Below are 55,769 nucleotides of genomic sequence, written 5' to 3'. Positions count from 1 at the left end.
GAGGCGGGTGGCGCCGGCCCGGGCGAGGTCCTCGGCGGCGGCGTCGACACCCACGCCGACCGGGGTGGTGTAGCCGGCCCAGGCGATCACGGCCGTTCCCCCGTCGGTGGCCTGCCGCAGGGCCCGGGCCATGCCGGCCGGGGTGCCGTACGGGTCGGTGGCGCGGTCGAAGGTCATCAGGTCGATGTCCGAGCCGGGAACGATCACGGCGGTGCGGGCGGCGGTGGTGAGGTCGCCGAACACCTCGGCGACCTGGCCGCGGCCGCGCGGGTCGAAGGCGAGGATCCGCCGGTCGCCGTCCAGCAGGCTGCGGTAGCGCTCGGCGCGGGCGCGGGCGGCCTGCTGGTCCTGCGGGGTGAGGGCCGGGTCGGTGGTCCGGGCGAGTTCCCGGGTGCGTTCGGCGGCGAGGGCCAGGGCGTTGGCGCGGTACCGGAGAGGGACCGGGGCGCCGTCCAGGTTGCCGACCACCAGGGGGTGCCGGACGGCCAGGCCGTCCTGCTGAGTGGGCGTCAACCCAGCGAAGAAGGCCGCGACTTCGGCCGGTGTGCTGGTGGCCGGGTCGGGCGGGTGGAGGCCGAGCGCGGTGTCGGCGGTCCAGGCGGCGCTGCCGGGGGGTGGACCGGTGACGGCGGTCTGGGTGTCGGCGGCCCAGCCGCCCGCGCCGAGCACGGCCGCCAGCGCCACCGCGGTCGCGGCGATCGCCCGCCTGGTCCGGAACTTGCGCATGTCCCTGATCTCCTCTGCCCGTTGGGCCGGCGACCGGATGCGGTTGCCGACGGGGAGGAAGGTAGGAACGCGACGGCCCCGCGGACGTCACACCGCGGGGCCAACTCCCGGGTGCTACCCGGGTATGAGGGGGATATCCCCCTTATCCGCCGGGGGTCACCAGCCCCGACTCGTACGCCAGCACCACGGCCTGGGCGCGGTCGCGCAGGTCGAGCTTGCCGAGGATGCGCCCGATGTGGGTCTTGACGGTCTGTTCGGCGAGCACCAGCTGGGCGGCGATCTCCTGGTTGGACAGGCCGCGGGCGATCAGCTCCAGCACCTCGGTCTCGCGCGGGGTCAGGCCGTTGAGCCGCAGCTTGGGGTCGCGGCGCCTGGCGGGCCGGTTGCGGGCGAAGTCCGCGATCAGCCGGCGGGTGACGGAGGGGGCGAGCAGCGCCTCGCCGGCCGCGACCACCCGCACCGCGGCGATCAGGTCGGCGGGCGGGGCGTCCTTGAGGAGGAAGCCGCTGGCCCCGGCGCGCAGCGCCTCGTACACGTAGTCGTCCACGTCGAAGGTGGTCAGCATCAGCACCTTGGGGCGGTGCGCGCCCGGGACGGCAGGGTCGAGCAGCTTCCGGGCGGCCTCCAGGCCGTCCATGACGGGCATCCGCACGTCCATCAGCACCACGTCCGGGTGGGTGCGGCCGGTGACCTCCAGGGCCTGGGCGCCGTCCGCCGCGTCCCCCACCACGTCGATGTCGCTCTGGGCGTTGAGCAGCGCGGCGAAGCCGGCCCGCACCATGGCCTGGTCGTCGACGATGATCACGCGGATGGTCATGCGGGATTCTCCAGAGGAAGGTCGAGGGGCAGGACGGCGGCCACCTTGAAGCCGCCGTCCGGCAGCGGGCCGGTGTCCAGCCTGCCATCGACCAGCCGGACGCGTTCCCGCATTCCGACCAGACCGTGCCCGGTGCCCTCGACCGAGGCCTCCAGCGAGTCGGTGCGCTGCGGCGGGGCCGCGTTGACCACGGTGAGCCGCAGCTCAGGGCCGTCCGCCGACAGCGACACCCAGGCCCGCGCGCCGGGGGCGTGCCGGACCACGTTGGCCAGCGCCTCCTGGACGATCCGGTACGCGGAGAGGCCGACGGCCTGCGGCACCCGTTCGGCCAGTCCCTCGTCCACGGTCAGTTCGGCGGGCACGCCGGCCCGCCCCACCGTCTCGACGAGCTGGGCGAGTTGGCCGACCCCCGGCTGCGGGGCGGTTTCCCCGGCGGACTCCTCGCTGCGCAGCACGCCGAGCAGCCGGCGCATCTCGGCCAGCGACTCGCGCGCGGTGCCGGCGATCGCGGTGAACTCCTCGACGGCGTCGGCCGGGACGCCCTCGATCCGGTACGGCGCGCTGGCGGCCTGCACCGCGATCACCGACATGTGGTGGGCCACCACGTCGTGCAACTCCCGGGCGATCCGGGCGCGTTCCTCCAGCAGGGTGCGGCGCTCGCGCTCCACCTCGCTGATCTGCTCCTGCTCGGCGAGCAGCCGGCGGACCTCGGCGCGTTCCCGCAGGGCTCCGCCGAGCACCAGGACGGCGCCGGTCAGGGCGATCGCGAGGACGGCGTTGTCGCCGGTGTAGTGGGAACCCGTTCCGGCGATCGACAGCGCGATCCCGGTACCGGCGGTGACCAGCCAGACCGCGACCAGGGTGCGCCTCGGCTCGCGGAGGGAGAGCGGCACCATCAGGAACAGGTAGCCGACCAGGCTGGTGGGGATCCACGGCCAGGGGCCGCCGCCCCCGCTCCCGCTGGTCAGGACCAGCAGGGAGGCCAGCAGGTCGGTGGTGCCGATCATCCACCAGGCGGCCAGCGGCCGGCTCACGGCGAGCAGCAGCGGCGCGGTCTGCGCGACGGCCAGGGCGCCGGCGACCCCTCCGTTGAGCCCGTAGTCGTTGGCCATCACGTTGATCCCGCTGGGCAGCAGCGAGGCGATCGCGGCCACCGCGAGGACGTACGGGAGGTGGCGGACCCACGGGCGGGGGGACTGGGCCAGCAGCGGGGTGTGGTCGGAGGACGGCCGGGCGAGCGTGCCGAGCAGGGCCCGCAGCGCGCCGACGGTGCCGGACCCGGCGGTCGACTTGATCATCCGGCCAGACTAGGGGCGCGGTGGTGGCCCGGCGTCCGACCGGGGACCGGAATCCGGCGTAGTACTCGGGTACGACCGGCGGGCTCAGGGCCGCCAGTGGCCGGCCAGGGCGGGGCCGAGCTGGTCGAAGTACCGCTCGATGACCGCGACCATGCCCTCGGGGCCGGCCGGTTCCTGCTCGGCGGTCCAGGACAGGTGGGCGGCGCGCAGCAGACTGCCGAAGACGGCGGCGAGCACGACCGGGCGCAGGTCCCGGGCCGGGTCCAGCCCCTCGCGCTCGGCGAGCACCTGGACGACCAGCCGTTCCTGTTCGGTGACCCGGCGCAGGTGGGCGGCGAGCAGCGCGGGCGTCTCCTCGATGATCCGCAGCAGTTCGAGGGCGCTGCTGATCGAGCCGGGCCCGGAGGTCCGGGCGTTCCCGAGGTCGCGCCAGGCCTTGACGATCGAGGCGCGCAGAGCCTGGAGCGGGGTCTCCTCGGCCGGGCGGTGGCGCAGGCAGTGGATGAAGTAGTCCTCGGCGTCGGCCATCACGGCGAGGGCGACCTCGTCCTTGTTGGCGAAGTACCGGAAGAAGGTGCGCTGGGAGACGTCGACGGCGGAGGCGATCTCGTCGACGGTCGTCCGGGCGAAGCCCTGACCGAGGAAGAGCGCGTGGGCGGCCTGTACCAGGGCGTCCCGGGTCTGCTGCTTCTTGCGCTCCCGCAGGCCGGGTGCCCGGCCGAGGTCCTCCGGGGTGCCGACGGGGTGGGCGGTGCGAGCGGCCATGGCGGGGGCCTTCCGGGGCGCTGGTTCGGGGTGGGAGGTCAACCTTAGCCGCCTGACAAATGTCAGTGCAGGTCAGAAGTCATTGTTTGCCGAATGTCAGCGACTGACATAATCTGCCGGAGTGGCGCTCGTCGGCCGGGCACTCGTGGGGACGGGTGGGTCGTCGCAGCGCCACCGTCGTGTCCCGGTCTCTGCCACGCCCACGGAGGGCCCAGATGAGTCAGTCCGTCGTCAAGAACTCCGAGGCGGACGCACCGCCGCCACCGAATCCGTCGTCCGGGGGGCTCAAGGGCCACCCCTGGCTGACCCTGCTGACCGTCGCGGTCGGCGTCATGATGGTCGCCCTGGACGGCACCATCGTCGCCATCGCCAACCCGGTGATCCAGGAGAAGCTGGAGGCCGCGCCCTCGGAGATCCAGTGGGTCACCAGCGGCTACCTGCTGGCGCTCGCCGTCTTCCTGATCACCGCGGGCAAGATCGGCGACCGCTTCGGCCACAAGAGCACCTTCCTGGTCGGCGCGGTCGGCTTCGCCGCCACCTCGGCCGCGATCGGTTTCGCCGGCAACATCCGGACCGTGATCGCCTTCCGGGTGCTCCAGGGGCTGTTCGGCGCGCTGCTCCAGCCGGCCGCGCTCGGCCTGCTGCGCGGGGCCTTCCCGGCCGAGCGGCTCAACATGGCGATCGGCATCTGGGGCGGCGTGATCGGCGCCTCCACCGCGGCCGGTCCGATCGTCGGAGGCCTGCTGGTCGAGCACGTCAGCTGGGAGTCGGTGTTCTTCATCAACATCCCGGTCGGCCTGATCGCGCTCGCCCTCGGCCTGTGGATCCTGCGCGACGTGCGGGCCGAGAACGCCGCCAGGTCCTTCGACCTGCCGGGCATCGGACTGCTCTCGGTCGGGATGTTCGCCCTGGTCTTCGGCATCATCAAGGCCCCCGAGTGGGGCTGGGGCGACGGGCGGACGCTGCTGTTCCTGGGCGGCGCCGTGGTGCTGATGGTGCTCTTCGCGCTCTGGCAGGGCCGGGCGGAGGAGCCGCTGATCCCGCTCAGCCTGTTCCGCTCGGTGCCGCTGTCGGCGGGCGTGCTGCTGATGGTGCTGATGGCCTTCGCGTTCTTCGGTGCGATCTTCTTCGTGACCTTCTACCTGCAGAACGTGCACGGCATGAAGCCGGTCGACGCCGGCGTCCACCTGCTGCCGATGACCGGCATGATGATCGTCGGCTCGCCGCTGGCCGGCATCGCGATCGGCAAGCTCGGCCCGCGCGTCCCGATCATGGTGGGGATGCTGCTCACCACCGGCGCCATGGTCGGCATGTCCACCCTGGACACCGGCTCCGGCACCGGCGTGATGTCGCTCTGGTTCGTCCTGATGGGCCTCGGCATCAGCCCGGTCATCGTCGGCGCCACCGAGGTCATCGTCGGCAACGCCCCGCTGGAGCTGTCCGGCGTGGCCGGCGGACTCCAGCAGGCGGCGATGCAGGTCGGCGGGAGCCTGGGCACCGCCGTGCTGGGCGCCCTGATGGCCGCCAAGGTCGGCGACGTGCTGCCCGGCAACTGGGCGAAGGCCGGCCTGCCGCCGGTCGCCGACCCGCAGCAGGCCGAACTCCTCAAGCAGGGCGCCCAGCTCGGCATCGCCCCGCCCGCCCAGCCCGGCATGCCGCAGCAGGCGGTGGACGCGATGGCCGGCGCCGTGCACCACTCCTTCGTCAGCGGCATGTCGCTGGCCTTCGTGGTGGCCGCCGTGGTGGCCTTCGCCGCCGCCCTCCTCGCCCTGCTGACCCGCCGCGGCAGCACCGACGCGGGCCCGGCCGTGCACATCTGACCCGCCTCGGCGGAGGAAACCGAACGGGCCGGACCCCACGAGGGGGTCCGGCCCGTTCAGGCACCAGCGGGTGATCAGGCGTCGCCGCCGGCGGCACCCGGGTCGGCCGCGGCCACGTCCAGCAGCTGGTAGCGGTCGATCGCGTCCTTCAGCACCGAGCGCTCCACCTTGCCCTGCTTGGCGAGCTCGGTGAGCACCGCCAGCACGACCGACTGGGCGTCGATGTGGAAGAAGCGACGGGCCGCGCCACGGGTGTCGGCGAAGCCGAAGCCGTCGGCGCCCAGCGACTGGTACTGGCCCGGCACCCAGCGGGCGATCTGGTCCGGAACGGCGCGCATCCAGTCGGACACCGCGACGATCGGGCCCTCGGCGCCCTGGAGCTTCTGGGTGACGTACGGCACGCGCTGCTGCTCCTCCGGGTGCAGCAGGTTGAACTCCTCGGCCTCCACCGCGTCGCGGCGCAGCTCGTTCCAGGAGGTCGCGGACCAGACGTCGGCCTTGACGTTCCACTCCTCGGCGAGGATGCGCTGGGCCTCCAGGGCCCACGGCACCGCAACGCCGGAGGCGAGGATCTGGGCCGGGATCTGGCCGGCGGTGCCCGGCGCGTACTTGTGCAGACCCTTGAGGATGCCCTCGACGTCCACGTTCTCCGGCTCGGCCGGCATCTTGATCGGCTCGTTGTAGACGGTGAGGTAGTAGAACACGTCCTCGCCGTGCGGGTGCTCGGCGCTGGAGCCGTACATCCGGCGCAGACCGTCCTGGACGATGTGCGCGATCTCGAAGCCGTACGCCGGGTCGTACGCGACGACGCCGGGGTTGGTCGAGGCCAGCAGGTGCGAGTGGCCGTCGGCGTGCTGCAGGCCTTCACCGGTCAGGGTGGTGCGGCCGGCGGTGGCACCGAGCACGAAGCCGCGGGCCAGCTGGTCGGCCATCTGCCAGAACTGGTCGCCGGTGCGCTGGAACCCGAACATCGAGTAGAAGACGTACACCGGGATCAGCGGCTCGCCGTGGGTCGCGTAGGACGAACCGGCGGCGATCAGCGAGGCGGTGCAGCCGGCCTCGGAGATGCCGTCGTGCAGCATCTGGCCGGTCGGCGACTCCTTGTAGGCCAGCAGCAGGTCACGGTCGACCGACTCGTAGGTCTGGCCCATCGGGTTGTAGATCTTCGCCGACGGGAACAGCGAGTCCATGCCGAAGGTGCGGTACTCGTCCGGAGCGATCGGCACGAAGCGGTTGCCGATGCCCTTGTCCCGCATGAGGTCCTTGAGCAGCCGGACGAACGCCATGGTGGTGGCGATGGTCTGGTTGCCGGAACCCTTCTTGACCGCCTTGTACGCGTCGTCGCCGGGCAGCACCAGCGGGCGCGGACGTACCTTGCGGGTGGGCACGAAGCCGCCGAGGCCCTGGCGGCGGTCGTGCATGTACTGGATCTCCTCCGAGTCGCGACCCGGGTGGTAGTAGGGCGGGTAGCCCTCGTCCAGCTGCTTGTCGGTGATCGGCAGGTGCAGCCGGTCGCGGAAGCGCTTCAGGTCGTCGACCGTCAGCTTCTTCATCTGGTGGGTGGCGTTGCGGCCCTCGAAGTTGGGGCCCAGCGTCCAGCCCTTGACCGTCTGGGCCAGGATGACCGTCGGCTGGCCCTTGTGCTCACGGGCCGCCTTGAACGCCGCGTAGATCTTCTTGTGGTCGTGGCCGCCGCGACCCAGGTGCTGGATCTGCTGGTCGGTCATGTTCTCGACCATGGCGCGCAGGCGCAGGTCGCCGCCGAAGAAGTGCTCGCGGATGTAGTCGCCGGTCTCGGTGGCGTAGGTCTGGAACTGGCCGTCCGGCGTGGTGTTCATCTTGTTCACCAGGACGCCGTCGCGGTCCTGCGCGAGCAGCGGGTCCCAGCTGCGGTCCCAGATGAGCTTGATCACGTTCCAGCCGGCGCCCCGGAACTGGGACTCCAGCTCCTGGATGATCTTGCCGTTGCCGCGGACCGGGCCGTCGAGGCGCTGCAGGTTGCAGTTGACCACGAAGGTCAGGTTGTCCAGGCCCTCGCGGGCGGCCAGCGACAGCTGGCCGAGCGACTCGGGCTCGTCCATCTCGCCGTCGCCGAGGAAGGCGTAGACGTGCGAGTCCGAGGTGTCCTTGATGCCCCGGTGCTCCAGGTAGCGGTTCATCCGGGCCTGGTAGATCGCGCCGAGCGGGCCGAGGCCCATCGAGACGGTCGGGAACTCCCAGAAGTCCGGCATCAGCCGCGGGTGCGGGTAGCTGGACAGGCCGTACGGGGCCTTCGACTTCTCCTGGCGGAACGCGTCGAGCTGCTGCTCGGTGAGTCGGTCCAGCAGGAAGGCGCGGGCGTAGATGCCGGGGGAGGCGTGGCCCTGGAAGAAGACCTGGTCGCCGGACTCGCCCTCGGCGTCCTTGCCGCGGAAGAAGTAGTTGAAGCCCACGTCGTACAGCGACGCGGAGGAGGCGAAGGTGGCGATGTGGCCACCGACGCCGATGCCCGGGCGCTGCGCCCGGGAGACCATCACGGCCGCGTTCCAGCGGGTCGCGTTGAGGATCTTGCGCTCGATCTCCTCGTTGCCGGGGAAGAACGGCTCGTCCTTGGTCGCGATGGTGTTGACGTAGTCCGTGCTGCGCATCTCGGGCACGGCGACACGCTTCTCGCGGGCGCGCTCGATCAGCCGCAGCATCAGGTAACGGGCACGCTCACGCCCCCGCTCGTCGATGGCCGCATCGAGCGACTCCAGCCATTCCGCGGTCTCCTCGGGATCGAAGTCCGGGACCTGACTCGGAAGGCCGCCAATGATGATCGGGTTGCGATCGGATCCGGAAGCCACGCTGTTCCTTCACTGTCGGTCGAAACTAGAGGTGTGTCGCGCCGCCTCCATCGTGCTACCGCGCTCGGAGATCCGTCATCTCTACCGATCGGTAACCGTTCCGCCTGGTGGGCGGAGCGGCTTGGCGGCGTGCGGCGCGGGCGTCTTCGTCCGCTCCGAACACCCCCGGGTGTTACGAAAAGAGGTGGTCCGACCTGGTGTCCCGTCCACCCGATGGCGGGTGGCCGGGGTGAGGGCCAACAGGAGACTCTACGCCCGCGCACGCGCGGACCCCGAATGCCGTTCGCATCTCGGGCACGCGTACGGCCTGTGGGCCGGGACCACCCGAAGCATCCTTGTCGCATGCAGAGAAGGGCAAATCGATGTGATTCCCGACACGTCGACCGGCGTGTCCCGCTGTGACACGTCAACCTTTGGAGGGGATCGGCGGTCGGGTACTTGCGCGAACCGCCGCGCCCGTGTGGACTACGGCCACAGCCTCGGCATGGACGCCGAGCCGAATACTGGAGGTTATTCCCGTGAGCGCGACCGCGGACCCCGCGGACAAGTCCAACCCGGCGACCCGTCTGAACTTCGAGGAAGGTCAGATCGTTCAGGAGCTGGGTTACGACGACGACACTGACCAGGATCTCCGCGAGGGCATCGAGGAGATCACCGGGACGGATCTCGTCGACGAGGACTACGACGACGTCGCGGACGCCGTCCTGCTGTGGCACCGCGACGACGACGGGGACCTCACCGACGCCCTCGTCGACGCCCTGGAATACCTGGCCGAGGGCGGTCTGATCTGGCTGCTGACGCCCAAGACCGGTCGGGACGGCCACATCGAGGCCTCCGACATCGCGGACGCGGCGAAGACCGCGGGTCTCTCGCAGACCAGCTCGATCGCGATCGCCAAGGACTGGGCGGCCACCCGCCTGGCGACCAAGTCCACGGCGAAGCAGCCCAAGCAGCGCTGAGCGGGTCCCTGAGTCCCGTGCCGGGCCCCGTCGGAGATCTTCTCCGGCGGGGCCCGGCGCATTTCCCGGGCCGGGCCCCGGGGGCGCCTTTCCGAGGTGGCGCGGTGCGGGGCCGGGTGCTTCCCGGGCCCGTTCGTGTGTTCGCTCAGGGCGGAAGGGGCGGGCGGCCGGCGGAGCTCGTCATCCGTTCGGCCCAACGCGGGTGAACGGATGCGAGGATGGCGGCGGCCGTGCCCGCCGCGCGGCCCGGTCGCGTCAGAAAGGTCCCGCTCATGGCCATCGAGGTCGGCACCCCGGCTCCGGACTTCGAGCTCCGCACCCAGCACGGTGAAACCGTCCGGCTGGCCGACTTCCGCGGCCGCAAGCACGTCGTCCTGGTCTTCTACCCCTTCGCCTTCACGGGCGTGTGCACCGGCGAGCTGGGCGCGATCCAGCGCGAGCTGGCCGGGCTGCAGAACGACGACGTCCAGGTGCTCGGCGTCTCCTGCGACTCGCAGTTCGGCCAGCGCGTGTTCGCCGACCGGGAGGGCCTGGAGTTCCCGCTGCTGGCCGACTTCTGGCCGCACGGCGAGGTCGCCCGCGCGTACGGCGTCCTGGACGAGGAGAAGGGCTGCCCGCTGCGCGGCACCTTCGTGATCGACAGGGCCGGCACGGTGCGCTGGAGCGTCGTGAACGGCCTGCCGGACGCCCGGGACGAGCAGGAGTACCTGATGGTCCTGGCCGGTCTCTGAGGCCCGTCCGGCCCGTCCGCCCGCCTCCCGCGGGGCCTGCCCGCTCGCCCGCCCGCACGGCGGCGCGACGCGTCCGCGTCGCCCGTTCGGCCGTGCGTGCGGGAACCCGGTACTACGCTCGGGCCGTTGGCGGGTGGGGCGTACGTCCGTTTTCGGCGGGCGGCGCCCTCGAACCGCACCACCGGGGGCACCGGCCGGTGCCTCCCGATTCTTGGAGGACACGTGGGAGTCAGCCTCAGCAAGGGCGGAAACGTCTCGCTCACCAAGGAGGCCCCCGGGCTCCAGGCCGTCGTGGTCGGCCTGGGCTGGGACGTCCGGACCACCACCGGGACGGACTTCGACCTGGACGCCAGCGCGCTGCTCTGCAACGAGCAGGGCAAGGTCGGTTCGGACGGCAACTTCGTCTTCTTCAACAACCTGAAGAGCCCGGACGGCTCCGTGGAGCACACCGGTGACAACCGGACGGGCGAGGGCGAGGGCGACGACGAGGCGATCAAGGTCAACCTGGCCGGCGTCCCGGCGGACGTGCAGAAGATCGTCTTCCCGGTGTCGATCTACGACGCCGAGAGCCGGGGCCAGAACTTCGGCCAGGTGCGCAACGCGTTCATCCGGGTGGTGAACCAGGAGAACAACGCGGAGCTGGCGCGCTACGACCTCTCCGAGGACGCCTCCACCGAGACCGCGATGGTCTTCGGCGAGCTGTACCGCAACGGCGCCGAGTGGAAGTTCCGCGCCATCGGCCAGGGTTACGCCTCGGGCCTGCGCGGCATCGCCCAGGACTTCGGCGTCAACGTCTGAGTCCTCCTGCGGCGCAAGGGGTTTCGCGCCGGATCCCCCGGGGCGGCCCCGGACCTTTCGCGGTCCGGGGCCGCCTCGGCTTCGTCGGGGTCCGCCGCGCTGCGAGGATGTGAGTTCAGGAAGTTCAGCCGGCCGAACCGGGCCGGCCGGGGCGGCGGGGGACTACACCTGTAAGGCGCCCCGGGAGAAGCAAGGGAGGAAGAACACCATGGTGGTCACGCTCGCCAAGGGCGGGAACGTCTCGCTCACCAAGGCCGCGCCGAACCTGACGCAGGTCCAGATCGGTCTCGGCTGGTCCGCCCGTTCGACCACGGGCGCACCGTTCGACCTCGACGCGAGCGCCCTGATCTGTGGTGGCGGACGGGTGCTCGGCGACGAGTACTTCGTCTTCTACAACAACCTCAAGAGCCCCGAGGGCTCGGTGGAGCACCAGGGCGACAACCTCGTGGGCGGCGACGAGACGGGTGACGACGAGCTGGTCCTGGTCAACCTGGAGCTGGTCCCGGCCCAGGCGGACAAGGTGGTCTTCGCGGTCTCGATCTACGACGCCGAGGCCCGGCTGCAGAACTTCGGACAGGTCCGCAACGCCTACATCCGGGTCGTCAACTCCGTCGACGGCCAGGAGATCGCGCGCTACGACCTGTCCGAGGACGCGTCCAGCGAGACCGCGATGATCTTCGGCGAGCTGTACCGGTACGCGGGTGAGTGGAAGTTCCGCGCAGTCGGCCAGGGCTATGCCTCCGGCCTGCGCGGGATCGCGCTCGACTTCGGCGTCAACGTACAGTGAGGGCGTAAACGGACTTATCGCACCCGATCAACGATCAACAAATGATCACGATCATGAGAACAGAGGGCAGTGCGGGGGTGACCTGACCGGGCCCGGCCCGGTCGGGCGTCTCGGGACCAGGCCGCCCCCGACACGGCCAGAACCCGAAAGGTAGCCAACTCCCGTGTTCCTCCGCACATTCGGCTGGTCATTCGCGATCACCGCAGTAGGCCTGATCGCGGCCGGACTGCTCTGGGGGGCCCAAGGCTTCGGCATCGTGCTGATCCTCTCCATCCTGGAGATCTCCCTGTCCTTCGACAACGCGGTGGTCAACGCCACGGTGTTGAAGCGGATGAACCCGTACTGGCAGAAGATCTTCCTGACGGTCGGTGTGCTGATCGCCGTCTTCGGGATGCGGCTGGTCTTCCCGCTGCTGGTCGTGGGCCTCACCGCGAAGCTCAACCCGGCGACGGTCATCGACCTCGCCCTGCACTCGGACAAGACCCACGAGGGCCTGACCTACGGCCAGTACCTGGAGGCGGCCAACCCGGCCATCGCGGCCTTCGGCGGCGTCTTCCTGCTCATGATCTTCCTGGACTTCGTGTTCGACGAGAAGGAGCACAACTGGCTGGGCTGGCTGGAGCGCCCGCTGGAGAAGGTCGGCAAGCTGGACGCCCTCTCCAGCGTCGTCGCCCTGGTCGCGCTGGTGCTCGCCTCGCGCTTCTTCGCGGCGGAGCACGCCGAAACCGTTCTGCTGGCCGGTGTGCTCGGCCTGATCACCTACCTCGCGGTCGGCGGCCTCTCCTCGATCTTCGAATCGGGCCTGGAGGAGGAGGCCGAGCGCGAGGAGGAGGCCGAGAGGTCCGGCAAGTCCATCGTCCAGGTGGCCGGCAAGGCCGCGTTCTTCCTCTTCCTCTACCTGGAAGTGCTGGACGCCTCGTTCTCCTTCGACGGCGTCGTCGGCGCCTTCGCGATCTCCAGCGACATCTTCCAGATCACCCTGGGCCTCGGCATCGGCGCGATGTACATCCGCTCGCTGACCGTCTTCCTGGTCCGCAAGGGCACCCTGGACGACTACGTCTACCTGGAGCACGGCGCCCACTACGCGATCGGCGCGCTGGCGGTGATCCTGCTGGTCGGGATCAAGTACCACATCCCGGAGATCGTCACCGGTCTGATCGGCGTCGCCTTCATCGGGCTGGCCCTGGCCTCCTCGATGCTGCGCAACCGGCGCGGGACCGCGGCGGACGAGAAGGAGCTGGTCGGCAGCGGACAGTAGTTCGCGAAGGTCTCGACAGAGCGCGACGGCCGCCTCCGGGGATCCCGGGGGCGGCCGTCGCGCTCGTTCCTGCGGTGCCGGGTCAGCCCAGCTGCTGCTCGATCGCGCGCAGCTTGCGCTCCAGCGAGTCCAGCTTCGGCATCGACAGGGTGTCGTCGTCGGCCGTCAGGTCGATCGTCGAGCGGCGGGAGGAGGAGCTGCCGGTCAGGCCGCTGCTGCTCATGGAGGTGCTCGTCGAGCCCGTCGAGGAGGGGAAGGAGTAGGACGAACCGACGGCGGCGCGGGGCCGGCCGGCGTCCAGGGCGGTCGGCTCAAGCGGGCTCGCCGAGGCGGACGAGCTGCGCGTGGTCATCGGGGCGAACGGGTCCTGCGCGGTCGAGGTGGCCTGGTCGCTCCCGGCGGCTAGGGCAGGCTCCGTAGCGCTCGGGCCGTCTCCGGCCGCCGTGAGCGCGGGCACCTGACGCCCGCCGCGGGCCCGGGCGAGCATGCCGCCCTGGCGGGAGATGGCCTTCAGCTCGGCCCGCTCGCGGCGGTCGGCGGAACGGGCGCGCACCTTGGCGTCCAGCTTCGCCTGGCGCTCCTCGCGCACCTCCTCCACCGCCTCGTCCAGGCTGCGGACGTTCTCCAGCAGCATCAGCGACCAGGCCGCGTAGGTCTCGCGCGGGGCGCGCAGCCAGCGGACAATGCGGATCTGCGGCAGCGGACGCGGTACCAGGCCCTGCTCGCGCAGGGCGGCCTTGCGGGTCTGCTTCAGCGCCCGGTCGAAGAGGATCGCGGCCGAGATCGACATGCCGGAGAAGAACTGCGGGGCGCCGGCGTGGCCCAGGCCGCGCGGGGCGTGCACCCAGTTGAACCAGGCCGAGGCGATCGCGAACACCCAGACCAGCAGGCGGGAACCGAGCGCGGCGTCACCGTGGCTGGCCTCGCGGACGGCGAGCACCGAGCAGAACATCGCGGCGCCGTCGAGCCCGAACGGGACGAGGTACTCCCAGCCGTTGGACAGGCCGAGGTTCTCGATGCCGAAGCCCACCAGGCCGTGGAACGACAGCGCGGCCGCGACGCCGGCGCAGCAGAACAGCAGGGTGTACGAGGAGATGCCGTAGATCATCTCCTTGCGGCGGCGGCGCTCCTCGCTGCGCTCCCAGGAGTCGGTGGACTCGTCCTTCTTCGAGCTCTTGAATCGCAGCGTCGCCAACAGGACGGCGACGAACAGCAGGGCTGCGCCGCCGATGACGGTCCAGACCAGCTGTATGGAGGTCAGGTTCATTGCGGGTCGGGCCTCGGGTTTCCGCAGGGGACAGGTTCACAGCGCGACACAGGCGGTCAGGACCCGCCGAGCGGGTACTGCCTGACGGTTCGTTCGTCGCCGCACGGCGTGCCCACCGCGCCCGCGCAGGGGCGGACGGGACACCTGTGCGGCTAGACGATATCGCGTCCGAAGGGGCGGCATGCTACGGGAGGGCGGCTTCCTCGGGCCAATCGACCCACCGGTTCGCGTCACGGATGGGCGTGAACGGCCGGACGGGGTAGGGAAAGGGCAAGTCCGGGTATCCGTCGCCCGGGTCGATGCCCGATCATGGACCGGCGGATCGCCGTGCGGCGGATCGGCCGGATCGTCGGTACGTCAGATCGTCTTTCTGACGGTGGCAGGGGGGAGAGGACTGGATGGTCTCGATCTGGGAGTACCTGCGCGGGGACAGGAGCTACACCTTCGACGACCCGGGCGCCCAGCACAAGGTCACGCTCACCAAGTCGGCGCCGCAGCACGCGCTCACCGGCTCGGCGGCCACCACCGGCTACCTCTACGTCAACCTGCACTGGACCATGCGCTCGGGCGCGTCCCGGCCGAGCACCCGGGAGACCGTCAAGCGCTTCTTCAGCCCGCGGATCCTGAGCCCGCTGGAGCCGGACTCGCCGGGCGGCAACGAGCAGTTGAACGTCGACCTCGATCTGGCCTGCATGTACGAACTCTCCGACGGCACCCGGGGTGTGGTGCAGCCGCTCGGCGAACTCTTCGGCGACCTGCGGGAGCCGCCGTACATCAAGCTCAGCGGCGACGACCAGTACGGGGCGCCGTCCGGCGAGACGATGTACGTCAACCTGGAGAAGAAGGAGAAGTTCAAGCGGCTGCTGATCTTCGTCTACATCTACGACGGCACCCCGGCCTTCGAACAGACCCACGCGGTGATAACGATCGTCCCGCAGAGCGGGCCGCGGATCGAGATCAAGCTGGACGAGCGGGCCCGGGCGGCGCGCTCCTGCGCGGTGGTGCTGATCGAGAACGCCGGGGACAACCAGCTGATGGTGCGCCGTGAGGTGCGGTACGTCAACGGGTTCCAGGCGGACATCGACCGGCTGTACGGCTTCGGGATGCAGTGGCAGCGCGGGTACAAGGGGCAGCAGCCGGGGCGCGGGGACTGAGGTCCGGCGGGGCCGCGGTCGTGCTGCGGCGGCCCCGCCGGGGTGGCTGTTCCGGCGGGGCGGCTGCCGTGTCCGGATGGCTGTTCCGGCGGGGTGGCCGTCCTGCCGAGGGTGGCTCAGTGGGGCTGGAACTGCGGCCCCTGCGGGGGCAGTGCGAACTCCTCGGCTGCCGGTCCCGGTGCCGGGGGCTGCGGTGGGACGGGCGGCTGCTGGCCGGTGCCGGGCTGCTGCTGCGGGTAGCCGTAGCTGCCGGGGTGCTGCTGCGGGGGGACGGCCTGGGGCGGCTGGGGATAGCCGTAGCCGGTGCCCGGCTGGGGCTGCGGCGGGTACGGCTGGGTGGGCTGGGGGTAGCCGTAGCCGGTCGCGGGCTGCGGCTGCGGGTAGCCGTACCCCGTGCCGGGTTGCGGCTGGGGGTAGCCGTAGCCGCCGGGCCGACCGCCGGGGTGGGTCGTCGGTGGTGCGGGCGGGGCCGGTGGGACGTTCGGGGGCACGGCGGGCGGGGCCACCGGCGGGGGCGTCACGGTCGGCGGGGCCGTGGGCGGCGGGGGAGTGGTCGGCGGTGCGGCGGGCGGCGGGGTCGCCGGGCCGTTCGCGGCGGCGGCAGCGTGGGCGTTCGCCGGGGAACTGGTGGGCTGTGCCGGGGGCCGGGGGTGGGGGACGGCCGGGCTCAGGGTGAAGGTGCCGGGCTCGGGCCGCGCCTCCGGCCGGGCCTCGGAACGCGGGTCGGGCTGCGGGGTGGCGCGCGGGTCGACGGCACCGGTGGGGTTGGCGGTGGAAACCGGCGCCGGCGCCGGGGCCGCCGCGGCCTCCTCCGCCTCGTCGTCGACGGTGATGCCGAAGTCGGTGGCCAGGCCGATCAGGCCGGAGGTGTAGCCCTGGCCGATCGCCCGGAGCTTCCAGCTGCCGTTGCGCCGGTAGAGCTCGGCCGCGACGAGGGCGGTGACGCTCTCGGCGTCCTCGATCGCGAACTCGGCGAGCGGCGCCGCGCCCTCACCGAGCGTGGCGTCGAACAGCAGCAGCCGCAGTCCGGGGACGGCGCGGAAAGGGCCGCCCTCGGAGGAGCCGGCCAGCACCACCCGGTCCACCTCGACGGGCAGCTTGGCGAGTTCGACCTCGACCGTGTCGGTGATCTCGGCGCCGCCGGAGGTGTGCTGCTTGGGCAGGTGGCGCACCAGCCCGGAGGGGTGCCGCGGCTGGTTGTAGAAGACGAAGTCGGCGTCCGAACGGACCTTGCCGTTGGCGCCGAGCAGCAGCGCGGACGCGTCCACGTCCGGCGCACCGGGCGTGGCGCTCCAGCGCAGCACGGCGCGGACCGCCGCCGCCGGCAGTGCGATGTTGGCGCCCTTGGCCATCACGTGCGTCATAGCGGACCATCCTGCCTGTTCGCCACCGCTTCGGACAACGTGACCGGGAGCGCCCGGGCGGGGGCGGACTTTGCCAAGACTTGCGTTTGGCCGCGGTTTGCCGGGGAGGTCCCGCGATCGTCGGATGATCCTCCCCGTTGACGTCGAGGGCGCCGGATGTTCCGGGAGTTCAGTGCCCCGGCGCCGGGAACGGCCGGAATCCGTCCGTACGATGGTCGTTCGAACAGGCCCCCGTAGGGTCGGCGGAGGGGAGTCCGTCGACGGTGTGTCCAGGTGAGACCGCGGGCCGGAGGCCGTCCACCCCCGAGGAGAGCACCTTGCGCCATTTCGGCCACCTCGCCGACGACGTCCGCACCCGACTGTTCCTGGAGCAGCCGCGGACGTTCACCGCGCAGAGCGAGCCCGCGGTGCTCGCCACCGCCCTCGGCGGTACCCTCTACAGCCCCGCCACCAGGCCCGCACTGGCCGCCGACATCCGCAAACAGGCTGCTCGGGGCGTGGTTTCGATGGTGCTCTGCCTGGAGGACGCGATCGCCGACCACGAGGTGGACGCGGGCGAGCGGAACCTGGTCGGGCAGATCACCGACCTGGTCAATGATTTCACCGATTGTGCACAAGATCATCCACTTCTCTTCATCAGGGTTCGCACCGCCGAGCAGATCCTCGACCTGGCCGAACGGCTCGGCCCGGCCGTCGGGCTGCTGAGCGGCTTCGTGCTGCCCAAGTTCACGGCCGAGGGCGGCGGCGCCTACCTGGCCGCCCTCGCCGCAGCCGAGGCCGCCACCGGGCGGCGACTCTTCGCCATGCCCGTCCTGGAATCGCCCGAACTCGCCCACCTGGAGACCAGGCGCGAGCAGCTCTTCGGCATCGCCGAGCTGCTCGCCGCCCACCGCGACCGGGTGCTCGCCGTCCGGCTCGGCGTCACCGACCTGTGCTCCGCCTACGGGCTGCGGCGCTCGCCCGACCTCACCGCGTACGACGTGGCGCTGGTCGCGGCGGCGATCGGGGACGTGGTCAACGTGCTCGGCCGGGCGGACGGCACCGGGTACACCGTGACCGGGCCGGTCTGGGAGTACTTCCCGGTGCAGGAGCGGATGTTCAAGCCGCAGCTGCGCCGCACCCCGTTCGCGGAGAGCGCGGGAACGGCCCGGGCCTCCGGGGAGGAGGTCCGCCGCCGGATCATCGAGCACGACCTGGACGGGCTCATCCGTGAGGTCGAACTCGACCGCACCAACGGCCTGCTGGGCAAGACCTGCATCCACCCGAGCCACGTCCCGGCGGTGCACGCGCTCTCCGTGGTCACGCACGAGGAGTATTGCGACGCCCGCGACATCCTCCGGCAGGAGCAGGGCGGCGGCGGGGTGCTGCGCTCGGCGTATACGAACAAGATGAACGAGGCCCGGCCGCACCGCGCCTGGGCGGAGCGGGTGCTGCTGCGGGCGGAGGTCTTCGGGGTGGCCCGCGAGGACGTGAGCTTCGCGGAGCTGCTGTCGGCCTGCCTGTGCGGCTGAGCCCTGACCCGGCGCGCGTCCGTCCGGCCGACGGCATCGGACCGGCACCGGTGAACGAGTGCCGGTGAACGAGCAGTGGCGAACAAGCGCCATCGAACGAGCAGTTGTGAACGAACAGCAGCGAACGAGCACCATCGTACGAGCACCATCGAAGGCAGGACTGGTCATGACGGCAGCGGAACGACAGGGCGCGCGGCGCGGAGTACGGCGCGGAGAGTGGACCGGACGCTGGGTCGCCGAGCGGGCCGGGGTGGCGCTGACCGGATCGGAGCGCCTGCCCGACCTCGTCGGCCTCGCCCTGCGGTCCGGCAACCCCAAGCGTGCCCACCTGCTGGTCTCCAGCGTGCTCGGCAAGCACGTCCCGCAGCGGCCCGCCGTGGTGCACGGCGCCGGGCTCGAACTCGGCCGCCGGGTCAGCGAACTGCTCGGCGACGAGGCCGGGCGGGCCGTCGTGCTCGGCTATGCGGAGACGGCCACCGGCCTCGGCCACAGCGTCGCCGACGGCCTCGACGCGCCCTACCTGCACTCCACCCGCCGCCCCGTCCCCGGGATCCCCCCGCTCGGAGGCTTCGAGGAGGAGCACTCGCACGCCACCGAGCACCTGCTGCTCCCGGCCGATCCCGAACTCCTCGCTGGGGGAGGCCCGTTGGTGCTGGTGGACGACGAGCTGTCGACCGGCCGGACGGTCCTCAACACCATCCGCGCGCTGCACGGCCGCCACCCGCGCGACCGCTACGTGGTGGTCGCCCTGGTCGACCTGCGCCCGGCCGAGGACCGGCACCGGCTCGCCGCGGCCGCCGCCGAACTCGGTGCCCGACTGGACGTGGTGGCCACCGCGAGCGGCGGCGTCGACCTGCCCGAGGACATCGTGGCGCGGGCCGAGCGGCTGATCGCCGCGGTGCCCCCGGCTGCCCCGCCCCCGGCCGTCGACCCCGCCCCGCTGGTCCGGGTCGAGCTCGACTGGCCCGCCGGGCTGCCGGACGGCGGCCGGCACGGCTTCACCGCCCGCGACCGCGAGCGACTGGATGCCGCACTGCCGGCGTTGGCACGGCAGTTGGCGTCCGCCGTGGCAGGCACCTCGGTTCCGGTCGGCACCTCGGTTCCGGTCGGCGCGGAGGCTCCGTCCGGCTCTTGGGCTCCGGTCGGTGCGGAGGCCCCGCCCGGCTCTGAGGCCCCGTCCGGGCCTGAGGCTTCGTCCGGCGCGCCGCAGCGGGTGCTGGTACTCGGCTTCGAGGAGCTGATGTACGCGCCGCTGCGGCTCGCCGAGTCGCTCGCCCAGCGGCTCGGCGGCGACCGCGTCCGGTACTCCACCACCACCCGCTCGCCCGTCCTCGCCGTGGACGACCCCGGCTACGCCATCCGCACCCGGCTGGCCTTCCCCGCCCACGACGACCCGCAGGACGGCGGTTCGCGCGAGCGCTACGTCTACAACGTCGCCCCGGGCGCCGACGGGGCCCGCCGCTTCGACGCCGTGGTGCTGGTGGTGGACGACGTGGCCGACACCCCGGCCCTGCACCAGGGGGAGTACGCGCTGCTGCGCCAGCTGCGGCAGGTCACGGACCGGGTGGTCCTCGCGGTACTGCCCTCGCATCGGCCGGCCCTGCCCGACCCGTCGCCCGCCCCGCTGCCCACGCCGTTGTACGGACCGGCGTTCTCCTCGTACCGCCCCGAGGAGGTGGCCTGGCTGCTCAAGGACCTCTCCGGCGTCCGGCTGGAGGCCCCGACCGAGGAGCGGGAGGAGGCCGTCCAGAACGGCGGCGCCCACTACGCCGAGTCGCTGCCGGTCGAGTACCGGCCCAGCCCCGAGTACCAGGAGCTGTTCCACCAGGCGCTGCGCGGCTCCGCCCGCCGGATCGCGCTCGCCGTCGGCACCGTCGCCGAGACGCTGCTGCGCGAGCGCGGGCCCGGACTGGTGCTGGCCTCGCTGGCCCGGGCCGGGACGCCGGTCGGCATCCTGGTCCGCCGCTGGCTGGCCTTCGCCCACCGCCTGGACGTACCGCACTACGCGGTGTCGATCGTCCGCGGCCGGGGCGTCGACCGGGTCGCCCTGCGCTACCTGGCGGCCCACCACCGGGCGGCGGACGTGGTGTTCGTGGACGGCTGGACCGGCAAGGGCGCGATCACCCGTGAGCTCGCCGACGCGCTGGCCGGCACCGGCTTCGACCCGGATCTCGCGGTACTCGCCGACCCCGGCCGCTGCGTGCGCACGTACGGCACCCGGGACGACTTCCTGATCCCCTCCGCCTGCCTCAACTCCACGGTGTCCGGTCTGGTTTCGCGCACCGTGCTGCGCGCCGGGCTGATCGGTCCGGACGACTTCCACGGCGCCAAGCACTATGCCGAACTGGCAGGCGGCGACGTGTCGGAGGCCTTCCTGTCCACGGTGGCCGCGTGCTTCGACGAGGTGCGCGCAGAGGCGGTCGAGGGCGCCGGGCGCCTGGCCGCCGATCCGGACCGCGCCCCCGACTGGGCCGGCTGGGCCGCCGTCGAGCGGATCAGCGCCGAGTACGGGATCGACGACGTCAACCTGGTGAAGCCCGGCGTCGGCGAGACCACCCGGGTGCTGCTGCGGCGCGTCCCCTGGCGGGTGCTGGCCCGGCGCGGCGCCGGCGCCGACCTCGACCACGTGCGACTGCTCGCCGCGCAGCGCGGCGTGCCGGTCGAGGAGGTGGACGGGCTGCCGTACAGCTGCGTGGGCCTCATCCACCCCCGCTACAGTCGGGGCGCGACGGGGGCCAGCGGGCTGGCCGTGCGGGGGAGGGAGTCCTGATGAGCGGTGCGCTGGTGGCCAGCGATCTCGACCGTACGCTGATCTACTCCGAGCGGGCGCTGGCGCTGGCCGGGCCCGACCGGGAGGCGCCGCGGCTGCTCTGCGTCGAGGTGCTGGACGGGCGGCCGCTGTCCTACCTGACCGAGCGGGCGGCCGTGCTGCTGGCCGAACTGGGCCGCACGGCCGGCTTCGTGCCCGCCACCACCAGGACCGTCGAGCAGTACCGGCGGGTCAACCTGCCCGGCCCGCGGCCGACTTACGCGATCTGCGCGAACGGCGGGCAGCTGCTGGTGGACGGCGAGCCGGACCGGGACTGGCGCCGCGAGATCACCGGCCGGATCGCGGCCGGCTCGGCGCCGACGGAGGAGGTGGCGCGGCAGCTCGCGCTCCGCGCCGACCCGGAGTGGACCCGCAAGCGGCGGGTCGCCGACGAGCTGTTCGTCTACTTGGTCGTCGAACGGGACCGGCTGCCCGACGGCTGGCTGGCCGAACTGACCGGCTGGTGCGCCGAACGCGGCTGGCGGGTCTCGCTGCAGGGCCGCAAGGTGTACGCCGTGCCGCAGCCGCTGTGCAAGAGCGCGGCGCTGGCCGAGGTGGTCCGCCGCAGCGGCGCGGGCACCGTGCTGGCGGCGGGGGACTCGCTGCTGGACGCCGACCTGCTGCTCGCCGCCGACGCCGGCTGGCGGCCCGGGCACGGCGAACTGGCCGACAGCGGGTGGACGGCCCCCGGCGTCACCGCCCTCGCGGAGGTGGGGGTGGCGGCGGGGGAGGAGATCGTCCGTCGGTTCCTCTCGGCGGCTGCGGCCGGTCAGGGCGTCGGGCCCGTGCGGTCCTAGCCGCGGCACTCGCGGGCGCGGCAGCCGCCCGGTCGGCCGGCCGCAGCGCCCGCCCCGGCCGCAGCGCCCGCGACCCGGTCGGTCAGCCGCAGCACCCGCCGCCGCAGCAGCCGCCCCCGCTCGCGGCCTGCTGCGGCGCGCCGCCGCTCGCCGCCCCGGTGACGGCGACGGTGGACAGCAGCTTCACGGTGTCCTGGTGGCCCTGCGGGCAGGCGGCGGGGTCGTTGGCCTGCGCCATCGGGCGGCTGAGCTCGAAGGTGGCGCCGCAGGAGCGGCAGCGGAAGTCGTAGCGTGGCATACCGGCAGGGTACCGACCGCGCTCAGCGGTGCTGCCCCAGATCTCCCCGGATCAGGTCGATCACCCGCGCCGCCGTCTCCCGCACCGCCGCCAGCTCGGTCAGGAAGTACCAGTAGTCGGGGTGCCGGCCGGCGGCCTGGAGGGTCGCCATCGCCCGGTCCAGGCGGGCCACCGCCTCGTCCAGCGGGGCGGCGTGCCGCGGGTCCGGCGCGCTGCGGCCCGCCATCGCCAGGCGCTGGGCGTCCCGTACGGCGAAGCGGGCCCGCTCCACCTCCCGGTTCGGATCGTGCTGCACCTCGTTCAGCTGCCGCAGCCGGTCGTTCACCGCCTGCACCGAGCCGTCCGCGGTGTCCAGCAGCGCCCGGACCGTACCGATCGCGGCCGTGGCGTCCGCCCAGCGCTGCTCGTCCCGGGCCCGGGCGGCCTCGGCGAGCTTGCGCTCCGCGGCCCGGCCGGCCTCGGCGACCTGCTCCGGCACCGGCTGGAGGTCCTGCCAGCAGGCGGTGCTGAACCGGCGGCGCAGCTCGCTCAGCGCCGGGTCGACCGTCGCCGCCCTGGTCTCCAGCGCCTGGATCCTGGTCCGCAGGCTGGACACCCGCCGGTCCAGCTCGCGGGCCCGCTCGGGCAGCTGGGCGGCGTCCGCGGAGATCGCCTCCGCGCGCCGCTTCACGTCCTCGGCCCGCTGCAGCGTGGCGGCCACGCCGTGCCGCGCCGCCCCCTCGTTCAGCCGCCCCAACTCGGGCGCCAGCTCGGCCAGCCGGGCCGCCAGGTCGTCGGCCCGCAGCCCGGCGCCGCGCACCTCGTCCAGCGTGGTGGTGGCCTGCAGCAGCGCGCGCTTGGCCTGCTCGACGGCCGGGGCGACCCGCATCAGCTGCCGCTCGGCGTGCTGGACGCTGGGCTGGAGGCGGCGCAGGAAGTCGTTCAGCTCGGCGCGGGCGGAGTGCAGCTGGCCCTTCACGTCCTCCAGCAGGCGCCGCGCCTGGGAGGCGGAACCGGCGTCCAGCGCCTCGTTGTCCAGGTCGTGGGCGTCGAGGGCGGCCAGGTAGTTCACCGTGACCTGCTCGACCCGACCGGAGATCGCCGACAGCTCGCCCAGCACCCGCTGAGCCCCCCCGCCCTCCTCGACGGCCCGGACGGTCTCCACCGCGAGCTGCACCTCGCGCTGCGTCTCCTCCAGCTCGTAGAAAGCCTCCTGCGCCGCGGCCCGGGCCTCCTTGGCCTCCGCCCGCACGCCCTCCCCGGCCCCGCGCCGGCCCCACCAGCCGCCACTGCCCGCCGACGCCAGCCCCACGGCCCCCAGCGCACCCGCCAGCACCACCGGCAACACCAGCGCGTCGCCCAGCGCACTCCCCGCCCGACGCCGCCCCCGCCGCCCGCTCCCGCCGGCCACCGCCACTGCGCGCTCCCTGCTCCGACCCGCTGATCCGCGCCCATTCTCCCCGATCCGCCCCACCCAGCGGCACCCCGGGGCCCGCCCCACACCACACCACCTCTCCGGACCAGGTACCCTAAGCTCTCGTCGTGCGCCCACCGGGCCACGACCGGGGGCGCGTAGCTCAGTGGTAGAGCGCTGCTCTTACAAAGCAGATGTCGGCGGTTCGAAACCGTCCGCGCCCACCAGCACATAAGGCCCGCAGCGATCATGCTGCGGGCCTTTTGACTGCACTGATTGACGGCAACCGCTGATGTCAGTCGGTCTTGCGGCGCCTCTTGAGCAAGCGGTCCATGTGCCCGAGGGCTTCGCGCCGCGTCTCTGGGAGTGCCCCAGAATCTCCATCACCACCCGCGGCGCGACGCCGGCCGCGAACAGGATCGTCGCGCAGCCGTGCCGCGTGTCGTGGAGGCGGATGCGCGGCAGACCGGCGTCGGCCCCGATCCGCTCGAAGGACCGGCTGAGGTTCCGGGGCTCGATCGGCCGACCGGTCCGCGTGGTGAACACGTACCCGGTCTCCTCCCACTCCCGGCCGGCGTCCTCCCGCTGCTTCGTCCCACGTGAGCGCCGAAGCCCAGGTCAGCCGGACCGCCACCACCGGCGACGGCACCGCCTACGCCCGTCAGTGGACCGCTGTCGGCGGTATGTCCGCAGCCGGGCCCCAGACCAGCCACATCTACCTCGTCCAGCGCGGAAACCTGCTGACCGTCCTGCAGTTCCCCGAGCTCGCCGAGAACGGCGCCAAGTAGGCCACCAAGGACGACCAGTCGGCGCTCACCGCTCTCGCCGACCAGATGAACTCCGCGAGCGCCACGAAGTAGCTCGCAGCACGTCGAAGACCTTTCCTCCACTCGTCAGGACCACGTCGCCATGTCCCGTATCACCCGTGCCGCCCTCCGCTCGACCGCCGTCGTCGTGGCCGGTTGTGCCGCCTCCTCGCTCTTCATCGCCATGCCCGCCGCGCACGCCGCTTCGAGCGCCGGAGGCACGATCTCCCGCGGCGAAGTGCTGGCCCGCGCGCAGAGCTGGGTCGACGAGGGCGTGCCCTACAACCAGTCGGGCTACAAGACCGACGCCAACGGCACGTACCGCGAGGACTGTTCCGGGTTCATATCCGTGGCCTGGCACCTGACCGACAGCCTGGTCACCCAGACCCTGCCCAGCGTCTCCACCTCGATCAGCTTCTCCGACCTGCAGCCCGGTGACGCGCTCGACTACACCGCCGAGCACACCTTCCTGTTCGCGAACTGGACCAACAAGTCGAGCGGCGACTTCACCTACTACGCGGAGAGCAACTCCCACAACCCGACCCACGGGCCGACCGCCGCCAACATCACTGCGCTACAACAACATCGCCGACGACGCGTCCCCCGCCGTCGCCTCGGTGACCGGCCTCTCCGCCGGCACCATCGTCAGCGGCCAGATCAACCTGACCGCGTCGGTGTCGGAGAGCGCCGGCACGCCGACCGGAGCCGACTTCTCCATCGACGGCAACCCGGTCGCCTCCGCCACGGGCTCCGGCCCCAGCTACTCGGCGCCGTTCGAGACCAGGAAGCTGGGCGACGGCCCGCACACCCTGACGGTGAGCGCGAAGAACGCCGCCGGCGCCGCGGGTGCCGCATCCGCACCGATCACCTTCTTCGTTGCGAACCGGGGTGCGGCGACCACGACCACCGGTGATTTCAACGGTGACGGCAAGGATGACATCGCTGTGCTGTACAACAGTGGTCAGGACAGCTCGGGTAAGCACCTGGTGACGCTGTACACGTTCCTGAGCAACGGTGCGGTGTTCAACGCGCCGGTCAGCGCGTGGGACAACAACGACAAGGTCAACGGCAGCTGGACCTGGGACAAGGCGAAGCTGGTCGCGGGCAAGTTCAGCGGCAGCGGCAAGTCCGACCTCGCCGTGATGTACAACGCCGGCCAGGACGCGTCCGGGAAGAACATGCTGACGATGTACAAGTTCGCCGGCAACGGCTCGACCCTCAACGCGCCGGTCGACGCCTGGGACAACAACGACAAGGTCAACGGCAGCTGGGACTGGTTCCGCGCCGACCTCGCCTGACCCCAACCGGTACGAGCAGCCCCTGAGCCCACTCGCTCAGGGGCTGCTTCGTGCGGCTTCCCGGAGGGCGGGCATCGAGGGGTGAACGCACGTAACGCACCCCGGGCGCAGGCGCAGGGGCTGGTGGTCCGGGAGCCCGGGGAGGCGGCCGGGTACGGACCCCGGGCGGTCCTGGTGTCGCTGACGGCGGCCGGGCACCAGCTGGTCGAACAGTCGGTGGACGTGGTGCTCGGCCGGGAGGCCAGGCTGGTCGGCGGGTTGTCGCAGGCGGAGCGGGAGACCCTGGTCGGTCTGCTGGACAAGCTGCTGGCCGACGTGCGCCGGCAGATGGCGGGGCAGGAGGGGGCGGGTGAGGATCGGGGGGACCGTACGGACCCCTGAGGGCGGTGGGCGCGGATGACGGAGTCGATGGGGGCGAGCCGGGCGGAGCTGTCGGCGCGGCTGAACTGGCTGCGGGCGGCCGTGCTGGGCGCCAATGACGGCGTGGTGTCGACGGCCGGGATCGTGACCGGGGTGGCGGGTGCGGCAGGGTCCCGTACGGCCCTGCTCGCGGCGGGGGTGGCGGGGCTGCTGGCGGGGGCGATGTCGATGGCGGCCGGGGAGTACGTCTCGGTCAGCACCCAACGGGACACCGAGCGGGCCGCGTTGGAGAAGGAGCGGCGCGAGCTGACCGAGGACCCGGAGCGCGAGCTCGACGAACTCACCGACTACTACCGGGACAGCGGGCTCACCGTCGGTCTCGCCAGGGAGGTGGCGGCGGCCTTGACCGAGCGGGACGCGCTGGCGGCGCACGGGAGACCGAACTGGGCATCGACCCCGGGGCGTTGACCAACCCCTGGGAGGCGGCGCTGGCCAGCGCCGCCTCGTTCACGCTGGGCGCGCTGGTGCCGCTGCTGGCGGTGATGCTGCCGCCGGAGTCGTGGCGGCTGGGGGTCACGGTGGTCGCGGTGGTGCTCGCGCTGGCCCTCTCCGGCTGGACCAGCGCCCGGCTGGGCGGGGCCGGGCCGGGGCGGGCGGTGGCGCGCAACGTCGCGGGCGGGCTGCTGGCGATGGCGGTGACGTACAGCGGCGGCGTGCTGCTGGAGTACGTCACCAGGTGAGGTCCGCGGGACGGATGCGGTCTGGACGGCCGCACGGGACGGATGCGCACGGGACGGATGCACGCGGGACGGCCGCACGCGGGACGGCCGCACGCGGGACGGAAGCGGTCGGGGCGGCCGCATGCGGGACGGATGCGCTCGGGAGGCGGGCGCCCACGCCCTGTGTTTGTGTGGCTGCACACCGCTTGGGAGAGGTGAAGTGCCGTGACCATGCCCCCGTTCGGATCGAGCGACCCGTTCTCCGACCTGCTCAGCCGGTTCTTCGGGATGAGTCCGCCGGCCTCCCCGCCCGCCGTGCAGCGGGTGCCGATCGGGCGGTTGCTCAGCGAGTCCTCCCAGGAGTTGCTGGCGCTCGCCGCGCGGCGCGCGTCCGAGGACGGGAGCAGTGACCTCGACACCGCGCACCTGGCCTGGGCGGCCACCCGGGTGGAGCCCTCGCGGCGAATGCTGGAGCGGGCGGGCATCGACCCGGACCGCTTGTCCGACGACCTGGAGAACGCGCTGCCGTTCGGGAGCCCGTCCTCGCTGGACGGCCGGCCCGCGCTCACCCCCTCGGCCAAGCGTGCGCTGCTCGCGGCGCACGCCCGTTCACAGGCGGCCGGCGCCTCGTACATCGGCCCGGAGCACATCCTCGGCGCGCTGCTGGAGCAGGAACGTTCCGGCGCGGGAACGGCGCTGCGCAACGCCGCGCCCTCGCAGGAGACGCTGAAGTCGGTGCTGGAGGAGCGCGGCACCGGCGGTGAGCGCGGCGGTGCGGGCGCGCGGCCGAGCGAGACGCCGACGCTGGACGAGTACGGGCAGGACCTCACCGAGGCCGCGCGCTCGGGCCGACTGGACCCGGTGGTCGGACGGGCCGAGGAGATCGAGCAGACCGTCGAGATCCTCTCCCGTCGGACCAAGAACAACCCGGTGCTGATCGGCGAGCCTGGCGTCGGCAAGACCGCGATCGTCGAGGGCCTGGCGCAGCGGATCGTCTCCGGGGACGTCCCGCAGAGCCTCAAGGACAAGCGGGTGGTCGCCCTCGACCTGACCGCGCTGGTGGCCGGCTCCAAGTACCGGGGCGAGTTCGAGGAGCGGCTGAAGAGCGTGATCGACGAGGTCACGGCGGCCGAGAAGAGCGTGATCCTCTTCCTGGACGAGCTGCACACCGTGGTGGGTGCGGGCGGTGGCGGCGAGGGCTCGATGGACGCCGGCAACATCCTCAAACCCGCCCTGGCGCGCGGCGAGTTGAGCGTGGTCGGCGCCACCACGCTGGACGAGTACCGCAAGCACGTGGAGAAGGACGCAGCGCTGGAGCGCCGCTTCCAGCCGGTGCTGGTGCCGGAGCCGAGCGTCGAGGAGACGATCGAGATCCTCCAGGGGCTCCGCGACGCCTACGAGGCGCACCACCAGGTGCGGTTCAGCGACGAGGCCCTGGACGCGGCGGCGACGCTCTCCGACCGGTACGTCAGCGACCGCTTCCTGCCCGACAAGGCGATCGACCTGCTGGACCAGGCCGGTGCCCGGGTTCGGCTGCGCAGCCTGACCGGCTCCACGGCGGCGACCTCGGTGCAGGACCGGATCACCAAGCTGAAGCGGGAGTTGGACGAGGCCGTGGCGGACGAGGAGTTCGTCCGGGCCGCCAACCTGAAGACCGAGCTGCGGCAGACCGAGGACGAGCTGGCGGCGATCGCCGAGTCCCGCGAGGAGGTCGTCGACGTCACGGCCGACGACATCGCGCAGGTGCTGTCCTCCCGGACGGGCATCCCGGTCGCGGAGCTGAACGCGACCGAGAAGGAACGGCTGCTCAAGCTGGAGGAGCACCTGCACGAGAAGGTGATCGGCCAGGACGAGGCGGTCACCGCCGTCGCCCAGGCGGTGCGCCGCGGCCGGGCCGGGATGGGCGACCCGGAGCGGCCGACCGGCTCCTTCCTCTTCCTCGGGCCGACCGGCGTCGGCAAGACCGAGCTGGCCAAGGCGCTGGCCGCGCTGCTGTTCGGCGACCCGGACCGGATGATCCGCTTCGACATGAGCGAGTTCCAGGAGAAGCACACCGTCTCCCGGCTGGTCGGCTCACCGCCCGGGTACGTCGGCTACGAGGAGGCCGGGCAGCTGACCGAGGCGGTGCGCCGCAAGCCGTACAGCGTGTTGCTCTTCGACGAGGTGGAGAAGGCGCACCCGGACGTCTTCAACCTGCTGCTCCAGGTGTTGGACGACGGGCGGCTGACCGACTCCCAGGGGCGTACGGTCGACTTCCGCAACACCGTGGTGATCATGACCAGCAACATCGGGTCGCAGCGGATCCTGGACCACTCCGGGGACGTCGACCAGATCCGGGACGACCTGATGCGGGACCTGCGCCGGCAGTTCCGGCCGGAGTTCCTCAACCGGATCGACGAGGTGATCGTCTTCCACGCGCTCACCCGCAAGGACCTGGTCTCCGTGGTCGACCTGCTGCTGGAGCGCAGCCGGCGGCGGCTGCGGGCGCAGGGCGTGCAGCTGGACGTCACCGAGGCGGCCAAGGAGTACCTGGTCAACCGCGGTTACCAGCCGGAGTTCGGGGCCCGGCCGCTGCGCCGGACGATCCAGTCCGAGCTGGACAACCGGATCTCCAACCTGCTGCTGGACGGCACCGTGCGGGAGGGGGACACGTTGATCGCGGACGTCAGTGACGGGGAGCTGGCGGTGACGCTGGCGCGGCCGGAGCCGTCGGCGACCTCCGAGCAGGCGCAGGAGCGGGCGCAGGCGGAGGAGCGGGCTCAGGCCGCCGGCGCCGGGGCTGAGGGCTGAGCCCTCCCGTGCTGTCCTCCGGTTCGGGCGTACTCCAGCGGGAGTACGCCCGAACGCCACTGGCGGAGGACGTGCGGCGGTGGGGCGCGGGTCTAGCCTTCCGGGCATGATGCCGCCCACGTCACAGCCCCCGGAGCCGTCGCCGGGCGGGCCACCAGAGCCGCCCGAGCCGCCCGAGCCGCCCGAGCCGTGGCGCCCGCCGTGGGTGCGCGCCGCCAGGGCGGGCCTGCCGGTGGGGCTGGCGGCGGTGGTCGCGCTGGTCCAGGTGGTCGGCTCGGGCTTCGCCGCGCGGCACCAGGGCGAACGGGTCCCGCTGGACGCCTTCGGCTACCTGCTGCTGCTGATCGGCCCGGCCCTGCTGGTGCTGCGCGGGCGCTGGCCGGTCGCGGTGGTGGCGGGGACGTCGGTGGTCACCGCCGTGTACCTGGCCGCCGGGTACCCGGACGGACCGGTGTTCGCGCTGGGTGATCGCCTGTTGCTCGGCGATCGGCCGCGGGCACCGCCGGGCGGCCTGGGCGGGGGTCGGCGGGGTGTACCTGGTGCCCGTGCTGGTCACCTTCGTCCTGCCGGACGGCTGGCAGCGCGCGCCACGGTCGAAGCTCGTCTGGCAGGAGGAACTCGGTCTGCTGGCCTGGCTGTTGCTGGTGCTGGCGATCGCCGAGGTGATCCGATGAGTGCTACTGGCCGGGGGAGCGCCGGTGGCCGTCCTCGGAGCCACCGACGGTCCGTCGGTCCTGCTGACGGCGGGCGGGGCGCTGGCGGTGCTGGCCGGCACGGTGGTGCTCGGCCCCGTCGCCGCGGCCCTGGCGGTCCGCACGCTGGGCGCGCCGCTGCCCGGACTGCGCGGGGTCTCCGGCGTACTGGCCCAGCGCAACGCGGCCCGCAACCCCCGCCGGACGGCGGCCACGGCGAGCGCGCTGATGATCGGCGTCGCGGTGGTCACCCTGTTCACCGTCTTCGGTGCGTCGGTCAAGGCGACGCTGGACGACACGGTGAGCAAGTCCTTCGCGGGTGATCTGGCCGTCACCACCGCCTCGTTCGGAGCGGGCGGCAGCGGGATCAGCCCCAAGGCGGCGGACGCCCTTGCGGCCCTGCCCGAGGTGCGGCAGACGGTGGGGCTCGGCCGGGGCGTCGCCCGGATCGACGGGCACGGCCGCACGCTGGACGTCACCGACCCGGCCCGGCTGTCCGGGATCGTCGACCTCGGCCGGATCGACGGCTCGCTGGCCTCGCTCGGCACGGACGGTCTCGCGGTCTCCCGTAGCGAGGCACGGCAGAACGGCTGGAAGCTGGGACAGACCGTCACCGTGGGCTTCACCGACGGCGTCGGCGGGCCGTTCACCATCCGCGCGCTGTACGAGGGCGGCGGTCTGGCCGGGGACTACCTGATAACCAGGCAGGCCTGGGCCCCGCACCGGGTGCAGGACGCGGACACCATGGTCGCGGTCGGGCTGCGCGGCGGCGTCCCGCTGGGCGTCGGCAAGGCGGCGGTGACCAAGGCGCTGGTCCCCTTCGGCAGTCCCCAGGTGCAGGCCCGGGCCGAGTACGCGAAGAGCGCGGCCTCCGGCGTCGACATGATGCTCTCGGTGGTCTACGCCCTGCTGGCACTCGCGGTGCTGATCGCGCTGCTGGGCATCGCCAACACGCTGACGCTGGCGGTGCACGAGCGGACCAGGGAACTCGGGCTGCTGCGAGCGGTCGGCCAGACCAGGGCGCAGCTGCGTGGGATGGTCCGCTGGGAGTCGGTGCTGGTGGCGGCCTTCGGGACGGTCGGCGGGCTGGGGCTCGGCGCCTTCCTCGGCTGGGCGCTGGTGAAGGCCTCGGACAGCGCCGGGACGGGATCGTTCGCGATACCGCCCGAGCAACTGGCCGTGGTCCTGCTGGCCGGACTGCTGGCGGGCGCGGTGGCCGGGCTCCGCCCGGCGGGCCGGGCGGCGCGGCTGGACGTCCTGCGGGCGATCGCGGCGGACTAGGAGGAGGGGGAGGTGGGCCGGGACAGGAGGGTCCGAGGGACTCGGAGGATCCGGAGGACTCGTCGGACGAGGCGGAGGAAGAAGAAGAGTAAGGAGAGACCTGGAGCCCCCGAAGCCCCTTCGTTCAGGACCTCACGGCCTGCGGGAACACCTCCCGCAGGAGCGGGTCCGGCAGACCGCGCTTGCGCCACTCGCGCGGGTAGCCGAGCGAGACCTCTTCGAACGGGACGCCGTCGTAGCTGGTCTTGCGCGGGATGTGCAGGTGGCCGTAGATCATCGCGGCGGTGTTGAAGCGGCGGTGCCAGTCGGCGGTCAGCTCGGTGCCGCACCACTGGGCGAACTCGGGGTACCAGAGGACCTCGGTGGGGTGGCGGACCAGCGGGTAGTGGTTGACCAGGACCAGCGGGACGTCCGGGTCGCAGGCCGCGAGCCGCTGCTCGGTCAGCCGGACGCGCTCGCGGCACCAGGAGTCGAGGTCCGGGAACGGGTCCGGGTGGAGCATCCGCTCGTCCGCGCACACGATCCCGCTCTCGTAGGCGACCGCCAGAGACTCCTCCTTGGTGGTCGTGCCCGGTGCACGGAAGGAGTAGTCGTACAGGAGGAAGAGCGGTGCGATCCGGACCGGTCCGCCGGCGCCCTGCCAGAGCGGGTACGGGTCCTCGGGAGTGACGACGCCGAGGGCGCGGCACAGCTCCACCAGGTGGTCGTACCGGGCCACGCCGCGGAGCTGGACCGGGTCCTCGGGGTGGGTCCACAGCTCGTGGTTGCCGGGCGCCCACACCACGCGGGCGAAGCGTTGGGCGAGCAGGCCGAGCGCCCACTCGATGCTGGTGGTGAGCTCGGCGACGTCCCCGGCGACGAGCAGCCAGTCGTCCGGATGGGTGGGCTGGAGCTTCTCCACCAGGTCGCGGTTCTCCTGGTAGGAGATGTGCAGATCGCTCACCGCGAGCAGCCGCCCGCCCCCGCCCGTCCCGCTGGGCGTCGACTGTGCGTCGCTGCGGATCTCGGTACTCACTCCTGCCCCCTGGGTTCACCCGGCCGATGTGGCCACCCTACGTGGCGGGCGGGGATCGTGGGCCCGGTTGACGTGATCAGTTGTTCGATGCGGGGATCGGGGAGCCTCGCGGAGTCGGGGAGTCACGCGGGGCCAGGGGCGCTTAGGGGAGCTGAGTTCGGATCAGGAGCCGACATCGATGAGCACACCGTGGGAGGTGGCGGTGGTGACGGCGAGGATGGCCAGCGAGGCGATGCCGAGGGCCAGCCCGAGGAAGGCGCGGCCGCGGCGGCTGGTGCCGCGGACCAGGGCCAGCGTGGCCAGGGTGATGGCGATCGGTCCCAGGACGATGTTGAAGAGCAGCAGGCCCGGGAGGCCGAGGAGGAAGGAGGCGATGGCCAGGTTGTCGGCCTCGGTGGTGTGCCGGCGGTCGGTGCCGCCGGGCTCAGTGACGGCGCGGTCGGTGATGGCGCGGTCGGCTGTGGTGCTCATGGCGGTGGTGGTCCTCTCAGGAGGAGTGGACGGGTCGGCGGCCCGGGTCAGCGGTGCCGCAGGCGGGCGATGCCCTCGCGGGCGCCGAAGGCGAGCAGCCATGCGGTGATGGCGGCGGAGGCGGCGAGGAACACCGGGAGGGGGAGGTGGGCGGCGGTGCCGATCAGGACTCCCATGGCGACCAGTGCGGAGAACAGGATCACGGCTGGCTCCTTCAGCTGCGGCTGCTGCTGCGCCGATTTCGGTTGACAAGTGTTCACTGACTTCGAGTCCCACTGTACGCCCGGCTGGCCAAGTTCGGCAAACGACTGTTTACTGAATGGCGTGAGTCACGCCATGGGGGCCCGACAGGCCCAGAAGCAGCAGAGTCGACGGGCCCTGATGGATGCGGGGCTGCACCTGCTGGCCGATCAGAACCTCGCAAGCCTGGGAGTCCGCGAGGTCACCCGGGAGGCCGGGCTGTCCCCGGCGGCCTTCTACCGGCACTTCCCCGACCTGGCTGCGCTCGGCGTCGCGCTGGTCGAGGAGTCGCTGGCCAGCCTGCACGTCATGATCCGCTCGGTGCTCACCGAGTCCGGTGGCGCCGAGGAGCTGATCGACCGTGCGGTGGAGGTGATCCGGCAACACGTCCGCGAGCACCGGCCGCACGTGCGCTTCCTGGCACGCGAGCGACACGGCGGGGTCCGGCAGGTCCGCGAGGCGATCGACGCCGAGCTGGGCCGCTTCGCCGCCGAGGTCGGCTCCGCCCTGGCGCTCCAGCCGGTCTCGCGGGGCTGGAGCGAGCAGGACCTGCGGATGCTCGCCGAGTTGTACGTGGACCACATGGTGTCGACAGCCTCCGCCTTCCTGGAGGCCCAGGAGGCGGACCCCGACCGCGAGCAGCGGATCGCGGCCACCGCCCGGCTGCAGCTACGTCTGATCAGCCTCGGTCGGCGCCATTGGCAGGGGGCGTTGAGCGCCCCGAGTCGTTGACGGGCTTCTCGGTCCGCTCGATCGGGGATGGTCTCTTGGTCTGGTTTTGACTCTTGACAGTAAGTCATGTCCGCGACAGCTTTGGGGGACCCCCACACCGAGAGGTCTCTCATGAAGAAGCCGCTCATAGGCATGCTCGCTACGCTCCTGGCCGCCGGCACCACCGCCCTCGTCGGCGTCGCCCCGGCCCAGGCCTCCTCCCCGGCCGCCGCCCCGGCTCAGGCCTCCGCCGCGGCGGCCAAGGCCGTCACCGTCAACTTCGCCGGGACGGTCGCGCTCAGCAACTGCTCCGGTTCGCTGGTGCGGATGCCGAACTCGGCCGCGACCGACCCGGCCCTGGTGCTCTCCAACGGCCACTGCCTGGAATCCGGCATGCCCGGCCCCGGCGAAGTGGTGCTCAACCAGTCCTCCAGCCGGACCTTCACCCTGCTCAGTGCCGCCGGCGGCCGCCTCGCGACCCTGAGGGCGACCAAGGTGGTCTACGGCGCCATGACCGACACCGACGTGTCGATCTACCAGCTGAACACCAACTACGCCTCGATCAAGTCGAAGTACGGGATCTCGCCGCTGACCATCGCCGACACCCACCCCACCCAGGGTGCGGACATCCGGGTCGTCTCCGGCTACTGGAAGAAGGTCTACTCCTGCTCGATCGACGGCTTCGCCTACCAGCTGAACGAGGCCGACTGGACCTTCAAGGACTCGGTCCGCTACACCTCCGGCTGCAACGTCATCGGCGGCACCTCCGGCTCGCCGGTGGTCGACACCTCGACCGGTCAGCTCGTCGCGGTGAACAACACGATCAACGAGAACGGCGAGTCCTGCACCCTCGACAACCCGTGCGAGGTCGACGAGAACGGCGCGGTCACGGTCCACCAGGGCATCGGCTACGCCCAGGAGACGTACGGCATCCCCGCCTGCTTCGGCCCCGGGAACCGCCTCGACCTCACCCTCTCGGGCTGCACCCTGCCCCGCCCGTAAGGGGGCCGACATCCGAGCCCGTCGGGACGGCACGACCGATCCGGCCCGGCCCGGCCCGGTCCGGCCCCGCCCGCGCCCGCCCTGACCGACCCGACCATCCCGACCGACCCCGACCCACCGACGGGCCCGCCCGCACGCACCCCTTCAGCGGGCGGCCGCCCGAGCAGCCGACGGAGCCCGGGGCAACCCACTGACCAGCACCTTCCCCCGATGGGCCACCCGCCGCCAGGCGGGTGGCCCATTCGGCCGTCCCCGGACGGCCGCCGCACCACCCGCACCGCAGAGTGATGCCGACGAGGCAGCTGTCATGTCCGTTGACCAGATGGAGAGTTGATGACCACAAAGCTGAAGAGGCTGCTGGTTTCCGTCCTGCTGATACCGATGTTCGCGATCACCGGCCTGGCCACCCCGGCCGCGGCCGCAGGCCAGGGGAGCGAGGCGGCCGCGGCCGCGCACGGCCGCAGCCCCGCCGACGACCCGAACGCCGACATCAAGGACCGACTGGCGGCGATTCCCGGGGTGACCATCACCGAGGAGCAGCCCACCACCACCGGCCACCGCTACTTCCTGGCCACCTACACCCAGCCGATCGACCACTTCCGCCCCTGGCTGGGCACCTTCCAGCAGCGCTTCAGCGTGCTGCACCGCGGCTACGACCGCCCGACCGTCTTCTACACCAACGGCTACACGCTGGGCACCACCCCGTCCCGTACCGAGCCGACCCGGCTGGTCGACGGCAACCAGGTCTCCATCGAGTACCGCTTCTTCACCCCCTCCCGCCCCGAGCCGGCCGACTGGTCCAAGGCGGGCATCCGCCAGCAGGCCGCCGACTCGCACAGGCTGGTGACCGCGCTCAAGCGGATCTACCAGCAGGAGTGGCTCTCCACCGGCGCCAGCAAGGGCGGCATGTCCTCGACCTACTACCGCCGGTTCTACCCGGACGACGTGGCGGGCACGATCGCCTACGTGGCGCCGAACAACACCGACGTCAAGGACTACTCGGCCTACACCGACTTCTTCCGCAACGTCGGCACCCCCGAGTGCCGCGCCAAGCTGAACGCCGCCCAGCGCGAACTGCTGGTGCGCCGCGACCGCCTGGAGCCGCGCTACATCGCCGACAACAAGGCCGCGGGCTCCACCTTCAACACCCTCGGCAGCCCGGACCGTGCCTACGAGGCCGGCGTGCTCGACGTGGTCTGGGCGTTCTGGCAGTACAGCCTGGAGTCGGACTGCGCCAAGGTCCCGGTGGCCGCCACCGCGACCGACGACGAGCTGTACGCCTGGTACGACGCGCAGTCGGGCATCAGCGGCAACAGCGACCAGTCGCTGGCGAAGTACACCGCGTACTACTACCAGGCCGCGACCGAGCTGGGCGCGCCGTTCTTCGACGTCTCGTACCTGAAGGACCAGCTGCACTACGACTACAAGGAGCTCTACTCGGCCCGCTCCTACGTGCCGAAGGAGATCCCGACCGTCTTCAACCCGTACGCGATGCCCGACATCGACCGCTGGGTGAAGCGCGAGGGCGAGCGGATCATGTTCGTCTACGGCGGCAACGATCCGTGGGGCGCCAAGCCGTTCCACCTCGGCTGGGGCAGTGACGACAGCTACGTCTACGTCGTGCCGGGCGGCAACCACGGCTCCAACATCGGCAAGCTGCCGGCCGGGCAGTCGGCGGAGGCCACCGCAAAGGTGCTGGAGTGGGCCGGTCTGGGCGACCAGGCCGACGCCCGCTCGCTCGTCAAGTCGCCGCAGGTGGGGGCGCCGTTCGGCCCGCTCGACATCGAGGGCCAGCGGCTGGAGCAGGAGCGCCGCCCGCTGTAGCCGCCGGTAGCAGTCCCGCAGCACCAGGAGGCCGCCCCCGCCCGGGGGCGGCCTCCTTCCGTCCTGCCCGGCCCTGTGCCCCGGTCGGCCTCGCCGCCCCCTCCCCGAAGCGCTGAATCAGTGCTTCAATGCTTCTATGGCCTATCGACGCACCCCCGCCGTCCAGGCCCGCCTGGACGCCCAGCGCGAGGCGGTACTGCAGTCGGCGGTCGGCCTGCTCGCCGAGCGCGGTTACGGCGGCTGCACCATGGCCGCCGTGGCGGACCGTGCCGGGATCGCCACCGGCAGCCTCTACCAGCACTTCGCCAACAAGGCCGAGCTCTCGGTGGAGCTGTTCCGCCGGGTGGTCACCCGTGAGATCGCTGCCGTGAACGCCGCCGTCGCCCGCCGGGACGCCCCGCAGCAGCGGATCGCCGCCGTGGTCGAGACCTTCGCCGCCCGCGCCCTGCGCGCCCCCCGGCTGGCCTACGCGCTGCTGGTCGAGCCCGCCGACGCGGTGGTGGACGGCGAGCGCCTGGTCTTCCGGCGGGCGTTCCGGGACGTGATCGCCACCGAGATCGCCGCCGCCGTGGCGGCCGGCGAACTCCCCGAGCAGGATCCGGTGCTGACCGCCGCCGCTCTGGTCGGCGCGGTCGGCGAGGCCCTGGCCGGCCCACTCGCGGCCGAGCCCGAACCCGAGCCCAGACCCGAACCCGCACCCAGCTCCGGCCCCCGGGCCGTGTCCGGGTCCAAGTCCGACTCCGACTCCGAGCACAGCGACACCACCACCGCGGTGGTCCCCGCGCTGGTCTCCTTCACCCTGCGTGCCCTGGGAGGACGCGATGACAGCGACGCATGAGGTCACCAACCAGGTGCCCCTGCCGTACGGCCACGACACCGCCGCCGACCCGACCCTGCTCGCCGCCCTGCACCGGGCCGGCGCCGGCTGGGCCGAGCCCGAACTGCGCGAACTCGGCCGCCTGGCGGGCTCCGAGCAGGCCGCCGAGTGGGGCCGGCTGGCCAACGAGAACCCGCCGGTGCTGCGCACCCACGACCGCTTCGGCCACCGGATCGACGAGGTCGAGTTCCACCCCTACTGGCACGAGCTGATGCGCACCGCCGTCTCGTACGGCCTGCACGCCGCGCCCTGGCGGGACGAGCGGCCCAGCGCCCACTCGGCCCGCGCCGCCAAGTTCTTCGTCTGGGGCCAGGTCGAGGCCGGCCACACCTGTCCGGTCTCGATGACCTACGCCGCCGTCCCCGCCCTGCGCCAGAACCCCACCCTGGCGGCCGAGTTGGAGCCGCTGCTGGCCGCCACCGAGTACGACTTCGGGCTGCGCGAGCCGCGCGCCAAGCGCGGGCTGATCGCCGGCATGTCGATGACCGAGAAGCAGGGCGGCTCGGACGTCCGCACCAACACCACCACGGCCGCCCCGCACGCCGACGGCACCTACCGGCTCACCGGGCACAAGTGGTTCACCTCGGCGCCGATGTCCGACCTCTTCCTGACCCTCGCCCAGGCCCCCGGTGGCCTCAGCTGCTTCGTGCTGCCGCGCATCCTCCCCGACGGCAGCCGCAACCGGCTGCACCTGATGCGGCTCAAGGACAAGCTCGGCAACAAGTCCAACGCCTCTGCCGAACTGGAGTACGACGGCGCGGTCGGCTGGCTGGTCGGCGAGGAGGGGCGGGGTGTGCCGACCATCATCGAGATGGTCAACATGACCCGCCTGGACTGCACCATCGGCGCCGCCTCCGGCATGCGCTACGGCACCACCAGGGCCGTCCACCACGCCCTGCACCGGCGGGCGTTCGGCAAGGCGCTGGCCGACCAGCCGCTGATGCGCAACGTGCTGGCCGACCTGGTGGTGGAGTCCGAGGCGGCCACCGCCGTCGCGATGCGGCTCGCGCAGGCCACCGACCTCTCGCTCGCCGGGGACGAAACCGAGGCGCTGGTACGGCGGTTGGGCCTGGCGGTGGCCAAGTACTGGGTGTGCAAGCGCGGTCCGGCGCACTCCGCCGAGGCGCTGGAGTGCCTGGGCGGCAACGGCTACGTCGAGGAGTCCGGGATGCCCCGGCTCTACCGGGAGGCGCCGCTGGTGTCGATCTGGGAGGGCTCGGGCAACGTCGCCGCGCTGGACGCCCTGCGTGCCATGGCCAAGCGCCCGGAGACGGTCGAGGCCTTCCTCGGCGAACTCGACGCGGCCGCCGGAGCGGACCGCCGGCTGGACGCCGCCGTCGCCGAACTGCGCAAGCAGCTCAGCGACCTGACCGACCTGGAGTACCGCACCCGCCGGCTGGTCGAATCGATGGCGCTGGCCTTCCAGGGGTCGCTGCTGGTCCGGTACGGCAGCCCGGCGGTGGCCGACGCCTTCTGCGCCAGCCGGCTCGGCGGCGACCACGGCGCCGCCTTCGGCACCCTGCCGGCCGGCGTCGACACCGGGGAGATCGTCGACCGCGCCCGCCCGGTGCCCGCATGAGCGAGCGAATCACCAGGAGGTGCGTGTGGGCGAATGCCCCTGCCGAGCGCGGCGAGGTGGGGGCATGAGTGCCGAAGAGGCAACGGCGGTGAGGGAGTTCTGGCGGTCGCTCGGACTGCCCGGGCTGGTCGACGTGCACACCCACTTCATGCCGAAGAACGTCCTCGACAAGGTCTGGGCGTACTTCGACGCGGCCGGCCCGCTGGTGAACCGCCCCTGGCCGATCACCTACCGCGAGGCCGAGGAGCAGCGCGTCCAGCGGCTGCGGGAGTTCGGCGTCCGGGCGTTCACGTCCATGCTCTACCCGCACAAGCCGGGCATGGCGAGCTGGCTGAACGCCTGGGCCGCCGACTTCGCCGCCCGCACCCCGGACTGCCTGCACACCGCGACCTTCTTCCCCGAACCCGGGGCGGCCGGCTACGTGGCGCGGGCGATCGAGGACGGCGCCCGGGTGTTCAAGGCCCACCTCCAGGTCGGCGGCTACGACCCGGCGGACGCCCGGCTGGACGAGGTCTGGAGCCTGCTCGCCGAGACCGGCACCCCGGTGGTCACCCACTGCGGATCGGGGCCGGTGCCCGGCAAGTTCACCGGCCCGGGGCCGATCGGCGCGGTGCTGGACCGGCACCCCGACCTGGTCCTGGTGGTCGCCCACCTCGGCATGTCCGAGTACCGCGACTTCCTCGACCTGGCCGAGCGGCACCCGTCCGTCCGGCTGGACACCACCATGGCGTTCACCGACTTCGCCGAGGCCGACGCCCCGTTCCCGCGCGACGAACTGCCGCGCCTGCAAGGGCTGCGCGACCGCGTCCTGCTGGGCAGCGACTTCCCGAACATCCCGTACCGGTACCTCCACCAGCTGGAGGCGCTGGCCGGGCTGGGGCTGGGGGAGGAGTGGCTGCGGGCGGTCTGCCACGACAACGCGGCCGCCCTCTTCCACCTCACCTGACCGCCCGCAGCACGCCCACCGCGTCCGCGTGCAGGCCGGGCGCGGCCACCAGGAAGCTGTCCGAGGCGGCCGTCCAGGCCGCCCCGGCGGCGTCCGTCACCGCCGCACCCGCCTCGCTCGCGATCAGCGCGCCGGGCAGCAGGTTGCCCGCGTCCCGCCCGTACTGCCAGAACAACGCCAGGTGCCCGGAGCCGACCTGGGCCACCTGGAGGGCGGTCGGGCCGAGGTTGCGCACCGCCAGCACCGCGCCGACCATCGCGGACAGCGACTCGCCGGCCCGGCCCACCGCCACCGGGTCGGCGGCCACCAGCGGCGGCTGGCTGGTCGCGGCCACGGTGGCCGCCAACTCGCGCTCCAGCGGCGCGATCGGCCGACCGTCCAGCTGCGCCCCACCGCCCAGCACCGCCCGGTAGGTCCGGCCCGCACCGAACAGCTCCGGGGCGTGCACCACGGCCAGCACCGCCGCGCCGTCGCGCACCAGCGTCGCCGTCACCGCCCAGTGCGGCTGCCCGAGCAGGTACTGCACCGCGCCGTCGGTCGCGTCGCAGACCCACCACTCGCCCTCGGTGGGCACCGAGCCGTCCAGTTCCTCCGGCACCCACCCGGCCTGCGGGCGCAGCGAGCCCAGCCGCTCACGCAGCGCGGCGGCGGCCGGGTCGTCCAGCTCCGCGAACCGCGCCAGCGCCTCCTCGGCCGTCCGCTCGGGGGTCGGCTCGGTCGGCCGTCCGGCCGCGAGCTCGGCGCCGACCTCGCGCACCGCCGCCTCCACACCCTCCGCCAGCGTCCACAGGTCCGCGTCGTGCCCCGCCACGCCGTACCCCGCCGCGTCGTGCCCCGCCATGTCGTGCTCCTCGACTCGATCGATCCCGCCCCGGCCGGTCCGTTCCGGCCGAACAGGACAAGGAGTACCGTCGGGGCTGCCGAACAGGACGCTCGGTCGGCTGGAAACGACGGAGATCAGACACCCATGGACCTCGACACGACCGATCCGGACAGCGTGCTGGACCCGCTCGACCGCCGTCTGGTCTGCGCGCTCCAGGTGGACGGACGGGCCGAGCCCGGCCGGATCGCCGAGGTGCTGGGGGTCTCCGCCCGGACGGTCACCCGGCGGCTCGGCCGGATGCGCCGGGCCGGGGTGCTGCGGGTGGTCCGGATGCCCGAGGTCGAGGACGCCGCCGTCGGCGCCCTGCTGCTGCGGGTCCGGGTGCTGCGCGGCCGGGTGGACGCCATCGCCCAGGCGCTGGCCGACCGCTCCGACGTCCCCTTCGTCGACGTGATGCTGGGCGGGCACGAGGTCGGCGCCGTGATGATGAGCGACGCCGGTGGCCGCGACCGCCTGCTCTACGGCCAGCTGCCCGCGACCGGTGCCGTCGCCGAGACCACCACCCACGCCGTGCTGCACGCCTTCGCCGACGCCGGCCAGTGGCAGGCCGGCTGGCTGACCGACCGGGAGGCCGCCGCCCTCGCCCGGCCCCAGGTGCCGCGCCCCGCCACGCCCCCGCCGCTGGACGACCTCGACCGCGCCCTGCTGGAACGCCTGGGCGAGGACGCCCGGCAGTCCCACGCCGTGCTGGCCGGGGTGGTCGACGCACCCGAGTCGACCGTCCGCAGGCGCCTGCACCGGCTGGACCGGCTGGGGCTGCTGCGCACCCACGCGACCGTGGACCCCCGGCTGCTCGGCATGGCCGTGGACGCCAACCTCTGGCTGGACGTGCCGCCCGGCCGGCTCGCCGAGGTCGGCGCCGAACTGGCCCGCCACCCCCAGGTGCACGGCGTGTTCGCCACCAGCGGCCCGACCAACCTGCTGGCCACGCTGTTCTGTCCGGACCACGGCGGCCTCTACCGCTTCCTCACCGACACCCTCGGCCCGCTCGGGGTGACTCGCGCCGAGACCACGATCACCGCCCGCGCGGTGAAGCGGGCGGGCGTGCTGCTGCACCGGCCGCGCCGCCCGTGAGCGCGCCGCCGTCCGACCCGGGGCAGGCCCGGAGCGGCCCGGGGCAGGCCCGGGCCGGACGGCGGCCGTCAGCGGTCCGGGCCCACCGCGGACCGCAGGAAGCGGTCCGTCCCGGCGTCGGCCGGCAGGAAGGTCTCCAGGGCCAGCTCGGAGACGGTGACGTCCAGCGGTGTGCCGAAGGTCGTGACCGTGGAGAGGAAGGACAGCACCCGCCCGTCGTGGCGGAGCCTCAGCGGCAGCGCGACCGGACGTCCGGTTTCCGCGGGGTCCTCCGCCGGTGCCCCGGCCGGCTCGGGGTAGCCGCCGACCTCCTCGCGCAGCCGCCGCAGCTGTTCGGTGCCGACCCGCTCCAGTTGCTGGTCCAGCCGTTCCAGCAGGTGCCCGCGCCACTGCCGGTGGTTGACGATCCTCGGCGCCAGCCCGTCGGGGTGGAGGGCGATCCGGACGGCGTTGGACGGCGGCCGCAGCAGGTGTGGAGCGACACCGTCCAGCAGCAGGACGAGCGCGCGGTTGGCCGCCAGGACCCGGAAGTCCCCGTCCACGACCAGCGCCGGATACGGGTCGTGGACGGCGAGCAGCCGCTCGATGCCGCCGCGCAGCGGGTCCATCGACGGGTCGTCCAACGGCGTCTCGGGGTAGTGCGGGGCGTATCCGGCCGCGAGTAGCAGGGTGTTGCGCTCGCGCACCGGGACGTCCAGCTGTTCGACCAGCCGCAGCACCAGTTCCCGGCTTGGGTGGGAGCGGCCGTTCTCGACGAAGCTGAGGTGCCGGGCCGAGCAGTCCGCGCGCAGCGCCAGGTGCTGCTGGCTGAGCTGTCGCCGTTCCCGCCAGCCGAGCAGCAGCGGGCCGACGCCGGTCCCCGTCGGGCTTCCCATGCCCGCCATGATCGTCATGATCGAGGACGGTACTCGAACGGTCCGGCCTGCGGGAGGGGGCGGTGCCGATCAGGCACGGGCGTCGAGCGCGGGTGTCGGGCGGTGCCGACCGGGCGCGGGCGTTCGGGCGCGGTCGGACCGCGCGGTCCTCAGACGCCGGTGGACGAGCCCGGGCGGACGACCATCAGCACCACGACCACGGCCCACAGCAGGTTGAACACCCCGGCGGTCATCGGCAGCAGCCGCAGGCCGCCGACGGCCTTGGCGCGCTGCTCGTCCTCCGGGGCGAGGGCGAGCGCGTCCACGGCGGCCTGCTGGCCGGGCAGGACGAAGAGCAGCAGCGAGAGCGCGGCGACGGCGGTGATCACCATCGAGGCGATCAGCCAGGACTGGCCGAGCACGTCCATCACCTGGGCGAGGCCGATGCCCAGCACCGGCACCGCGACGCCGAGCAGCGCGTAGACCTGGGTGATCCGGTGCAGGGTGCGCAGCACGCCCGCGTCCGAGGCCTGGTCCGGTCCGCCGGCCAGGGCGGCCTTCGCCCGGCGCGGGAACATGCTGACGGCCACCGCGACCGGGCCTATGAACAGGACCGACGCGAGGACGTGCAGGCTCAGCAGGAACTTGGCCATGGCGGGGCACCCTTTGATCCGGTGGGCAGCTGGGGTCGGCGGGCGTGCGCGGTCGGCGTGCCCACGACCAGGCACGCTAACACCGCTTATTCACCGGGCCCGCGCTCGGGTGCCCCGCCGGGCCCTGCCCGGCCCGCCGCACGCGGTCCCGCTCTCCCCGCCGTGTCCGGCTCTGCCCGGCCTGCCGCGCCGGCCTGCCGCACCCGGCTCCGCTCAGCCGGCCGGGACCAGCTCCACGATCCGCGGAGGGGCGGTGCTGACGGCTGCGACGGCGGCGCCGTGCCCGGGGTCGGTCCAGTCGAGCAGGTGGAGGTCCCCGAACCGGCTGCGCAGCGGGGCGCCGGGCGGGACGTCCAGCGGCAGGGCGGACATGTCGACCCGCCCGAGGGTGTCCAGGGTGGCCCGCCCGATCTTGATCAGCGACTCCTTGCGCACCCACTGCCGCAGGAACGCCCGGTCCGGCTCCGGGGCGGCCTCGACCAGGGCCAGTTCGGCCGGGGCGAGCACCCGGCGGGCGACCGCGCCCAGCGAGCCGCCCCGGGCGGCCAGCTCGACGTCCACGCCGACGGGTCGGTGGCCCGCTCCGGCGGCGACCACGCCCCGGGTGTGGGAAAGGCTCACCCGCACCCCGGGGTGGTCGGGCAGGTAGGGCCTGCCGTGGTCGGCCAGGCCGCAGTCCGGGCACTCCTGGGCGAGGACCAGCCCGGCCGCGGGGACGCCGAGCAGCCGGGCGGCGCAGAGCCGGACCAGGACGTGTCCGGCGACGAAGTCGGTCCGTCCGGACTCCTGCCGGAAGCGTGCGGCGCGTGCCCGCTCGGTCTCGGTGAGCAGGTGCTCGCCCGCCTCGGGGTGCCGCAGTACGGCGTCGGCGGACGCGACGGCGACGAGCGGTGCGCCCTGCTCCTGGGCCTCGGTGGTCATGCCGTCCAACCTAGCCCGCCCGCTCGCGGGGCGGGGAACCGGACCGCGTGGGGCTGCACCGGAGGAAGCCCGGCAAGGAGCCGGGCCACGGAGGTGCGACACGGGCCTTGCGCCGTTCGAAGGACCCTCGTATCCGATCTGATGGTCTGTAAGGCGTGAATAGTCCGTTTTACTCCTAGATATCCCTGATCTATGGAATAAGCAGCAAATGCTACGGAACATGGCAGGTCATCCGGACCTGCCCTTTTCCACGTGTGGAGGAATTGTCGATGCGTCAGGCCACCGGTTCGTCGGATCACAGAACGACCGCTGTGAGGAGAGTGCCCGCCACCGGGCGCCGTCGGGCCGTCCGGGTCGCCGTGGCGGCCGCCGTCGCCGCCGTGCCGATGGTCGCCGTGCTGACGGTCGGTTCGGCCGCTCCACTGGCCCCGCCGCTCGGGGCGTGTACCGGTCCTGACTGCCCCGCGGCCTGGCCGCCGCCCAACAACGGCGACTTCACCGGGCGGGACGCCTCGATCAACGTCTTCACCGGCGGCGACTACACCGTGACCGGCCGCGCGGCCGAGGCCGAGGGCAAGATCGTCGCACTGGGGAACCTGACCGTCGACAAGAACGGCGGCGGCGTCTACAACATGGGCGTCGTCGGCGTCGGCTCGCGCGTCGTGCCGCCCAACGGCAGCGACTTCGTCATCACCGGCGGCGGCGTCGACGTCAGGACCGGCAACTTTATCCTGATCGGCGGCAGTGACTCCCACGGCCAGGCCTTCGGCAGCCTGCGCCACGCGGGCGGCGTCACCGGCACCGTCTCCATCGACCCCACCGGCCGGTCGATCCAGGACCCGAACGCGGCCGCGCCGTACCAGGACGTGCGGACCCGGATCGAGGAGGTCTCCGACTGCGTCGGCCGGGCCGCCGCGACCGGCAGCGTCGACATCTCCTCCAGGCAGGCCACCTTCACCGGCGACGGCGTCAGCGCGAAGCAGGTCTTCAACGTCTCCCGGAACCTCGCCTCGCCGAGCGGCGGCCAGATCGGCCTGGTCTTCGGGAACATCCCGGCCGGGGCCACCGTGGTGGTGAACATGCTCGGCGACAGCCCGATCATCAACACCTACACCGGCACCGGCCTCGCGGGGGACCGGACCACCGAGCTGCGCTCGAAGCTGATGTACAACTTCCCGACTGCGACCACGCCGCAGATCCTCGGCAGCGCCCAGTTCCAGGGCTCGGTCATGGCCGGCAACCCGGGCAGCACCATGACCATCGCCCAGGCGGGCATGAACGGCCGGGTCCTCCTCGCGGGCAACCTGATCCACACCGGTACGGGCGGCTACGAGATCCACGGCTACCCGTTCGACGGGGGCCTGCCGGACTGCGAGGTGACGCCGGGGCCGACGCCGACCCCCACCTCGCCGTCGCCGAGCCCGACGTCCCCTTCCCCGACCTCCCCGACCTCGCCGAGCCCGACGTCCCCGGCGCCGACGTCCCCGAGCGCGAGCGCCTCCTCGCCGTCGGCCAGCGCCTCCAGGTCGAGCGCCGGCCCAGCCCCGACCGGCCACCACCCGTCCGAGCACCCGACCGGCCACCACCCGACCGGCCACCACTCCGGTGGCGGCGGTGAGCTGCCCCCCACCGGTGCGGGCAACGCCCCGGTGGTCTTCGGACTGGCCGGAGCCGGCCTGCTCGGCCTCGGCGGGCTCGCCGTCCTGGCCGCCCGCCGTCGCGGCCGCCACGGCTGACGGTTCGGCCGGCGGCCGGGGCCGCCCGGGCCGCCCGGGCCCACCGGCCCGGGCGGCTCCGCCGTTTCCGCCCGTGCTTCCGGCCGACGCTCCGGACCGCCCGCCGGTTCAACGCCCCGCCGGGTACCCCGCAAGCCCTGTGCCGAGCAGCCCGAAGGCCCGTTCCACCGCCGCCTCGATCCGCTCCCGCACCGCCCCGGCCGGCTCCCCGGCGACCATCGCCCGCCGGATCTCGGCGAGCACCGCCCGGTGGGCCCCGGCGACGGCGCCCGCGACGATCCCGGGGAACGGGTCCTCCGGATCGGCCCCCGACTCCTCGGCGAGGACGGCCGCCAGCGCCGCCTCGGCGCGCTCACCGAGTTCCAGCAGCCGGGCCCGCAGCGCCGGGCTGTCCGCGATGATCCGCCAGAACGCGTTCACCTCGGGATTCAGCCCGACCGTCGGGTCCCCACCGGCGACGCCCGCCAGCAGGTCGGCCCGTACGGCGTCCACGGCGGAGCTGCCGGCCGGCCGCCGCCGGACCACCTCGGCCAGGTGGGCGACCACCTCGTCCTGCCGGTCGAAGAACAGGTCCTCCTTGGTCGGGAAGTAGTTGAAGACCGTGTTGGGCGAGACCCCGGCGGCCCGGGCCACCTCGGCCACCGTGACCTGCTCGAAGCCGCGCTCGGCGAACAGGACCAAGGCGGTGTCGGCGAGGAGTTCCCGGGTCTGCTGCTTCTTGAGTTCGCGAAGTCCCATGGCGGAATCCTATCGCCAGTCGTGGAGTCACTTAAAATTTGCAGTGACCACAAAAAAGTCGGCTACGGTGTCCTCATGACTCTCACCTTCGGCGTCTACCCCGGCGGCTCGCTCGGCGACGAGACCGGACTGATCGAGCCCGTCCGCCCCGACGACCCCGCCCGGATCAGCGCTGCTCTGCGCGAACTCCAGGGCGACGCAACGGAGTTCCTGGTCCGCGCCTACCGCTCGTACGCGTCCGACGGGCACCGCACCCCCGAGCGGCCCGAGCAGTACGCGACGGACGGGCGGAAGCTCGACCTGGTGCTGCAGTTCGGCGTCCGCGGCGGGGAGCTGGACGGCTGGACGGACTACGTCCGGCAGGTCGTCCGGACCGAGGGCCCGCGGCTCGCCGTCGTGCAGATCTGCGAGGAGCCCAACCTGGACCTCCCCGTCCTCGACGGCAGCATCCCGAACGTGCGCCGGGCGCTGGTCGAGGGCGTCGTCGCGGCCAAGGAGGAGGCGCTGGCCCTCGGATACCGGCAGCTCGCGGTCGGCTTCAACGCGGTGCCGTCCTTCGACCCGGCCGACACGTTCTGGTCGGACCTCGGCGAACTCGCCGACGAACGCTTCCACCGCTCCCTGGACTACGTCGGGCTGGACTTCTTCCCGGACGTCTTCCGCCCCGTACCGGACGGACAACTCGCGGACGCGGTGCGGGCGGTGGTCACCGGGTTCCGGAGGGACGCGCTGCCCCGGGCCGGGATCGGGCCGGCCGTTCCGCTGCGGATCTGCGAGAACGGCTGGCCCACCGGTCCGGGGCGCAGCGAGGAGCGTCAGGCCGAGGTGGTGGAGCAGGTGGTCCGGACGGTGGCGGAACTGGCCGAGCGGCTCGGCGTCCGGAGCTACTCGTTCTTCGCCCTCCGGGACGCGGACAGTGCCGGCCCGGGGCTGTTCCACCACTTCGGCCTGCTGCGGGACGACTGGACGCCCAAGCCCGCCTTCGACGTCTACCGGAAGCTCATCGGCGAACTGACGGTACGTCAGTCCGGCGGCGGCGCTCTGGCCTGATGCGATCCGGCCGGCGGCCGTCCAGCCGGCCCGGCGCCGCTCGGTGAACGCCCTCCCGGTGCCCGGCTACGTCACCTCGCCCCGGCGGGAGAAGCGCTCCTCCCGCCACTCGCCGCTCGCCAGCACCTCGGCCAGTTGCCGAGCCGCGTCCCACACCTCGGTGTACGAGAGGTACAGCGGCGTGAAGCCGAAGCGCATCAGATCCGGTGCGCGGAAGTCCCCGATCACCCCGCGCGCGATCAGCGCCTGCACCACCGGGTAGCCGTCCGCGTGCCGCAGCGCGACCTGGCTGCCCCGCCGGGCGTGCTCGCGCGGGGTCACCACCTCGACCCCGTCCAGGCCCTCGACCAGGGAGATGAACAGGTCGGTCAGCGCCAGGCTCTTCACCCGCACGTCGGCCAGGTCGGCGCGCTCCCAGACGTCCAGTGAGGCGCCCAGGGCGGCCTGGCCGAGCAGTGAGGGCGAGCTGGTCAGGAAGCGTCCGATACCCGGCTTCGGGTCGTACCCGGGCTCGAAGGCGAACGGGCGGGCGTGCCCGAACCAGCCGCTCAGCGGCTGCCGCGGTCCGGCCGCCAGGTGCCGCTCGGCGACGTACAGGAAGGCCGGTGCGCCGGGGCCCGAGTTCAGGTACTTGTAGGTGCAGCCGACCGCGAAGTCCGCGTTGGCGGCGCCGAGTTCGACCGGCAGCGCGCCCACCGAGTGGCACACGTCCCAGATCATCAGGGCGCCCGCGGCCTGCACCCGGGAGGTGATCCCGGGCATGTCCAGCAGCTCGCCGGTGCGGTAGTCCACGTGCGACAGCACCACCGCGGCGACGTCGCCGTCCAGGTGCCGGTCCAGCTCCTCGGGACGGACCAGCACGCTGCGCCCGCCCTCGACCGGGCCGGTCACGCCCTCGGCGATGTACAGGTCGGTGGGAAAGGCCTCGGCGTCGCCCAGCACCGTTCGCCGCCCCGGGCGCAGCTCCAGCGCCGCCGAGAGCACCTTGAACAGGTTCACCGAGGTGGTGTCACAGACGACCACCTCCGCCGGATCGGCACCGATCAGCGGCGCGATCCGCCGCCCCAGTCGGTACGGCTGCTCGAACCAGCCGGCGTCGTTCCAGCTGCGGATCAGCTCCCGGCCCCACTCCCGCTCGACCACCTGCGCCACCCGCTCCGGCGTGCGCACCGGCAGCGCGCCCAGCGAGTTGCCGTCCAGGTAGACCACCCCGTCCGGCAGGGCGAACTCCTTGCGGAACGCCGCCAGCGGGTCGACGGCGTCCAGCGCCGCGCATTCCTCGCGCGTGATCATGCTCGTACTCTCCTCCGTCACCGGCTCGGTCACAGCTCGTCCCGGATCGTCCACAGCTCCGGGAACACGTCCTGCTCGGCCGCCTTGCGCAGCCAGGTCAGCCCGCTGGAGCCGCCCGAGCCGGGCTTGGCGCCCATGGTCCGCTTGACCGAGCTCAGGTGGCGCTGGCGCCAGCGGGTGACCCGCTCGGCCACGTCCAGCAGTGCCTCGCCGAGCGGTTGCAGGGCCGCGAACTCCGGTTCGGTGTACACCCGGCGCCAGGCCGCCGCGACCTCCTCGGAGGGCTGGTAGCGACGCTCCGAGGGCTCCGCGTGCACGGCCAGGCCGCGCCGGGCCAGCAGGCCGAGCACCTCGTCGTACAAGCCGGGGGAGCGCAACGCCTCGGCCAGCTCGGCCTGCGTCCCGGGCATCCCGTCGTACATGTTCAGCAGCGCGGCGTTCTTGTTGCCGAGCAGGAACTCCAGGTGCAGGAAGGCCGAGGACTGGAAGCCGGAGGCCTCGCCGAACAGCGAGCGGAAGGAGTTGAACTCCTGCGGGGTCATGGTGGCCAGCAGGTCCCAGGACTCCACCAGCACGTCCTGCACGTGGGTGCCGCGGCGCAGCGCGGCCAGCGCGGCGGTCAGGTCGTCCTCGCGCAGTGCCTGTCCGGCGAGCGTCCACTCGTGCCGCAGCAGGTCGAAGAGCAGTTCCATCACCTGGGTGGTGACGATGAACGACAGCTCGGCCGGCTCCTTGCTGCGCGGGTGCTGGAGGCCGTGCAGCTCCTCCAGGCGCACGTACTCCGCGTACGGGGTGCCCCGACCCGGCAGGCCGCCCCGACCGAACGAAAGGTTGGGTGTCTCCACCGTGTCGTGCCCCATCCCGATTCCTCCTGGTCCGTCCGGGCCTCGTCGCCCGGGGCCGGCGGAGCGGACGGACGTCCTGGTTCCACCGGGGTGCCCATTGTGCGGCGGTGGCACCCCCCGCTTGAATGGTCGATGGCCACCGCAACCGCGTTCCGAGCTGTCGTTCGCGAGGCGTTCGGTCCATCCGCTTTACGAATGAAAAACCGCTGATCGCGACCGCCGATCGCGACCGCTCCGGGGAGCCGCCATGGACGCCGTCGACCGCCGCCTGCTGGCCGAGCTGCAGGCCGACGCGAGGCTCTCGTACAACGAACTCTCCCGCCGGGTGAGCCTGTCCGCACCCGCGGTGGCCGAACGGGTCCGCCGGCTGGAGGCGGACGGGGTGATCAGCGGCTACCACGCCCACGTCGACCCCACCCGGGCCGGGTTGCCGATCACCGCGCTGGTCCAGGTCCAGTGCTACGGCCCGCGCTGCGTGCTGCGCGACCCCGAGGTGGCGACCTGGCCGGAGGTGCTCCAGCTGCACCGGGTCACCGGCGGGGCCTGCTGCGTGCTGCTGGTCGCGGTGGCCACGATGTCCGAGTTCGAGGCGCTCTGCGACCGGCTCGGCGGGTACGGCCCGCCGGCCAGCTCGATGATCCTCTCCAGCCCGGTGCCCTGGCGGCCGCTGCTGCCGCACTGAGGACGGGCCGTCGCGGCCGACGGCTGGCCTTGACGCGGACGTCAAGGAGTAGGTTCCCGGCATGCCTAACGAGCGCCACATCCTGCTGCTGCCCGGGAGCCTGCGGGCCGGTTCCTCGAACGAGGCCGTGCTGCGCACCGCCGCCGCGGTGGCCGACGACCTGCCGGGCGTCCGGACCACGTACTACGCCGGGCTGGCCGGGCTCCCGCACTTCAACCCGGACCTCGACACCGACCCGCTGCCGGAGCCGGTGGCCGGGCTGCGGACGGCGATCGAGGCGGCCGACGCGCTGCTGTTCTGCACACCCGAGTACGCAGGGACGCTGCCGGGCGCGTTCAAGAACCTGCTGGACTGGACGGTCGGCGGGGTCGAGATCTCGGACAAGCCCGCCGCCTGGATCAACTGCGCCGCCCCTGGCCGCGGCCGGGGCGCGGAGGCCACCCTCGGCACCGTCCTCGGCTACACCGGGGCGGCCGTGCTGGCGGAGGCCTGCGTCCGGATCCCGTTGGAGCGCGGCGCGGTCGGCGCGGACGGGCTGGTCGCCGACCCGCTGGTGCGCGGGCGGATCGGCGAGGTGCTGGCCCGCCTGGCGGCCGGCTGACGTTCCGCGGGCTCAGCGCGCCACGGGCAGGTTCGCCCCGAGCCCGGCCAGGCCCTCCAGGAAGAGCTCAACGCCGACGGCCGCCAGCAGCAGCCCGAGCAGCCGGGACAGCACCTCCAGCGAGGTGCTGTGGGTGCGCCGCATCAGCGGTGCGAGCACGGCCACGCAGAGGTAGTTGAGCACCACCACGCCCACGTAGGCGCCGGAGACCGCGGCCTTCCAGGCCCAGTCGTCGCGGTTGAGCGAGGCGACCAGGACGGCGCTGATCGCGAGCGGGCTGGCGATGTACGGCAGCAGCAGTTCGCGGATGCCGTCGGCCAGCGGGTTCGTCAGGTGCTCGTCGTCGTCGCCGCCGGCGCCGAGGTGGAGGCCGAGGACCAGCGCGACCGCGTAGACGAAGAAGATCGCCCCGCCCGCGAGCCGCAGCGACTGGTCGCTGATGTGGAACAGGGTGGTGACCTCGTCCGCCCCGAAGCCGAGCACCAGGCCGATCAGCGCCGAGATCACCGTGCTCCACGCCGCCAGTCGCCGCAGCTCCCGGTCGCTGCGAGTGCGGGACAGCCGGGCGAAGGCCAGCAGGGTCTTCGGCGGGCCGACCACGGCGAAGAAGGTGATGAAGGCGCTGCTCAGGTTGAAGACGAACATGGGGCCAGCATGGCCGGGGCGGCCGGGGCGGCCGGTCCGCCACGCCCCGCGGCCGGGCGTGGTGCTGATCTCCCCGTCCGCCCGTTCATTCCTGGCCGTCGGCGAATTCGCCCGGATGGCGGTCCCGGCTCGAACGGGTGGGCGCTCTCGGGTGCCATGGAGGTACGTACGTCCACACCTTGGCGGTACGACCACTCCGTGGCGGAAACGAGGATGCGACATGTGCCTGAACCGTAAGGACCTGGGCCTGCTGGCCCTGCGCAGCGCGGTCGGCGGAGTGCTGATCGCGCACGGCACCCAGAAGCTGTTCGGCTGGTTCGGCGGCGCCGGCCTGGAGGGCACCACCCAGGCGATGGACCACATGGGCTTCCACCCGGCCCGGGAGAGCGCCATCGCGGCGGGCGTCGGCGAGGCGGGCGGCGGCGCGCTGCTGGTGGTCGGGCTGGCCACCCCGGCGGCCGGCGCGGTGGTGGCCGGAACGATGGCGGGCGCGGTGGCGGTGCACGCCCCGGCGGGCTTCTTCGCGATGTCCGGCGGCTACGAGTACCCGGCCTTCCTCGGCGCGGCCGGTCTGGCGATCGGCCTGGCGGGCCCCGGGCGGTACTCGCTGGACCACCTGACCGGGCACGTCTTCGACCGGTCGTGGGTCGGCCTGCTGGCCTTCGCGGCGAGCGCGGCGGGCGCGTACGGCGCGGTGGCGCGCCGTCGCCACCTGGTGCGGCTGCGTGAGGAGCGGGCGGCGGTGGAGGCGGACGAGCAGGAGGGCTCCGGGCTGTCCTGACCGCCGTCCCACGGCTGCGTCACCCGGAGGCAGCACCCCTGCTGGCGGCGGCTCCCGGGCCCTCGGAGGGTGGGCAGGAAACGCGTCGGGCAGCCCGGCGTCGGCCAGAATCGAGGACCCCATGGACCGCCAGCCGCTCACCCGCGCCACCTCCGGACAGCGCGTCACGGCGCGGTGTCAGGACCCACCGGCGAGCCGCCGACAGCCCCTGGTCGCCGGTGCCCTGGTGGCGGCCGTCGTCGGCACGTCGGTGCTGGTGGGCTGCTCGTCGTCCGGCAGGAGCGCGAGCAGCACGGCCTCCTCGGCGCTGAGTGCCGCCGCCTCCGCCGGCTCGGCGCTGGCCTCGGCGGCGGGTGGGGCGGGGTCGGCGCTGGCTTCGGCGGCGAGCCAGGCGGGATCGGCGCTCGCCTCGGCGGAGGCCCGGGCCTCGGAGGCGGTCTCCTCCGTCTCCTCGGCGATCGCCGGGATCAAGGGCGGGCTGGACGCGAAGGCGGACGTGACGGTCGGGGCGGTGACCACCGGAACGGACGGCAAGACGCTGGCGCAGCTGACCGTCACCAACCACGGCCAGCAGTCCTACCGGTACCTGATCCAGGTGAACTTCACCGACGAGAACGGCAAGGTGCAGGACGCGACCGCGGTGACCGTCCAGGACCTGGCCGCGGGCCAGAGCGTCCAGGCCAGCGCGCGAAGCAACAGGGCCCTCTCGGGCACGGTCAAGGCGGAGGTGGCCAACGCCGTCCGCTACTGAAGCCGCGCAGCTCGGGCCGGGTGCCGGGGGCGTGGGGGCGGGATTGCAACCTTAAGCGGGCCTCAAGGGCCGACAGCACCCCTTGACGGGCAAGTTGGTCTAGTCCATTTTTATTGCCCAGGTGCAGGGAGCCCCTGAACCGGCGTCACCGGCCTCGTGCCGGGGGCGCCGGTTCGGCACATCCCGGTGTCCGTCAGTGTCCCTCCAGGCCCTGCCCGCTCGATTCCCCACCCCTTATCTGTCATGTCCCGGTCGTTCGGCCCCACCCCGGACGTCAGCCCCACCGGGCGACGGAACCCCCACACCCAGGAGTCACGCACCCATGCTGCGCTCACGCATTGAAAGGGCCGGGACCCCGGCTCCGGACGGGCCCCGCCGGCGCCGCCCGAAGAAGAGCCTGGCCGCCGTCGCGGCCGGTACCGCCGCCTCCCTGCTGCTCGGCGCGGGCCTCGCGCTGTCCGGCAACGGCGCGGCCAGCGCCGCGACCACCAACTCCACCGGCGCGCCCGCCACCAGCGGCGGCCTCAAGGTCGCCTACTACGACCAGTGGTCGATCTACGCGAACGCGTACTACCCGAAGACGATCCAGGACACCGGCGTGGCCGGGAAGCTGGACTACCTGATCTACGACTTCGCCAACATCTCCCCGACCGACCTGGGCTGTTTCGAGGCGACCAAGGCCGCCGACACCAACGACAGCAATCCCAACGCCGGTGACGGCGCGGGCGACGCGTTCGCCGACTACCAGAAGAGCTTCGGCGCGGACATCTCGGTGGACGGCGTCGGCGACGTCTGGAACCAGCCGATCGCGGGCAACTTCAACCAGCTGAAGAAGCTGAAGGCGAAGAACCCCAACCTCAGGATCCTGCTCTCGCTCGGTGGTTGGACCTACTCCAAGTACTTCTCGTCGGCGGCCGCCACGGACGCCTCGCGCAAGCACCTGGTGTCGTCCTGCATCGACATGTTCATCAAGGGCAACCTGCCGTCCGACGCGGGCTACGGCGGCCCGGGCACCGGCGCCGGCATCTTCGACGGCATCGACATCGACTGGGAGTACCCGGGCGGCGGCGGCCACACCGGCAACGTCTCCAGCCCGGCCGACAAGCAGAACTTCACCCTGCTGCTGAAGGAGTTCCGCAGCCAGCTGGACGCCCAGGGCAAGGCCGACGGCAGGACCTACGCCCTGTCGGCGGCGGTCGGCGCCGGCCAGGACAAGATCATGAACGTCGAGACCGACAAGATCGGCCAGTACCTGACGTTCATGGACGTCATGACCTATGACATGCACGGCGGTTGGGACCCGCAGGGCCCGACCAACCACCAGGCGCCGCTGTACTCCGGCCCGAACGACCCGTCGACCCCGGCGAAGCCGGGCAACGGCAAGTACTCGATCGACAACGCCATCAAGGCGTGGACGGTCGGCGACGCGCAGTACGGCATCCCCGGCGGCTTCCCGGCCAACAAGATCAACATGGGTGTGCCGTTCTACTACCGCGGCTGGACCGGCGTCCAGAACAACGGCAGGAACGGCCTCTTCCAGCCCGCCGCCGCCCCGGCGGCCGGTGCCGCGATGTCCGGCAACGTCGCGGGCATCCAGATGTACAAGGAGCTGGCCGGCTTCGTCGACAACCCGTCCAGGACCTTCTGGGACGACGACGCCAAGGCGACCTACTTCTACGACGGCAACACCTTCTGGAGCGGTGAGGACGCCCGGTCGGTCCAGGCCAAGCTGGACTACGCGCACTGCAACGGCCTCGGCGGCTCCTTCGCCTTCTCGCTGTACGACCTGGGCACCAACACCGCCCTGTTCGACAGGATGGTGAGCGCCACCAACGGTTCCGCGGCCGGCTGCCCGGCCCCGCCGACCGGCACCCCGACGCCGACCCAGACCCCGACCGGGACGCCGACGGGCACCCCGACCGGCACGCCCACCGGGACCCCGACCGGCACCCCGACCTCGCCGGCCACCTGCTCGGCCGCCCCGAGCTGGGACCCGAACACCACCTACGCGGCCGGCGGCACCAAGGTCTCGTGGAAGGGCCACTACTACACCAACAAGTGGTGGACCAAGGGCGAGGATCCGACCCAGAGCGGCCAGTGGGGCGTGTGGGCCGACAACGGCCCCTGCTGAACGGCTGACCGCGCGGGGGCCTGACGGACCCCGCGGCACCTGAACGAGCACGGGTCCGGCCCGCCGGGGGGGGGCACCCCGCGGGGCGGTGCCCGGCGGGCGTGGGTGGTTGACGTCTACGAGCCCCCCCGACATAACACACG

General features: G+C 72.8%; 51 protein-coding genes, 1 tRNA gene and 4 pseudogenes (1 of these 56 running past the window's edge). 33 read left to right on the top strand and 23 right to left on the bottom strand.

The genetic code is table 11. The features are described from left to right. The 4 genes from ACFV1W_RS25760 to ACFV1W_RS25745 form a co-directional block, all read right to left on the bottom strand. Positions 1-726: the 5' portion of an alpha/beta hydrolase gene (locus tag ACFV1W_RS25760; RefSeq protein WP_380419597.1), read on the bottom strand. Its footprint begins 396 nt before the window's first position; only the first 726 of its 1,122 coding nucleotides appear in the window; its start codon is at positions 724-726; the stop codon falls past the left edge of the window. Positions 727-868: 142 nt separating this feature from the next. After that, positions 869-1,543 carry a response regulator gene (locus ACFV1W_RS25755; protein WP_380419596.1) on the bottom strand — a complete coding sequence of 225 codons (675 nt, stop codon included), beginning with the start codon at positions 1,541-1,543 and terminating at the stop codon, positions 869-871. Beyond that, on the bottom strand, positions 1,540-2,841 hold the full coding sequence (locus tag ACFV1W_RS25750; protein ID WP_380419595.1) for a sensor histidine kinase: 1,302 nt from the start codon (positions 2,839-2,841) through the stop codon (positions 1,540-1,542). The genes ACFV1W_RS25755 and ACFV1W_RS25750 overlap by 4 nt, the downstream gene beginning before the upstream one ends. Positions 2,842-2,925: 84 nt before the next feature. Beyond that, entirely contained in the window at positions 2,926-3,606 is a 681-nt protein-coding gene (locus ACFV1W_RS25745; protein ID WP_380419594.1) for a TetR/AcrR family transcriptional regulator, read from the bottom strand. A gap of 215 nt (positions 3,607-3,821) precedes the next feature. On the opposite strand from ACFV1W_RS25745, the gene ACFV1W_RS25740 reads away from it, so the two are divergent. After that, a complete protein-coding gene (locus tag ACFV1W_RS25740) occupies positions 3,822-5,426 on the top strand; it encodes an MFS transporter (RefSeq protein WP_380419593.1) in 1,605 nt (534 codons plus the stop codon). 74 nt (positions 5,427-5,500) lie between these two features. Here the strand turns inward: ACFV1W_RS25740 and aceE are convergent, their stop codons facing one another. After that, entirely contained in the window at positions 5,501-8,251 is a 2,751-nt protein-coding gene (gene aceE / locus ACFV1W_RS25735; RefSeq protein WP_270147110.1) for a pyruvate dehydrogenase (acetyl-transferring), homodimeric type, read from the bottom strand. Between the two features lie 518 nt (positions 8,252-8,769). Here aceE and ACFV1W_RS25730 point away from each other — a divergent pair. The 5 genes from ACFV1W_RS25730 to ACFV1W_RS25710 all read left to right on the top strand — a co-directional run bounded on the left by ACFV1W_RS25730 (position 8,770) and on the right by ACFV1W_RS25710 (position 12,784). Further along, positions 8,770-9,210, top strand: coding sequence for a DUF3052 domain-containing protein (locus ACFV1W_RS25730; protein WP_380419592.1), 441 nt, complete (start codon positions 8,770-8,772; stop codon positions 9,208-9,210). Between the two features lie 272 nt (positions 9,211-9,482). Further along, the gene (locus ACFV1W_RS25725; RefSeq protein ID WP_380419591.1) at positions 9,483-9,941 is read left to right on the top strand and encodes a peroxiredoxin; all 459 of its coding nucleotides are present in this window, start codon (positions 9,483-9,485) and stop codon (positions 9,939-9,941) included. A gap of 222 nt (positions 9,942-10,163) precedes the next feature. Beyond that, entirely contained in the window at positions 10,164-10,739 is a 576-nt protein-coding gene (locus ACFV1W_RS25720; RefSeq protein ID WP_380419590.1) for a TerD family protein, read from the top strand. A 208-nt stretch (positions 10,740-10,947) separates the two neighbouring features. Further along, a complete protein-coding gene (locus ACFV1W_RS25715; protein ID WP_380419589.1) occupies positions 10,948-11,526 on the top strand; it encodes a TerD family protein in 579 nt (192 codons plus the stop codon). Between the two features lie 163 nt (positions 11,527-11,689). Beyond that, positions 11,690-12,784, top strand: coding sequence for a DUF475 domain-containing protein (locus ACFV1W_RS25710; protein WP_380419588.1), 1,095 nt, complete (start codon positions 11,690-11,692; stop codon positions 12,782-12,784). A gap of 82 nt (positions 12,785-12,866) precedes the next feature. Here the strand turns inward: ACFV1W_RS25710 and ACFV1W_RS25705 are convergent, their stop codons facing one another. Beyond that, on the bottom strand, positions 12,867-14,051 hold the full coding sequence (locus tag ACFV1W_RS25705) for a DUF2637 domain-containing protein (RefSeq protein ID WP_380419587.1): 1,185 nt from the start codon (positions 14,049-14,051) through the stop codon (positions 12,867-12,869). Between the two features lie 398 nt (positions 14,052-14,449). Here ACFV1W_RS25705 and ACFV1W_RS25700 point away from each other — a divergent pair, with 398 nt between their 5' ends. Next, complete coding sequence (locus tag ACFV1W_RS25700; protein ID WP_380419586.1) at positions 14,450-15,205, top strand: Tellurium resistance; 756 nt, start codon at positions 14,450-14,452, stop codon at positions 15,203-15,205. Positions 15,206-15,321: 116 nt separating this feature from the next. On the opposite strand, the gene ACFV1W_RS25695 is transcribed toward ACFV1W_RS25700, so the two are convergent. Next, a complete protein-coding gene (locus ACFV1W_RS25695) occupies positions 15,322-16,569 on the bottom strand; it encodes a TerD family protein (RefSeq protein WP_380419585.1) in 1,248 nt (415 codons plus the stop codon). 317 nt (positions 16,570-16,886) lie between these two features. Here ACFV1W_RS25695 and ACFV1W_RS25690 point away from each other — a divergent pair, with 317 nt between their 5' ends. The 3 genes from ACFV1W_RS25690 (at position 16,887) to ACFV1W_RS25680 (ending at position 21,686) form a co-directional block, all read left to right on the top strand. Then, positions 16,887-18,080 (top strand): HpcH/HpaI aldolase/citrate lyase family protein, encoded by a 1,194-nt coding sequence (locus ACFV1W_RS25690; protein WP_380419584.1) that lies wholly within the window; start codon positions 16,887-16,889, stop codon positions 18,078-18,080. A 166-nt stretch (positions 18,081-18,246) separates the two neighbouring features. Further along, a complete protein-coding gene (locus ACFV1W_RS25685) occupies positions 18,247-20,850 on the top strand; it encodes a phosphoribosyltransferase (protein ID WP_380419583.1) in 2,604 nt (867 codons plus the stop codon). Beyond that, positions 20,850-21,686, top strand: coding sequence for an HAD family hydrolase (locus ACFV1W_RS25680; RefSeq protein ID WP_380419582.1), 837 nt, complete (start codon positions 20,850-20,852; stop codon positions 21,684-21,686). The genes ACFV1W_RS25685 and ACFV1W_RS25680 overlap by 1 nt, the downstream gene beginning before the upstream one ends. 82 nt (positions 21,687-21,768) lie before the next feature. On the opposite strand, the gene ACFV1W_RS25675 is transcribed toward ACFV1W_RS25680, so the two are convergent. Beyond that, positions 21,769-21,984, bottom strand: a complete 216-nt coding sequence (locus ACFV1W_RS25675) for a zinc ribbon domain-containing protein (protein ID WP_380419581.1) — start codon at positions 21,982-21,984, stop codon at positions 21,769-21,771. A 22-nt stretch (positions 21,985-22,006) separates the two neighbouring features. Beyond that, positions 22,007-23,374 (bottom strand): hypothetical protein, encoded by a 1,368-nt coding sequence (locus ACFV1W_RS25670; RefSeq protein WP_380419602.1) that lies wholly within the window; start codon positions 23,372-23,374, stop codon positions 22,007-22,009. Between the two features lie 155 nt (positions 23,375-23,529). Here ACFV1W_RS25670 and ACFV1W_RS25665 point away from each other — a divergent pair. Beyond that, positions 23,530-23,604, top strand: a tRNA-Val gene (locus tag ACFV1W_RS25665). 68 nt (positions 23,605-23,672) lie between these two features. On the opposite strand, the pseudogene ACFV1W_RS25660 reads toward ACFV1W_RS25665, so the two are convergent. Continuing rightward, positions 23,673-23,983, bottom strand: a pseudogene (locus ACFV1W_RS25660) (tyrosine-type recombinase/integrase); the annotation flags it as partial. Between ACFV1W_RS25660 and ACFV1W_RS25655 the strand changes: the two are divergent. The 6 genes and pseudogenes from ACFV1W_RS25655 (at position 23,977) to ACFV1W_RS25630 (ending at position 29,350) form a co-directional block, all read left to right on the top strand. After that, positions 23,977-24,165 carry a hypothetical protein gene (locus ACFV1W_RS25655; RefSeq protein WP_380419580.1) on the top strand — a complete coding sequence of 63 codons (189 nt, stop codon included), beginning with the start codon at positions 23,977-23,979 and terminating at the stop codon, positions 24,163-24,165. The pseudogene ACFV1W_RS25660 and the gene ACFV1W_RS25655 overlap by 7 nt on opposite strands. Before the next feature lie 452 nt (positions 24,166-24,617). Then, positions 24,618-25,109, top strand: a pseudogene (locus ACFV1W_RS25650) (Ig-like domain-containing protein); the annotation flags it as partial. 18 nt (positions 25,110-25,127) lie between these two features. Then, complete coding sequence (locus ACFV1W_RS25645) at positions 25,128-25,481, top strand: hypothetical protein (RefSeq protein WP_380419603.1); 354 nt, start codon at positions 25,128-25,130, stop codon at positions 25,479-25,481. Between the two features lie 81 nt (positions 25,482-25,562). Then, positions 25,563-25,862: a MarR family winged helix-turn-helix transcriptional regulator gene (locus ACFV1W_RS25640; RefSeq protein WP_380419579.1), complete on the top strand. Its 300-nt coding sequence runs from the start codon at positions 25,563-25,565 to the stop codon at positions 25,860-25,862. Between the two features lie 15 nt (positions 25,863-25,877). Continuing rightward, a pseudogene (locus ACFV1W_RS25635) lies at positions 25,878-26,581 on the top strand (VIT family protein). A 210-nt stretch (positions 26,582-26,791) separates the two neighbouring features. Beyond that, positions 26,792-29,350: an ATP-dependent Clp protease ATP-binding subunit gene (locus ACFV1W_RS25630; RefSeq protein WP_380419601.1), complete on the top strand. Its 2,559-nt coding sequence runs from the start codon at positions 26,792-26,794 to the stop codon at positions 29,348-29,350. Between the two features lie 121 nt (positions 29,351-29,471). Here the strand turns inward: ACFV1W_RS25630 and ACFV1W_RS25625 are convergent, their stop codons facing one another. Further along, on the bottom strand, positions 29,472-29,906 hold the full coding sequence (locus ACFV1W_RS25625; protein ID WP_380419578.1) for a hypothetical protein: 435 nt from the start codon (positions 29,904-29,906) through the stop codon (positions 29,472-29,474). Between ACFV1W_RS25625 and ACFV1W_RS25620 the strand changes: the two genes are divergently transcribed. Beyond that, positions 29,890-30,024, top strand: coding sequence for a hypothetical protein (locus ACFV1W_RS25620; protein WP_380419577.1), 135 nt, complete (start codon positions 29,890-29,892; stop codon positions 30,022-30,024). The genes ACFV1W_RS25625 and ACFV1W_RS25620 overlap by 17 nt on opposite strands. Before the next feature lie 51 nt (positions 30,025-30,075). Then, positions 30,076-31,323 (top strand): annotated as a pseudogene (locus ACFV1W_RS25615) (FtsX-like permease family protein); the annotation flags it as partial. 124 nt (positions 31,324-31,447) lie between these two features. Here ACFV1W_RS25615 and ACFV1W_RS25610 read toward each other — a convergent pair. From ACFV1W_RS25610 to ACFV1W_RS25600, 3 genes are all read right to left on the bottom strand, one after another. After that, entirely contained in the window at positions 31,448-32,338 is an 891-nt protein-coding gene (locus ACFV1W_RS25610; RefSeq protein ID WP_380419576.1) for a metallophosphoesterase family protein, read from the bottom strand. 162 nt (positions 32,339-32,500) lie between these two features. Then, positions 32,501-32,809, bottom strand: a complete 309-nt coding sequence (locus ACFV1W_RS25605) for a DUF4190 domain-containing protein (RefSeq protein WP_380419575.1) — start codon at positions 32,807-32,809, stop codon at positions 32,501-32,503. A gap of 47 nt (positions 32,810-32,856) precedes the next feature. Next, on the bottom strand, positions 32,857-33,012 hold the full coding sequence (locus ACFV1W_RS25600) for a hypothetical protein (protein WP_270151505.1): 156 nt from the start codon (positions 33,010-33,012) through the stop codon (positions 32,857-32,859). A 121-nt stretch (positions 33,013-33,133) separates the two neighbouring features. Here ACFV1W_RS25600 and ACFV1W_RS25595 point away from each other — a divergent pair, with 121 nt between their 5' ends. The 6 genes from ACFV1W_RS25595 (at position 33,134) to ACFV1W_RS25570 (ending at position 39,988) form a co-directional block, all read left to right on the top strand. Then, positions 33,134-33,781: a TetR family transcriptional regulator gene (locus tag ACFV1W_RS25595; protein ID WP_380419574.1), complete on the top strand. Its 648-nt coding sequence runs from the start codon at positions 33,134-33,136 to the stop codon at positions 33,779-33,781. Between the two features lie 111 nt (positions 33,782-33,892). Continuing rightward, positions 33,893-34,762 carry a serine protease gene (locus ACFV1W_RS25590; protein WP_380419573.1) on the top strand — a complete coding sequence of 290 codons (870 nt, stop codon included), beginning with the start codon at positions 33,893-33,895 and terminating at the stop codon, positions 34,760-34,762. 333 nt (positions 34,763-35,095) lie between these two features. Then, a complete protein-coding gene (locus ACFV1W_RS25585; protein WP_380419572.1) occupies positions 35,096-36,586 on the top strand; it encodes a S28 family serine protease in 1,491 nt (496 codons plus the stop codon). A gap of 136 nt (positions 36,587-36,722) precedes the next feature. Continuing rightward, positions 36,723-37,424: a TetR/AcrR family transcriptional regulator gene (locus ACFV1W_RS25580; RefSeq protein ID WP_380419571.1), complete on the top strand. Its 702-nt coding sequence runs from the start codon at positions 36,723-36,725 to the stop codon at positions 37,422-37,424. Beyond that, entirely contained in the window at positions 37,408-39,042 is a 1,635-nt protein-coding gene (locus tag ACFV1W_RS25575) for an acyl-CoA dehydrogenase family protein (RefSeq protein ID WP_380419570.1), read from the top strand. The genes ACFV1W_RS25580 and ACFV1W_RS25575 overlap by 17 nt, the downstream gene beginning before the upstream one ends. Positions 39,043-39,106: 64 nt before the next feature. Beyond that, a complete protein-coding gene (locus tag ACFV1W_RS25570) occupies positions 39,107-39,988 on the top strand; it encodes an amidohydrolase family protein (protein ID WP_380419569.1) in 882 nt (293 codons plus the stop codon). On the opposite strand, the gene ACFV1W_RS25565 is transcribed toward ACFV1W_RS25570, so the two are convergent. After that, the gene (locus ACFV1W_RS25565) at positions 39,981-40,829 is read right to left on the bottom strand and encodes an inositol monophosphatase family protein (RefSeq protein WP_380419568.1); all 849 of its coding nucleotides are present in this window, start codon (positions 40,827-40,829) and stop codon (positions 39,981-39,983) included. The two genes, ACFV1W_RS25570 and ACFV1W_RS25565, sit on opposite strands and share 8 nt — an antisense overlap. A gap of 126 nt (positions 40,830-40,955) precedes the next feature. Here ACFV1W_RS25565 and ACFV1W_RS25560 point away from each other — a divergent pair, with 126 nt between their 5' ends. Next, positions 40,956-41,945, top strand: a complete 990-nt coding sequence (locus ACFV1W_RS25560) for an Lrp/AsnC family transcriptional regulator (protein WP_380419567.1) — start codon at positions 40,956-40,958, stop codon at positions 41,943-41,945. 68 nt (positions 41,946-42,013) lie between these two features. Here the strand turns inward: ACFV1W_RS25560 and ACFV1W_RS25555 are convergent, their stop codons facing one another. The 3 genes from ACFV1W_RS25555 to ACFV1W_RS25545 form a co-directional block, all read right to left on the bottom strand. Next, positions 42,014-42,838: a helix-turn-helix domain-containing protein gene (locus tag ACFV1W_RS25555; protein ID WP_380419566.1), complete on the bottom strand. Its 825-nt coding sequence runs from the start codon at positions 42,836-42,838 to the stop codon at positions 42,014-42,016. A 131-nt stretch (positions 42,839-42,969) separates the two neighbouring features. Then, a complete protein-coding gene (locus tag ACFV1W_RS25550; RefSeq protein WP_380419565.1) occupies positions 42,970-43,452 on the bottom strand; it encodes a DUF2269 family protein in 483 nt (160 codons plus the stop codon). Between the two features lie 213 nt (positions 43,453-43,665). After that, the gene (locus ACFV1W_RS25545; protein WP_380419564.1) at positions 43,666-44,373 is read right to left on the bottom strand and encodes a 4'-phosphopantetheinyl transferase family protein; all 708 of its coding nucleotides are present in this window, start codon (positions 44,371-44,373) and stop codon (positions 43,666-43,668) included. 320 nt (positions 44,374-44,693) lie between these two features. Here ACFV1W_RS25545 and ACFV1W_RS25540 point away from each other — a divergent pair, with 320 nt between their 5' ends. Further along, positions 44,694-46,109: a choice-of-anchor A family protein gene (locus ACFV1W_RS25540; RefSeq protein WP_380419563.1), complete on the top strand. Its 1,416-nt coding sequence runs from the start codon at positions 44,694-44,696 to the stop codon at positions 46,107-46,109. A gap of 108 nt (positions 46,110-46,217) precedes the next feature. Here ACFV1W_RS25540 and ACFV1W_RS25535 read toward each other — a convergent pair whose 3' ends face one another. After that, on the bottom strand, positions 46,218-46,847 hold the full coding sequence (locus tag ACFV1W_RS25535; protein ID WP_380419562.1) for a TetR/AcrR family transcriptional regulator: 630 nt from the start codon (positions 46,845-46,847) through the stop codon (positions 46,218-46,220). Between the two features lie 75 nt (positions 46,848-46,922). Here ACFV1W_RS25535 and ACFV1W_RS25530 point away from each other — a divergent pair, with 75 nt between their 5' ends. Next, positions 46,923-47,897: a hypothetical protein gene (locus ACFV1W_RS25530; RefSeq protein WP_380419561.1), complete on the top strand. Its 975-nt coding sequence runs from the start codon at positions 46,923-46,925 to the stop codon at positions 47,895-47,897. Positions 47,898-47,963: 66 nt separating this feature from the next. On the opposite strand, the gene kynU is transcribed toward ACFV1W_RS25530, so the two are convergent. Both kynU and ACFV1W_RS25520 read right to left on the bottom strand, forming a co-directional pair. Beyond that, entirely contained in the window at positions 47,964-49,190 is a 1,227-nt protein-coding gene (gene kynU, locus ACFV1W_RS25525; RefSeq protein WP_380419560.1) for a kynureninase, read from the bottom strand. A gap of 29 nt (positions 49,191-49,219) precedes the next feature. Beyond that, a complete protein-coding gene (locus ACFV1W_RS25520) occupies positions 49,220-50,050 on the bottom strand; it encodes a tryptophan 2,3-dioxygenase (RefSeq protein WP_380419559.1) in 831 nt (276 codons plus the stop codon). A 232-nt stretch (positions 50,051-50,282) separates the two neighbouring features. Between ACFV1W_RS25520 and ACFV1W_RS25515 the strand changes: the two genes are divergently transcribed. Beyond that, entirely contained in the window at positions 50,283-50,717 is a 435-nt protein-coding gene (locus ACFV1W_RS25515) for an Lrp/AsnC family transcriptional regulator (RefSeq protein ID WP_380419558.1), read from the top strand. 61 nt (positions 50,718-50,778) lie between these two features. Beyond that, entirely contained in the window at positions 50,779-51,318 is a 540-nt protein-coding gene (locus tag ACFV1W_RS25510) for an NADPH-dependent FMN reductase (RefSeq protein ID WP_380419557.1), read from the top strand. A gap of 12 nt (positions 51,319-51,330) precedes the next feature. Here ACFV1W_RS25510 and ACFV1W_RS25505 read toward each other — a convergent pair whose 3' ends face one another. Next, complete coding sequence (locus ACFV1W_RS25505) at positions 51,331-51,963, bottom strand: MarC family protein (protein ID WP_380419556.1); 633 nt, start codon at positions 51,961-51,963, stop codon at positions 51,331-51,333. A gap of 220 nt (positions 51,964-52,183) precedes the next feature. Here ACFV1W_RS25505 and ACFV1W_RS25500 point away from each other — a divergent pair, with 220 nt between their 5' ends. Continuing rightward, entirely contained in the window at positions 52,184-52,744 is a 561-nt protein-coding gene (locus tag ACFV1W_RS25500; RefSeq protein WP_380419555.1) for a DoxX family protein, read from the top strand. Between the two features lie 177 nt (positions 52,745-52,921). Here ACFV1W_RS25500 and ACFV1W_RS25495 read toward each other — a convergent pair whose 3' ends face one another. Next, positions 52,922-53,263, bottom strand: coding sequence for a hypothetical protein (locus tag ACFV1W_RS25495; protein ID WP_380419554.1), 342 nt, complete (start codon positions 53,261-53,263; stop codon positions 52,922-52,924). Here ACFV1W_RS25495 and ACFV1W_RS25490 point away from each other — a divergent pair. Beyond that, entirely contained in the window at positions 53,256-53,495 is a 240-nt protein-coding gene (locus ACFV1W_RS25490) for an FxLYD domain-containing protein (protein ID WP_380419553.1), read from the top strand. The genes ACFV1W_RS25495 and ACFV1W_RS25490 overlap by 8 nt on opposite strands. 322 nt (positions 53,496-53,817) lie before the next feature. After that, the gene (locus ACFV1W_RS25485; RefSeq protein ID WP_380419552.1) at positions 53,818-55,626 is read left to right on the top strand and encodes a glycosyl hydrolase family 18 protein; all 1,809 of its coding nucleotides are present in this window, start codon (positions 53,818-53,820) and stop codon (positions 55,624-55,626) included. Positions 55,627-55,769: the final 143 nt, after the last annotated feature.

Source organism: Kitasatospora sp. NPDC059648 (assembly GCF_042734825.1).
Taxonomy (GTDB): Bacteria; Actinomycetota; Actinomycetes; order Streptomycetales; family Streptomycetaceae; genus Kitasatospora.
Note: the sequence above shows the minus strand (reverse complement) of the source record. Positions and strands in the feature narration are given on the sequence as shown.

Coding starts and splice junctions, on each gene's coding strand:
- ACFV1W_RS25755 (WP_380419596.1), bottom strand. CDS start 1,543: ATGACCATCCGCGTGATCATCGTCGACGACCAGGCCATGGTGCGGGCC.
- ACFV1W_RS25750 (WP_380419595.1), bottom strand. CDS start 2,841: ATGATCAAGTCGACCGCCGGGTCCGGCACCGTCGGCGCGCTGCGGGCC.
- ACFV1W_RS25745 (WP_380419594.1), bottom strand. CDS start 3,606: ATGGCCGCTCGCACCGCCCACCCCGTCGGCACCCCGGAGGACCTCGGC.
- ACFV1W_RS25740 (WP_380419593.1), top strand. CDS start 3,822: ATGAGTCAGTCCGTCGTCAAGAACTCCGAGGCGGACGCACCGCCGCCA.
- ACFV1W_RS25725 (WP_380419591.1), top strand. CDS start 9,483: ATGGCCATCGAGGTCGGCACCCCGGCTCCGGACTTCGAGCTCCGCACC.
- ACFV1W_RS25715 (WP_380419589.1), top strand. CDS start 10,948: ATGGTGGTCACGCTCGCCAAGGGCGGGAACGTCTCGCTCACCAAGGCC.
- ACFV1W_RS25705 (WP_380419587.1), bottom strand. CDS start 14,051: ATGAACCTGACCTCCATACAGCTGGTCTGGACCGTCATCGGCGGCGCA.
- ACFV1W_RS25700 (WP_380419586.1), top strand. CDS start 14,450: ATGGTCTCGATCTGGGAGTACCTGCGCGGGGACAGGAGCTACACCTTC.
- ACFV1W_RS25695 (WP_380419585.1), bottom strand. CDS start 16,569: ATGACGCACGTGATGGCCAAGGGCGCCAACATCGCACTGCCGGCGGCG.
- ACFV1W_RS25685 (WP_380419583.1), top strand. CDS start 18,247: ATGACGGCAGCGGAACGACAGGGCGCGCGGCGCGGAGTACGGCGCGGA.
- ACFV1W_RS25680 (WP_380419582.1), top strand. CDS start 20,850: ATGAGCGGTGCGCTGGTGGCCAGCGATCTCGACCGTACGCTGATCTAC.
- ACFV1W_RS25675 (WP_380419581.1), bottom strand. CDS start 21,984: ATGCCACGCTACGACTTCCGCTGCCGCTCCTGCGGCGCCACCTTCGAG.
- ACFV1W_RS25630 (WP_380419601.1), top strand. CDS start 26,792: ATGCCCCCGTTCGGATCGAGCGACCCGTTCTCCGACCTGCTCAGCCGG.
- ACFV1W_RS25605 (WP_380419575.1), bottom strand. CDS start 32,809: ATGAGCACCACAGCCGACCGCGCCATCACCGACCGCGCCGTCACTGAG.
- ACFV1W_RS25590 (WP_380419573.1), top strand. CDS start 33,893: ATGAAGAAGCCGCTCATAGGCATGCTCGCTACGCTCCTGGCCGCCGGC.
- ACFV1W_RS25585 (WP_380419572.1), top strand. CDS start 35,096: ATGACCACAAAGCTGAAGAGGCTGCTGGTTTCCGTCCTGCTGATACCG.
- ACFV1W_RS25580 (WP_380419571.1), top strand. CDS start 36,723: ATGGCCTATCGACGCACCCCCGCCGTCCAGGCCCGCCTGGACGCCCAG.
- ACFV1W_RS25575 (WP_380419570.1), top strand. CDS start 37,408: ATGACAGCGACGCATGAGGTCACCAACCAGGTGCCCCTGCCGTACGGC.
- ACFV1W_RS25570 (WP_380419569.1), top strand. CDS start 39,107: ATGAGTGCCGAAGAGGCAACGGCGGTGAGGGAGTTCTGGCGGTCGCTC.
- ACFV1W_RS25565 (WP_380419568.1), bottom strand. CDS start 40,829: ATGGCGGGGCACGACGCGGCGGGGTACGGCGTGGCGGGGCACGACGCG.
- ACFV1W_RS25560 (WP_380419567.1), top strand. CDS start 40,956: ATGGACCTCGACACGACCGATCCGGACAGCGTGCTGGACCCGCTCGAC.
- ACFV1W_RS25555 (WP_380419566.1), bottom strand. CDS start 42,838: ATGACGATCATGGCGGGCATGGGAAGCCCGACGGGGACCGGCGTCGGC.
- ACFV1W_RS25550 (WP_380419565.1), bottom strand. CDS start 43,452: ATGGCCAAGTTCCTGCTGAGCCTGCACGTCCTCGCGTCGGTCCTGTTC.
- ACFV1W_RS25545 (WP_380419564.1), bottom strand. CDS start 44,373: ATGACCACCGAGGCCCAGGAGCAGGGCGCACCGCTCGTCGCCGTCGCG.
- ACFV1W_RS25535 (WP_380419562.1), bottom strand. CDS start 46,847: ATGGGACTTCGCGAACTCAAGAAGCAGCAGACCCGGGAACTCCTCGCC.
- ACFV1W_RS25530 (WP_380419561.1), top strand. CDS start 46,923: ATGACTCTCACCTTCGGCGTCTACCCCGGCGGCTCGCTCGGCGACGAG.
- kynU (WP_380419560.1), bottom strand. CDS start 49,190: ATGATCACGCGCGAGGAATGCGCGGCGCTGGACGCCGTCGACCCGCTG.
- ACFV1W_RS25520 (WP_380419559.1), bottom strand. CDS start 50,050: ATGGGGCACGACACGGTGGAGACACCCAACCTTTCGTTCGGTCGGGGC.
- ACFV1W_RS25515 (WP_380419558.1), top strand. CDS start 50,283: ATGGACGCCGTCGACCGCCGCCTGCTGGCCGAGCTGCAGGCCGACGCG.
- ACFV1W_RS25510 (WP_380419557.1), top strand. CDS start 50,779: ATGCCTAACGAGCGCCACATCCTGCTGCTGCCCGGGAGCCTGCGGGCC.
- ACFV1W_RS25505 (WP_380419556.1), bottom strand. CDS start 51,963: ATGTTCGTCTTCAACCTGAGCAGCGCCTTCATCACCTTCTTCGCCGTG.
- ACFV1W_RS25500 (WP_380419555.1), top strand. CDS start 52,184: ATGTGCCTGAACCGTAAGGACCTGGGCCTGCTGGCCCTGCGCAGCGCG.
- ACFV1W_RS25485 (WP_380419552.1), top strand. CDS start 53,818: ATGCTGCGCTCACGCATTGAAAGGGCCGGGACCCCGGCTCCGGACGGG.